The organism is Leptospira saintgironsiae (genome assembly GCF_002811765.1).
GTDB classification, from domain to species: Bacteria; Spirochaetota; Leptospiria; order Leptospirales; family Leptospiraceae; genus Leptospira_B; species Leptospira_B saintgironsiae.
In genome coordinates, this window is the sequence record NZ_NPDR01000001.1 from 346,029 (window position 1) to 403,699 (window position 57,671).

Here is a 57,671-nt window from a genome sequence, read left to right on the forward strand (position 1 = left end):
AGCTTTTCGGATAGAAGTTACCATGCTATTGAATGAGTCGGATAAAAATCCGATTTCATCCTTCAAGTCTACTTTCACTTCAACATCTAAGGCACCTAAATTTACTTTTTCCACCCCAGACAATAGTCTATTAAGTGGAGTCACCAAACTTTGGCGGAAGAATAGAGGGAATACAAAAAATACTACAACCAAAACCAAACCCAAGATCAGAGTTTGTTTTGCAGCAGTCGGGTGCATAAATTCTCTATATTTGCGGTAGGAATATCCTACTTCGCTAACCACATCCTTCTTCACATCATAATGAATATAAGTTACGAAATGTTGGTGTTCATCTAAACTTTTTCTGTAATGGCGATACAATGCAGGTTGGAATGGCCGGAAATATAAAAGTACTTCTGCCTTTAGATGTCCTATCAGTAGGTCCTTCTCGTCAAAGGTGCAAGTTGCGTCCTTCTCCTTCCATTTTTGAAGAAGATGTTCTTTGAACGGAATAACTCCTTTGTTTCCGACACCTTTCAGATAATTTCTACCATCCACGCAGAATTCTTTCGGAAAAATATAATCCAGTTTGTTAGAAGTTACGAAGACTGCTGTATTTAAAGTAACGAGATGATCGAATAATTTTGTTTTTAATTCTTTTCCTTCCAGATTCGGATTATCATCCAAAAACTTCAGGATTGCAGCTCTGTATCCGCTAAAATATTCGTGAGTATCTTTAAGAGTTTTTTTAACTGAGTTTCTAAAACCTTCTTCCGCCAAAAGTTTCATATGCTCAAAGATAATCGTATTCTTAAAGTCTATCTCTAATTGAGGAAGCCTCAGGTCGTATTGATTATCGTAGCGAGAATAATCCACATTCTTGGATCCGCCTTCCCACTGAACGATATATAACATCTCAGGGATCTGTTTTCCGCCTTCGAGAGCTCTAGCCATGTTCACGATACTTTTGGTATCATACTCAGCTTCTTTATCTTGATTGGAGATGAAAACCAAGGCTTGCATGATCAACATCAATGTCACAAAAGTGATTCCTACAATCTTGACCATGAAAGTGGTTTTTTCTTCACTGAAGTTTAAGAAGATTACCAGGATCAAAAAGATCCCTAGTGTCATTAAAAGAACGATAGAAGTTAAATAAGTAGAACGTTCAATCCATCCGTCTCGGCTGAGAATGTTCGTAAGCGCAGGAACCACACCACCCGCAAGTAGTGCTGCCATAAAACCGCCGATTGCAAATCGAACCCTTCCCTTAGTTTTGGTCATTCTATAGATCGGAAGGATCAAGAATGAGATCAGAACGAATAGCCCGATCAAAACCGCAATTATAGAAGATGCCTTTTCAGCATTAAAGTCCCAATGGTGGGCAGTGAAGTGATACTTTCTAGGGGAGCTAAGAGTAATATAATAAAAATAGGAAATCCCTATTGCCCCAACTGCATACATTCCAATCAGAAGATTCCGGTTCATTTTCGGATTTGCATGTCCCGGATAACGTGCCAAGAACTGACCTAAGTGAATGAGCGCTGGAAGAATAAATCCGACGGTCAACCATCTATGATAAGCCGCCATCGGGTTATACAAGAATGCTGCGAAAAAATATCCGGCACAGAAAAAGGAGAAAAACAAAGCTCCCAATGCAAGATGCATTGTGCTTGAAGATTTTTCTTTCAAGAAGAGGAAGAATAAGGAAGTACATAGAAACGCTAAAATCGATAGCAAACTTCCGAAAGAATAATAGTTCAGCAGAACATCGTTTTGTAAGATTGAAGAAATTTCCATGCAGCCAATAAGGAATCGAATTCGGAATTATAACCCGATCGCCGGGTTTCAAGAGCTTGGTCCCTTGGATCAGGCTCTTATAAATGGATTATATTAAAGCCGGAACCGATCAGATCAAATCAAAAAAGAAATTCGTCTAGAATTCACTGTTTTGTATAACGAATGCAATGTAAAAATCAAGCTTAAAGTTTTTCTATGTCTTGGATTTTCATAAAAGAGTTGGGAGTATAAGCGTTGTAAGGTCCTGCTTCTACCCAACCTTGTAGGATCTTATTCCAATCTTTTCTTTGAACCTTATTCAAAATCTTGAAAACTAGTTCTGTGTTCAGCATTTCAGAAGAAGCAACCTGTTTCAGGAATGATTTATACCCTTCGTACCCTAATTCTTTATGAATGATAAATTGAGTACGCACTGACTTGGAGTAAAACCAAGGCCCCAAAGAAGGATTAGTAAGATGAAAATCCTTAGAAAGAGGAGGATCGTTTTTCGGGATTGCTTCTGCCAGACCCCATTCTTCTGTTACTGATTGGAGCTCATCCGCATCCAGTTTCAGATAACCTCTTTTGGACAAAAGATAAGGCAAATAAGAAACAATTCCTTCGCTTAACCATGAAGGTTCTGTAAAATAATAATGTCCCAACTCATGTAATAACAATGCAGGATAACCGGGAGGGACCAGGCCCAATTCCATAAAGATCCCGAGTTCTTTTCCTAATTCTCCGGATACATTATTGTATCCTCCCACTCTAGTTCCATTTAGAAACACAGTGTCTTTTAAAACCAATCGTATCTTATCTTTTTCAGAAGAAGGTAAAGATTTGAATATTGGAGAAGACGCCTGATGAAATGGGATCCCTAAATAAGACTCATAAGCATCTAAGATCTTTTTTGTTTTCTCAAAAGCGTATTTGTCCCATTCTTTCAGTTCAGTTTCATTTCGAACTGCTAATCTAATCTCTCCTCCTTTTAATCTAAAGGAGAAGTTTGATTCGTTTATTTTAGGGGACTTCTTATTTTGAGAAAGAATAGGAAGAACAGAAATTAAAAATGCGAAAAGTATTCCCATTCGCATCCATAAAGAGAACTTAAGAAAGAAACCGCCTGTCAACGATCTCTCTCTATCAAACGAATCAGTTTATGAGCGTTTTCGTTCCCCGGTTCTTTTTGTAATACTTTGCGAGCATATTCTTCTGCTCTATCATACATTTCCATCAAACGATAGATATCAGATAGATTGATCGTATTAGAAATATTATTAGGATCGATTTCCAAAAGTTTCAAACTCGCAGTCAGAGCTTGGTCATACTTGCCCATCTTCTTGTTTGCAATAGAAAGATAGAACCAATACTCATGAAGATCAGGATCTGTTCCAAGATAGTTATTCAAAACTTCTACAGCAGTATTATAATCTTTACCTTTAAAGCTGAGAAGTCCCAAAAGTTTATTCAATCTTTGGTTGGCACTATCATGCATATAACCTGTTTTCAGAAGTTCTAATGCCTCGTCCAAACGTCCGGTTTTATACATCTTCTTAGCATCTTCATAAACGGAATCTGTATTTAATGCTTTGTCGATATGGTCAGAAGATTCGAAAATTTCTTCGATCTCGTCGCTTTTAGGTTCTCCTTGGAACTCTATCTTGAGAAGAGAAAGGTCATCTGTGAGTTCTCCGGTTTTACGGATCTCAGTTTCAATATCTTCCAGATTTGCTTTTGCAGTTTCTACATGGCGGAGAAACAACATTTCGTCTTCGTTAATAGTACGGATCGTCTCTTCAGGAGTTAGATCCACATCATCTCTACCGTCCGAGCCGAGGATGATAATATCACCTTTTTTAAGTTGGAAACTTCTTACCTTAAATTCGAATTCTGAATCCAGACCCAATTTTCTGAGAGTTAGTCCGTCTTCTATAAAACTTGCCTTTCCATCTCTATACAATACAGAGTAAGGGTGCTCAGCGTTAAAATACCAACATACTCCAGTTTCATCTTCTATCAAATAGAGAGAAGCGGAGATCACCATTGAACCGTTGAACGATTTGAATACTGCGTGGATCTCATCGTAAATTTCAGTTAACCACTGCTCAGGAGTTGCATCCAAAATCCTATTGTTTGCTGCTGAACGTGCGAGAATGGAGTTCATAACAACGCCCATCACCAAGGCACCACCGGCACCTTGCATGGATTTACCCATTGCATCACCGTTCATAGAAACTGTATAACGTTTGAATGAATCGGGGCGTCCTAATCTTAGATTTCCAGTTACACAGATATCCCCGCCCAGGTCGGAATGTTTTCCTCTGAACTCGAATTGTTTCTTTTGGCGAATGATAAAATCAGTAGAAACCAATTTGGATTTGTTCGCATTATAGAAGAGAGGTTTTGCTAATAATGAAGTTAAGAAGTAGTCACCATCCTGCTGCACTTTGAGGCGTTGGACTTCCTCCATCTTCTCCTGGACTTCTCTAGTTCTTTCTCGAACTTTTTCTTCCAGGTTTTCTGCATAATCTTGTAGTTCTCTTCTGGCTTGTTTGATAGAAGCCACCATCGCATTGAATGAGTCAGCTAAGAACCCGATCTCGTCTCGGACCTTAACTGGGACCACCACGTCCAGATCTCCCTTGTTTACCTTCTCCACCCCGGAAAGAAGGCTATTGAGAGGATCTACTAAACTGTTTTTGAAGAAGAGTGGAAACAATGCTAGAACGATAAAGATCACAGCCAATAAGATCACGGTTTGTTTTACCGCGGTTGGGTGCATAAAATCTCTATACAATCTATAAGAGAACCCAACCTCACTCATCTGTTGTTTTTCAGGTTGGAATTTCATAAAGGCAACATAATGCCCTGTTCCATCTTGACTTCTTCTGTAGTGGCGGGTTTCGCTTGGTTTAAAATATCTAAAATATCTTAGAACTTCAGAACGAAGTTGTGCTTGGTCTAAATCCTTTCCATCCCAAAGACAATCTTCTGACCAATGAGAGAAAATTTCTTCCTTAAAACCGAACTCTGAATCTCCTAAAGCATTTACGAAGTCTCTTCCCTTTTTACAGAAAGATCCTCCTACAATTGCCTCGAGTCTATTCGAAGAAACGAAAGCTCGTTTATTCCATTGCTCTGCACTTGCTAAGATAAGTTTTTTGAGTTCTGCATCGGAGAGATCTTTTTTATCTTCCAATAACTTTTGGATGAAACGTTTATAACCACCGAAATAAGTATGAGTTCGGTCCAAAAGCAAACTTATGGATTTTCTAAATCCTTCTTCTCTTAGATTACGGATCTCTTCGTAAGTCGTGACGTTTTGTAAGTCAGCTTCTATCTCTTTAAGATTTAGTTCTTTATTAGGATCATATTCGGAAGAATTTAAACTTTCCTTGGAATCATCCCAATGGAAGGCGTACTCTATATCTCCGGATTTTACACCATTTTCCAGAGCTCTTTCTATATTCACCATACGCAAACTATCGTATTCTGCGTCTTTTTCTTGGCTGGAGATATAAACTAAAGCCTGCATGATCAAACAGATCGTAAAGAGTGTGATCCCAACGATCTTAACCATGAAGGTAGTTCGTTCGGCACTATTATTGATGAATGCGATTACTAAGAACGAGAACGCTGTTAAGAATAGAATTACGTTCGAAGTCATGTACGTAGAACGTTCCATCACTCCGTCTCGGCTGAGAATATTCGAGATATTCGGATAAATTGCTGCGATCAAAAATCCAATAGTGAACATGAGAAGAGCGATCCTTCTCTTGTCCTTTGTGATAACGACTCTCCAAGTAGGTATAATAATAAAACCTACGATGGAGAATATTCCAATCACCAATGCAAGATAGCGGCTTGCATCAAACGCATTAAAGTCCCAATGGTGAGCAGTGAAGTGATAGATCTTCTCTGAAATATAAGTGAAGTATATAAACAAACTTACGGTGATCACTGAAACAGAATGTTCAGCCATCAAAACCCATTTCGCTATACGTTGGTTGCTGTTCCCAGGAAACCTAAGTAAAAATTGGGTGAAGTGAGCAAGAGCAAATAGAATGAATCCGCCAGTCATCCAACGGTGATATGCTGCGATCGGGTGATATAGAAATGCTGCTAAGAAGTATCCTGTCTCGAATACACCTAATAGCATAAAGCCAATCCCAAGATGAGTGGTAGCTATTGTCCTATTCTTTAGGGTAAGAAAGAAAATCCCGAGGAATATGGTGGTCAGTGTGACCAATAAACTTCCAAATGAATAATAATTAAAAAGGACCAGGTCCCAAGAAATCGGATTTAACCCCATAAACTCCTGCAAGCAATTCCGGATGCCGGACAATCGAAACTGACTTCAAACCGAATCTTTTATTTTTAGTTTACCGGTTCTGGAATACATCTTCAGAACGGGTAAAAAATCGGCTAAAGCCTTCACTATCATTTTGAAAAGGGAAAAATCAATAGAAAAATAAGAATGCGACTCCTATTCTGTCGAGTATGTCCGCTAACTCGAACCAAAACATTCCGAAAGCACGTAGATTTCTTCCTTTAGAGAAACTCTGGTTTAGAGTTTTGTTAGGTTTGGTTTCCGGACTTTTAGTAGGCCTATATCTAAGTCCTGAAAATTCGTTGGTAGCCCAAGAATATTCAAAGCCGATCATTTCTTGGTTAGGGCTTCCTGGTCATTTTTTCCTGATCTTATTGCAAATCATCATGATTCCTTTGGTGTTTTGTTCCATCGTTCTAGGGATACACGCCGGAGAAACTCTGGATAATCTGAAAAGTTTCGGATTAAAAGCATTCTTATACTTCGTATTTACCACAATATTAGCCGTATCGATCGGAATCATCTTAGCAAGCACGATCAAACCAGGAAGTTTTGTAGATCCAGCGGGAATTCCAAGAGTGCAAGTTCCAAATAAAGTATCCGAATCCTCAGGTACTGTCTCTGTGGAGAAGGTCCCGGAGTTAATACTTTCCGTTATTCCCAGAAATCCATTCCAAACATTTGCTAATGGAGATATGTTAGGAGTAGTTTTACTCGCTCTATTGGTTGGGATTGCTATTCTTTCAATAGAACAACAAAGTGCCGCTTATGTTCTGCCTGTATTACAAGCGATATTCAAAACCAGTATGGTATTCGTACAATGGGCAATGAAGATTGCACCTTTCGCAGTTTTCGGACTCATAGCTCAGATCACTGCAAAGATAGGACTCAAAGTTTTATTAAGTCTTGGAGTGTACTTTTTCACTGTGCTAGGTGGCTTAGTCTTAGTACTGATTATGTATTCGATCATACTTATGCTTGTAGCAAGAAAGAGCCCTGTTTGGTTCTTTAAACAAGCGGGAGAAGTACAACTTCTCGCATTCTCCACTTCTAGTTCTGCAGCAGTTCTTCCTTTTTCTTTAAAGACAGGAATAGAGAAGATGGGAGTTTCTCGAAAAATCGCAGAGTTCATTTTGCCATTAGGAGCTACGGTCAATATGGATGGGACTGCTCTTTACCAAGCGGTTGCCACCGTATTTTTAGCCCAAGTGTATGGAATAGAATTAACAACTACCAATCTTGCATTCGTTCTCATTGCAACTGTGGTAGCTTCTATCGGAACTCCAAGTACTCCAGGACTTGGTATAGTAATTCTCGCATCTATTTTAGCAGGTGTAGGCGTTCCTACAGAAGGGATCGGTATTATCTTGGGAGTGGACCGTATTTTGGACATGTGCAGAACCACTGTGAACGTAACAGGAGACTTGGTTGCCTGCAATGTTTTCCAAAGTATAGAAGATAAGAAACGACCGAGCACCTGAGTCCTCTTTTGGAAAAAAAATTTCTCACTCTTACATTCTTTAATATAGTCGCAAACTTAACTGTTCCTCTTACAAGCTTTGCTGACGTTGCAGTACTCGGCCAATTAGAATCCCATACATATGTAGCTGGAGTTGCTCTCTCCAACGTATTATTCGATTATCTGTTTTGGGGATTTTCATTCCTAAGAATGAGCACCACAGGTCTTACTGCCCAGGCAGAGGGAAACGAAGATAATAAAGAATCTTTTCAGATATTATTAAGATCTTTATTACTCGGACTTGGGGTCGGTGTTTTGATCCTAGTTACTAAAACTTATTTAGAAGAATTCGGATTTTCCGTTTTAGAAGGAGAGAAGGAGGTAAAATCCGCAGGAGGAGAATATTTCAAATCCAGGATCATCAGCGCACCTGCAACTCTTTGCAATTTTGTTCTTACTGGTTGGTTTTTAGGAAGATCCAAAAGTGCCACTGTTTTAGTTGCGACAGTCATTGCAAATTTAGTCAATATAGGATTGAATATTTGGTTCATTCTATTTTTGGATTGGAAAGCTTATGGAGCAGGGATTGCAACTTCTATCAGTCAATATCTGATGTTTGCATTCTTCCTTATTTTATTATTAAAGGAGAAGGAACGTTTCTTCCATGTTTATCATAAGATCCAAATCTTCTCCCTGAAAGGATATATTTCTCTTCTATCTTTGAATTCAGATATAATGATCCGGACCTTACTTCTGATCACTACATTCAGTTTATTTAGAAATTACAGTTCAGGTTTGGGTTCTGAAACATTAGCTGCAAATGCAATCCTTCATCAATTGATTTTGATCGGTGCATTTTGGATAGATGGCGCAGCAATCGCTATGGAAACAGTTGCAGGAAATCTAAAAGGAAATAATAACTTAGAAGGCCTAAGAAAGATCCTAAAAATGGCAATCGTTTCTGGGCTCGGGATCTCTTTACTCTTTTGTATTTTGATCCTTCTCCCTTCCGAGATTTTATTCGAATTGTTTAGCAAATCCAAATCTGTAGTTGCACTTGCAAAAGAATACGGTTATTGGATCGCTCCAGTTCTCATCTTTGGATCCTTTGCATTCATATTCGATGGTTTCTTCTTAGGAATTTCAGAAGGAAAAATCCTCCGAAATTCGATGATCATTAGCTCGATCGTATTCTTCTTTCCGATCGCTTACTGGGGAAAGATCCAAAACAATAACCATATACTTTGGTTTTCTCTCTCTTCCTATATGTTAGGAAGAGCGATCACACTCGGCATTGTTGCTTATAAAAGATATTTTGTTTCCCAACAAGAATCTTTTAGTTAGAAGAAAGATCCGTTCCTTTAGGAAGAAGTGTAACTTCTATTTCCGCAGGAAGAGGTTTCCAAATTTCAGAATCTTTTGCCTTGAATAAAATAGGAGAAGGTAAAGCGGCCCAAGCTTCGCTGCGGAACAGATCCACCATATCTTCTGATTTTTGATAAGCACGAGAAGATTCAATCTTCTCCGCTTTTACACTTGCAAGAGGCACCCAACCGAAACTAGGAATATAAATATCCAGAGTATCTTTGAAAGAAGGACTCGAATTTCCAGAGAATACCAAACTTTTCACTGGTCGGACAGGCATACCTGAATCCAGAAGAGACTTTTTCAAACCATCCCAATCAGAACGGAATAATCTCGCGTCGAAAATTTTATCTATGAAAAAATTCCCTGCCTTCTCTTTTACTGAGACTCGATTTTTAGTGAATGCACCTAAGTCAGTTGGAATCTCTTCCTTCTTCTTTAAAAAATCGTCCAGGACGTAATATCTGACGTTAGTTGTTCTTGCTTCGAAATGATATTCTAAGGTTTGAGGACCTTTTGGATCGTCTATTCCCAACTTTTTAGAAAGAGCACGAACACCCATTACCATGTCCCCTTTAAATTTAGGGTCCTTAGTTTTTAGATTTCGTATCCTTTGGTGTTCTGTTGTAGGAGGAGGTAAAAGTCCAAGCATTCCTCCGACTAATGTAGCTTCATCCAAAGAATACTTGATCTTTACATTGATTAGATATGTTGCTTCTCCAGAAGCAAGGAAACGATCCGTTTCTACAAAGGAGATTTTTTTGACTTCTCTAGTAGTTCTATCTACAACGTAGATCCTACTTCCTAAAATCGCAATACCGCGAATATCTTTTGATGGTGAACGAATCGATCCTGTGATCTTTCCGCTAGTAGGATCATATCTATATACATTTCCATCAGAAGAATCTGTGATCCAAAGACTATCTCTTGCAAAACAAATATCTTTTGGCTCAGATCTATCCGTTAAGAAGCCACCAAAAAAACTTTGGGTTCCCTTATCATATACAGAAACCTTTCCTGTATCAGAATCCAGGATATATAGATAATTTTGAAAGTTCGCGATCCCACCTATTTTATCGATTGGGACCTGTATTCTTTCAGTAACTCCGCCGGTATTCGGTTCTACTTTCAAAACGACTCTTTTGCTCGCTACGAAAAGTTTACCTTCTCTTGGATCGAAGTTTAACCCTGCAATGAATGGAATTCCTAAATTGAAAGCTTCTTGTCTCCCACTTGGATCCACACGAATGATCGCTCTTCTTTTACTATCAGCAAACCAAAAATTTGTTCCGTCGTAAGAAAGACCATAAGGACTCTCTGTCAATTGAATGTCTACGTCACCTTCTTCTTGCGAATGGATAGAAAGAGAGATTAGTAAAAGGAATAGGATGAAAATTTTTATGATCAGTTTTCTCATTTTGAAAATACTTCGAGTAGAATATTCCAGAGATCTTCTCCTAAACTGCTCTTGGCTCCAGAAGAGGATACAACAGTGATCGGAGAGATAGGAAAAATAAGTAGGAAGGATAATAACATACCCCAACCAAATATCTTTCTAAATTTGCCAATTGAATAAGAAGCATCCGGGACAAAAGGATGTTCTACTCTGATAAAGTAATAGATGAGTAATCCCCATAAGATCCACGAATAATTCCAAAGAGAAAGAAAAAGAAATGCGGAAAACAAATAGTAGATCCACTTTCTATAACTTTCTCCTACTAATGAATAAACAACATGACCTCCATCTAATTGACCAAAAGGCAAAAGATTTAATGCTGTAATTAGTAATCCTACCCATCCGGCAAATGCCAGAGGATTGTATTCCACTGTAAATAGTGAAGGATCAAAAGGACCTAAAATTTTCTGAGACAACATATAAGTAAAAAGACTATCACCAAAATGAATGTCCATGAGACCAGGATGAGCTTGTAGTATTGCAGTTCTTTCCGCGAGAGAAACTAATTGAGAATTATATAATCCAATCACGATACAAGGAATAGAAAGTACCAGACTCATTGCAGGTCCCCAAATCCCAATATCGAATAATTGGATTTTATTTCTGATTGGCTCTTTTATGCGGATCACCGCACCCATCGTGCCTACAGGAGAAAACGGAACGGGTAAAAAATAAGGAAGAGTTGCTTTGATCCCATAATATCTAGCAGCTAAGTAATGTCCCATCTCATGGCAAAAAAGAATTCCAAGAAGAGAGAATGAATAAGGAATTCTGATCCGAAAGATCTCAAAGATTGTTGCGAAGTTTAGATAAGGAAGCCTGAATATATCATCCTGAAAGGTTAAGGTAAAAAAAGTCAGAACGAAAAGAAGTACGTTCCATCCGTAAGACGATCTGTTCAATTTTTTAGACCGTTTTCCTTTAGATTCCGACTTAAGTAATCTCTCAAAATGATTCCTCCTTTACATACCAACATATGGTTTCAGGTTTATTCATAACTAAATACAACATTATTCTTCTATCGACCGTCTATATGAAGAACCGGGATAAACATTTGTTCGAAAACATCAAAGCAATTAAAAAAAACGATCCGGCAGCCAAGTCCTATTTGGAAGTTATTCTGTGTTATCCGGGTTTACATGCGCTTTGGTTCCATTCCCTGGCCCACTTTTTATATCAGATCAAAGTTCCACTCTTTCCTAGGATTATCAATACATTCGCTCGATTTTTGACTGGGATAGACATTCACCCGGGAGCAAAAATTGAACCAGGGATCTTTATAGACCATGGCCAAGGTGTTGTTATAGGAGAAACCGCTGAAGTAGCAAAAGGATGTTTGATCCTACAAGGTGTGACCTTGGGTGGAACAGGTAAAGAAAGCGGCAAAAGACATCCCACCTTAAAAGAGAATGTAGTAGTTGGTGCAGGAGCAAAAATTTTAGGAAACATTATTATCGAAAATAATGTTAGGATCGGTGCAGGTTCCGTAGTACTTAGAGATGTTCCTGCAGATTGTACGGTTGTAGGTGTTCCAGGAAAAGTGGTCCGTTCCAAAGTAGATTTTGGAAAAGAAGGAGAAAGAATGCTGGATCATGGAGAACTTCCGGATCCTGTCGCAAGAGTTTTCTCTATTCTAGTCGAAAAGATAGATACCCTACAAAAAGAAGTGAACGAACTCTACGCAAAATCCAATATCAAAGAGAAAAAATCTGCCACCAAAAACGAAGACGATGAACTAAACGAGTTCATCCACGGTGGCGGGATCTAAATTTAAGAAAGATTTTTTTTGACAAACTGACTTTCTTCCAAATCCTTTGGACTATATTCGTTAGCCGCTTTTGCGGCCGAGGGTTTATGAAATCGAAAATAAAGGCCTTTTTTTTAATTTGTTATTCAGCAATTCTACTCTATTCATTTTCAGATTGTGGGCTTTTAGTAAATCATGAAGATCTTTGCGCGGAAGATTTGAAAAATTACGATAATTGTTTTGCGTTGTTATTAATAGTCGATCCTGCCTGTGGACAAGGAACAGGAACCTGCCTTCCGGGATATGTTCAATTATCTAAAGCAGTCTGTGCTAGCAGAATGAAAGTAAAAGGTTGCAGGGCTCATAGGAATTAAATAAAAAAGCCTCCGATCAAGGAGGCTTTTTCTTTCAGAGACCGAATGATAGTTTTATTTTTTAGGGATAAAACAATCCACTCCGTCTTCTTTCAATTTGGATTTTAGAAGGTCCGCTTTTGTGCGATCCATAAAATCGCCCATCTGAAGAACGAACATACCATCTCTTTCGAAAAGATATACTTTCTCACCATATTCAGCAGAAAGATTTTTTCTGTAGTCTTCTGCAAGTCTGCTGTTTCTGAAAACTCCAACTTGGACTGTTTGTCCTTTGGGAGCTCCCTTCACTAATGGAGCAGGAGTTACAGCTTTTTTAGGAGTAAGTCTTTCTGGTTTGTTCTCTTTTAGAAGAGCTTCTTCGTCTTCTAAACCTTCCATGTCTTCTGACTCTCCAGCCGCGCCACCTTTGCTAACTACAGTGAGGCCAACTCTTGCAATTCCTACATCTTTGAATTCCAAGTTCTCCGCTGCTTTTTCAGAAAGATCGATGATCCTATCTTTTACGAAAGGTCCACGGTCATTTACTTTTACTAAAACTTCTTTATCGTTTTCCAGATTTTTAACTCGAACCACTGAACCTAAAGGAAGGCTTGGGTGAGCAGCAGTCAGTTTTGTTTTATCGAAAATTTCTCCACTAGCTGTTGGCTTACCGTGAAATTTAGGACCATACCAAGAAGAGTATCCGACCTCGTCGAAGTCTCCATTGGATCCTGATTGTTGTCTGGAAGGAGTAGTGGCTTTTACTGGTTTATTATCCGCAAGAAGATCATCCAATCCTCTGGAAGCGGAAGAGTTCTTAGCCAGAACCAAATCTCTTTTGGACTCTTGGTCCATAGGAACGATTTCTTTTTCAAAAAATATTTCGGAAGGATCTCCCGACGCGCTGATACTTCTTCTCGTTTCTGAAGAAGCGCAAGCGGTAACAGTTATCAATGCGAAGATAGCGGCTATCTGTTTCATTTCGGACCTCTGACTTTCTATGTTATATTTTCGGAGGTTTTTACATTTTACCTGAAGTTTTTTTCAGGTTGTTTTCTGGGGAATTTTAGTCGATATTCCGGATATGACCGAGGCCGATATCAAACGAAAGTTCAACGAGGCTTTAAAACTCGAAAAAGAAGGGAAAATCTCCCAGGCGGCCAAGATATATTCTGAAATTTTGGGAATGAATCCAAAGTTTCAAAAGGCATACCTAAACCTTGGTGCACTTTACTCTCGTACGGGCGACTCTGAAAATGCAATCAAGACCTATCAGAAGGCACTCGAACTCGGAAAAACTACTGAACTTTATTATAATCTTGGAGTGGAGCTATATCGACTCGGAAGTTTAGATGCTGCAGTTAAGGCGCTCAAAAGTTCTCTTGAACTGAATAAAAAATATCTGAACTCTCATCTTCTTCTTGCTTATTGTTATAAACAATTAGATCGCCCTGATAAATCAGAGCTTTATCTAAAGAATGCAATCAAGTTAGATCCTAAAAATAAAACCGCCTATGCTGCACTCGCTACCATTTACTTTGATACTGAAAAATGGGAACAAGCATTAGCAGCTGCTAACATAGCAATCCAGATCAATCCAAATGATCCTAGAATGGAAATCCTGATGACGGAGATCCATGTTAAACTTGGAAATTATAAACAATCATTCGAAACTCTTAAAAAGGTAACTACAACCGCTCAAGGGTTCGTGCAGTTTAATGATTCTATCAAAGAAGCCAAACAAAAGCCTAAACCGGAAGAAAAAGTGTTCTTTGATAATTTGGAAGTTTTAACCCGAAAAAAATTGGATGAATTTAAGAATAAGCTCACTCTCTCCAAAGAAAGTCCTCAGGATTTCGAGGCTCCGGAAGCTCAGGACGCGCTTGATCTTTCTCTTATGTATTTGTTTCATGGAGATACAGAGCGGGCCTTAAAGTATTTATTATATGCGCAGAAAAACCTACAGGAAAATCCCACTTCTGAAATCGGTTAATCTTTTTCTTTTACCATTCCTTCTATTCTTCTCTTGTTTATATCCAGTCAGAAACAACGAATTGATCGAAAACGATCCTATGTTTCTATATCTTCCTGCAACAGATTATACAAGGGAGAAGGTTGATTCTGTAAAAAGTCCTTGGGAAGCTAAAACTCATAGAGGAAAAGCAATCCTTGCCCCAGACAAAAATAATGTGGGAATTTTATTTGTAAGATTCTCTCTTATTGATGATGCAGAAGACGAGTTTTTAAGCTCACAAAAACTTCTACCTAATAATCCTGTTCCTGCACTTAATCTATTACGTTTATATTATCTAGTAGAAGATATTTCAGAAGCCAAAAAATTTCTGGAAACATTCCTAAAACAATCACCTACTATTGAGCGTAAAAAGTTCGAAAATCTTTTAATAGAAGCGCAAAGAGAAGAAGAGCTTGTGATCTTTAGAGATGCACTTTCTACAATTCCAGGCCAGGAAGTTTATGCATGGGAAGGTTTGGCAGAATACTTTTTCTCTAAACAAGAATGGTCTAAAAGTTATTATTATTTGGAAAAGATCTTACAACAAAGTCCATTTCACAAGAATGCAAGAGGCCTAATGTTAAAGATGGCCCATATCTTAGAAAAATGGGACGATGTTTTGGTTTTTGGACTTAGCTTGAGTGGAACCGGAGAAAGAATTCCAGAATTAGAATATTATATCGCTCATGCTTATTGTGAGAAGAGAAGATATTCAGAAGCATTGGATTGGCTTAATAAAGCACCCGAATCCGAAAAAGAATCTTTAGTATTTTTAGAATTATGGAAACTTTCTTTACTTTCCAAAAATCCTAAAGCAGATGTTTCTCCACTTCTTCCTTATTTTAGAAAATTGAAATCCAAAGGATTACAATTCACTGAAGAGGAATTTTTTCCTACTCTAACTCCGGAAGGAAAAGAAACAATAGATAGAATTCGTTACGGACGATAAGAGCTTGTCCCAAAAGGTCCAGGCCCCTGAAGCCCGCGTTGCGGACTATAAACTCCGTGAGACATTTCCCAGGTTTTCATAGCTAATAGAAAGGACTTAGGGGAATGAGTTCTGATCATCCGAACTCCTTTGGACCAAAGATATGTTTCCGAGATCGCAGTCGGAACAATTCTATCTTCTACTGGCAAACCGCCTAAAGCATTTCCTAAAAAAGATTTTTTAGTAACCGAAACCATTAGATTCGGAAACTCAGAAAGAATTTCAGTGATCTTAGAAAGAATCGCAAAACTTACCTTATAATCAGGGCTTAAAAAAAATCCCATACCAGGATCTAAGATCAAACGATCTGCTAATCCTAAACTTTCAAAAGTTTTTGTTCTTTCTCTAAAAAACTCTAATGCAAGAGGCACAACATTTTCTGGTTTCAGATCTGAAAACTCAGAAGCCTTGATAGAATGATCCTGAGAAAACATCGCCACAAACTTTGTAGACTTATTGTTTGCAACTTTTAGCAAATCCAAACTTTCAGGATCTACAAAACCTCTGATATTATTGATATAATCTACATCTGCTTCTAATGCCTTTCGTATGACGTAGGGACGGAATGTATCAATGGAGATTGCAACCTTTTCCTTTTTGAGCTCGGAAATAATCTCCTTCATTCGGTCCCACTCAATATCTTCTGAAATGGGCTCCGCTTTTATATTGGAAGATTGAGCCCCGATATCTATGACGTCAGCGCCTTCTTCTATTAGGGATTTTGCCTTAGCTAAGGCCAGGTCCTCGCGGAGGTATTTTCCCCCATCCGAAAAAGAGTCACTAGTTATGTTCAAAACCCCGAATAGGATCGGTTTTGGAGGGAAAATTTCTTCCTGGTTTCGATTCGGCAGGTCGGATTCCATCTTAGTTTCCATCTTGATACTTGGGGTCTTTGTTCCGATACTAATTACAAGATGTTTTTTTACAATCAAGGAAAAGGACTCGTTCTAAAACGAAATCACTTTCTTAGCTCCGTCCTTGCCGGAACTCTTCTATTTTTTTTATTTTCCTGGGATGGATCCGCACAACCTGTCCCTACACTTTTGGAAAGAAATTTTGGATCTCCTTTAAATACACAAAACGTAGAATACAATCCTATCATCAGTCCTGACGGAAGATATTTGATCTTTCAATCCAATCGTCCTGGCGGAGAAGGGGAGATGGATATCTGGCTCTCCGAGAACGCTAACTACAAAAAAAGAGATGGGGAAGCAGATTGGAAGAAACCGGTCAACCTGAACCAAGACATATGGGAACAAAATAAAAAGGAACTTCCTTCCGGAGAAAAAAAATCCAAACTATTCAATACTGATAAGTACGAAGGTGGGATTTCTATTCGATTCGATGAATTTGGAAACCCTGAGGAAATTTTTCTAACTTCTGTCCGAAATGTAAAAGCGGATAGAGAAGGTTTTGACGCATTAGATATTTATTATACTAAAAGAGACGAAAAAACAAGACGTTGGAGTGACTTGATCGGTATCTCTGAGATCAATTCCAATTTTAACGAAAAGATGCCTTCTATTTCTCCGGATGGAAAATTTCTGATCTTTTCTTCTGATCGTCCAGGTGGATATGGAGAATATGATCTTTGGGTAAGTTACAGAACTGTTCCTACAGGTGTTTGGTCCAGTCCGATTAATCTTGGATCTGAGATCAATTCCAAGGCCAGTGAAATTCTTCCTTATGTTCATCCGGATGGAGAACAATTATACTTCTCTTCTAACAGAGAGAATGATCGCAAAAAGTTTTCATTATATCGCAGCTTCTTAAATCTTCCAGGAAACTCAGACATAGAAGATGCGGAAGATAAACTTACAGTTTCTAAAACAAATCTTCCTCATCCAGTTCCAGAAACAGGAAGTTTGGAAAAGCTACCTCATCCATTCAATTTAGATGCTTCCGAAGGAATAGACTCAGAAGGGATTTCTTTCGATCATGAAGGTCTTTGGGCTTATATTTCTTCCAACCGAAATGGAGGACAGGGCCAGTATGATATTTATAGATACCAGGTCCCTGAAAATCTGAGGAACTCCTACGATGTATCCTTCCAAGGAATAGTCTTAGATGGCTCCGAGGCCACAATGATTGGTTTGGATGCAACGATCAAAATTTCGGATAGTGTAGGCTCTTCTCGCACAATTACCTCCAAAAGAATAGGTGGAGATCTTTCTAAAGGAAACCCGACTAACTTTAAAACTGTCTTGAAAACGGGAAGATTATATAAGGTAGAAATTTCTTCTCCAGGATTTTATCCCACTGAGGACAAGCTCGACTTACGTGGAAACGTAGAAAGAAATAAGAAAGTTTATAAAACTTATGTACTTCTTCCTATCAAAGATGAAGAAAAAGGTAAGATCGTTAACACAGGCGATGGAGATAAAGGTAAGGGACTTAATGTGGTAGTTGTAGATGCTACTACTAAAGAGCCAATTGCTGGAGCGACCGCTACAGTTTTTACTCCTAAGAATAGACAGGGAGAAATCTTAAAATACAACAGTTTGTCAAAAAATTTCCATATCGAGTTGATCCCCGACACTGATTTTGAAATCTTTGCAAAGGCTGAGAAATATATTTCCGAAAGTGTTAATATCTTGAAGAAAGATATTAAACCCGGCTCTACAATTTCTATCGCTTTAAGGAAAGATTCGGAAGTCCCAGTTGTTTTAGGTACTAAACTCTATTTTGAATTCAATAAGACCGAAGTAACTGACGCACATCGTAAACAACTCGATCTGATTGTGGACTATCTCAAGAAGAATCCGTCCGATAAAATAGAGATTGGGGGCCATACAGATAATATAGCCTCCAAAGAATATAATACTCGCTTAAGCGGGAACAGAGCGCGGAAAGTTTTTGACTACGTTCGTAGCAAAGGGATCCAAGCTTCTAGGTTAAAAACCAGAGCTTATTGGTATTCCAGACCTGACGAAGACAACTCTACCGAAGACGGAAGAGCTAAAAACAGGAGGGTCGACTTCCGCAAGCTATAAAGGAGAGCAGATGGAAGTCGAGTACCGATCTTACCTACAATCACCAAGAATATGGGATACTATCAAGGATCCTCAAAAAGTAGGTTATATTCTGAAAGAGTACGTACATAACAACGGACTCTTTCTGAAAGAAAATCCTCTAAAACAAGAATTACAAATCTTACAAACTACTCCTGAAGGGAAAATTTTTCTTAGGATCGATCCGGAATCTATAAGCGAAGAAGGTGAGATCACAGTTTACAAAACCTTAAGTAAACATATGGAAATCGGCTTTAGAGTGGATTCAGTAAATCATGAAGATGGAGTAGTGATTTGTTCTCCTGAATACGTAAGGATCGCAAAAGACGGCCGCATTCTTCCAAGAATAGAAGGCTTACAAGGCAAAGTAGTAGCACATAGATTTCATATGCTTAAGAAAGAACAGGATTCAACTAAAGTCCTGGGAACTTCCGGCCAAATCTTACTTACAGACTTGCACAAGAATATATTATCAGAGTTCCCTTATTCCCGATTAGTATTTCCCACAGGAAAAGAACTTAGCTTCGAACAAGACTTAGCCAAACGTACAGGTAAAACCATCTTTGTAAAAGATGCGATCAATATGGATCCACTTTCGCAAGAAGAAGCAGGTGATTTCAATATTCTAGATCTAAAACAAGAATTAGAAGAAGAGATGATCCTGGAAGACAGAACCAAAGTTTATCGTTCAGGGAAAATCCAATCCTTTGCAATCTATCCTATCTATTACAAAGACCCTTCCGGCTCAAAGCTCGTTGCTTTAGGTTATGCGGAGACTAAGGATAGAATTTTAGATCCTGCTATTCTGAAAAAATACGCAGAGTTGGAAGATGTGTTTAATGAAAGGATAGAAGACTCCAATACTCTGGATGTTGATATCCGTCAAAACGTGATCAACGCTTCTGAAGGAGGAATTCTTTTAGAAGTAACCGAATCCCAGCTAGTCGAATCTTTTCTGCATAAACCTTTCTTTACTGCGGATATAACTTTCAAGATGCAAGCTCCATTGAGATTCGCATTTAAAATCCGACATATTTCTCAGATCGGGGAAATTTACCTGGTAGGTGCAGAAATAGTTGGCTCCAACGATGCCAAGACGAATATGACTCTATTAAAGAAGAATTTAAGCTTCATTAAGAGCGTCTAAGAGATTTGGAAAAACAGAAAGCCTTTTTACCCACAGCCCCATACAAGGGGACGAGAGATTTTTATCCGGAAGAAATGAGATTCCGAAATTGGATGTTTTCCGTAATGAGGAAGACTGTACAATCTTTCGGTTATGAAGAATACGACGGCCCTATCCTAGAATCTTTTGAACTCTATCTCGCAAAAAGCGGAGAAGAGATCGTCCAACGACAACTCTATAACTTTACAGACAAGGGAGATCGTCATGTAGCGATCCGCCCTGAAATGACTCCAACTCTAGCAAGAATGGTAGCAGGAGAAGTTAGAAATCTTGCCAAACCAATCCGCTGGTTTTCCGTCCCAAACTTATGGAGATATGAACAACCTGGCAAAGGACGTCTTAGGGAACATTGGCAACTCAATGTGGACCTATTCGGAGTAAATTCTTATAGAGCAGAAGTAGAGATCATTCTGATCGCTAATGCAATTTTAGAAAATTTTAAAGCTCCTAAAGGAAGTTACCAAATCAAAGTTTCTCATAGAGGAATTTTGGATTCATTTTTGAATCAAACTTTGGCTTTAGCTCCTGAAAAAGCGCATTCCGTTTCCAAACTTTTAGATAAAAAATCCAAAATCAGTAAAGAAACTTTTGAAGAAGAGATCAAACCTCTGCTTTCTAATCCTGATAAACAATTAAATCTTATTTATAGATACTTAGAAACAAATCTCCAGACAATTGGAGATTTAGAAGGTATAGATCCTTCTTCCGTTGAATTTATTCGAAACTTATTTTCGGATCTGGCTTCTTTGGGAATCAAAGACCAATTGGAATTTGATCCCTCTATCATTCGTGGTTTTGATTATTACACAGGTTGTATTTTCGAAGTATTCGATACCAATCCTGAAAACAGACGATCCTTATACGGCGGAGGAAGATACGACAACTTGATCGGACTCTTCTCCAATGAACAACTTTCAGGGATCGGTTTTGGATTGGGTGATGTGACCTTCAAAAACTTTTTAGAAGGACATGGACTCGTTCCAAAAGATCTAAATTCTAAAAATGCCGTTTTAATTCCTTTGATGGAAGATAAAGTTTTTCCTGAAGTTTTGAAATTAGCAGAAGAGCTAAGGAAAGAAGGAATCGGAGTGGAAACAATGCTCGAGCCTGCAAAACTCGGCAAACAAATCCAGACGGCGGAAAAAAAGGGATATCGTTTCTTGATCTTCTTAGGAGAATCCGAACTATCCGAAAACAAGGTTCAGTTAAAAGATATCGTCTCAGGAGAACAATCTTCTGTTTCCAGATCCGATCTAATCTCCATTTTACGGAAATCCTTACTTGGATAAGAACACATTGGAAAAATTATCCGCTTTCGAAAGAATCGATTATGCGATCGCGATGTTTATTCGCGAAAAAATTCATACGCCTCTTCTAAACCGAACTCTCTCCAGGATCAACCGTGGAGAGATAATGTTAGTTCTTATTCTTCCTTATCTTGCATATGCTGCATGGCAAGGAAGCCTTCCGTATCCTTGGTGGATTGTAATTCCTTATGCAGGGCTTGTTGCCTATGCAAATGATCGTTTTGTTTTAGTATTAAAAAAGTTAATCGCTCGTAAGAGACCGTTAGTGACTGTAGCGGGAAAAGTAGATCAAAACCCGGACATGAAACATTCATTTCCTTCTGCTCATGCATCTAACTCGATGACAGCAGCATTGATCTTAGTGTTCTTGTTCAGTTTTCCGGAATGGTTTTTGGTGCTAAGTCTTTTGGCAGGGATCGGTAGATTATTATCTCTGCATCATTTTCCCTCCGATGTGCTCGGAGGGTGGTTGATAGGAACCTGTTTCGGGACCTTAGGCCTTTTTCTTGGCCGTTGGCTTCTTCCCTTCTTGTTTGGAACCACCTAAGGCATCCAAAGTAAGTTTGTGACGGATCTCTCCTTCGTGAGTGATCGTCGTAGAAGCGATAACTTCGTCATTCAAGTCAAAGTTAACCTTCTTCTCTTTAACTAGTAGTTTCAGATAATTTAAAACGTTCTTAGCGAACATTCTAGAAGCATCTGAAGGAAGAGAACCTGCCAGGTTTTGGTGACCAACTACGGAAACTCCGTTTTTAGTTAATACAACCTTACCATGTTGAGTGTACTCACAGTTTCCTCCGTTTGGAGAAGCAAGGTCCACTACTACGGATCCAGCTTTCATTTTATCTACGATCTTTTTAGTGATAATGATAGGAGCTTTTCTTCCTGGGATCAAAGCTGTAGTAATGATCACGTCCGCTTTAGCTGCGAATTTTTCGATCGCTTCTTGCTGGCGTTTTTTATACTCTTCAGTTTGTTCTACAGCGTAACCGCCCGCTGCTGCGGAGTGAGTTGCACCTTCGACTTCAACGAATTTAGCGCCAAGAGATTGAACTTGCTCTTTTACTTCAGGGCGTGTATCAAATACGTCTACTACTGCACCTAATCTTCTGGAACTTGCAATTGCTTGTAAACCTGCAACACCAGCACCAATAATAAGTACAGAAGCTGGAGTTATTGTTCCTGCTGCGGTAGTTAACATTGGGAAAAATCTGGTTAAATGAGTGGAAGCAATAAGAACAGCTTTGTATCCAGCAACAGTTGCTTGGGATGAAAGAACGTCCATAGACTGAGCACGAGTGATACGAGCGATCGCATCTAAACTCAATACTGTAACTTTCCCCGCGGCAAGCTTTTTGATTACCTGAGGATTAACTGCAGGTTGGAACATTCCTAAATAGAAAGCTCCCTTTTTAATCTTAGATAAGCTAGCTCCATCCGCTAAGTGAATGCTCACTACTATGTCGGATTTTTTCAGAACGTCCGCGCGAGATTGAATCGTCGCCCCGGCTTTTTTATAATCTTCGTCAGAGAAAAAAGATCCTTCTCCAGCGCCTTTCTCGATGATAACAGAAGCACCGATTTTTTTAAAGGCATCAACTACGTCTGGCGTTACCGCTACTCTAGTTTCTTCCTTAGCTTCTTTTAAAACTCCGATATTCATACAGCCTACTCGAAACTCAATTTTTCGGTTAAATTCCCTTATAGGGGAAAAGTAGGTCCAGATTTTCTCGGCGAACGATTAATCCAAGTGATTTTTGAAATAATCGACCGTTTTCCTGATTCCTTCTAATAAAGGAACCTTAGGTTCATAACCCAGTTTTTGTCTAGCTAAAGTCAGATCTGGCTTTCTGCGGGCAGGATCGTCTTGAGGAAGAGTTTTATAAATGATCTTGGAAGAAGAGCCGGTCTCTTTTAAAACTAACTCTGCTAATTCTTTGACAGTAAACTCTCCGTCATTCCCCAAGTTCACAGGTCCATTGAAGTCCTGAGTGTTCATCATTCTAATGATACCATCTACAAGATCATCCACATAACAGAAGGATCTAGTTTGAGAACCATCTCCATAAACTGTGATATCTTTTCCTGCAAGTGCTTGGACCACAAAATTACTTACAACTCTTCCATCGTCAGGAAGCATACGAGGTCCGTACGTATTGAAGATACGAATGACTCTTATGTCCACTTTATGATTTCTGTGATAATCGAAACAAAGAGTTTCAGCGACCCTCTTTCCTTCATCGTAACAACTTCTGATTCCGATTGGATTTACATTTCCCCAATAAGTTTCTTTTTGAGGATGTTCGATCGGGTTTCCATAAACTTCGCTAGTAGAAGCTTGTAAGATCCTTGCTTTTACTCTTTTAGCAAGTCCCAACATATTCGTAGTTCCGAGAACATTGGTCTTAATAGTTTTGATTGCATTTGATTGATAATGAATTGGGCTCGCAGGACAAGCGAAGTTATAGATTTGATCTACTTCGAGTCGGATCGGCTCAGTGATATCATGACGTATTAGTTCGAAGCGAGGATTGGAGAGAAGTTTTTCAACATTCTTCTTTCTTCCGGTGTGAAAGTTATCCACGCAGATAACTTCGTTACCTTCTTGTATCAATCTTTCGCATAAATGAGATCCGATAAATCCGGCTCCGCCGGTCACTAGCACTCTATTAGCCATCAATTCTCTCTATATCCATAAATTCCGGTGGAAGAGGTTTACCGTTCAGATCCAAACCTCTGCTCAAAAACCATTCCAATACTTCTGGAGTTACTTCTCCAGGAAAGGGATTGTCTAAACCTAACACCGGCCCTTCATCAAACCCAGGAGTCTCATCCGGAACCGGACGAGGAGCTACCGCTCGCTTCAATGAAAAGAATATGATGGATACGCTAAAAAAGGACCAGAGCAGAGCAATCAAATATCCCAGGAATAAAACTGATTTCGGAACAGTTCCACCCGGAGAAGTTCCAGTTGCCCAATATGCTAAAATACCTGCATCAGTGTTTTGAACATTTTCAGTAAAATCCAAGAGATCGTATAAACTATACAAACTCACACTTGTCCCTAAAAACACAGTGATCAATCTATCCCAACCAAAAGGAAGGAACGAAGAGACTAAAAGAAAAATACCCCAAAGCAAACCTGTTCTTTGAGCAAGCCCTCCGGAAGAAGTGTACTTTAAAGTAAGTAATAAAACAGCCCCTCCCAAAAGTAACAAAGTGGGACGAACCAGACTTCCTTTGAATCCTCTGTTGATCAAAAATCCTCCGACCAAACAAGAACCCAAATAACCTGCGGAGACTACGAATATAAAAGGACTTTTACCTGATGTAGGAGATGCAACAGTTTGCCCTGCTTCGTCACCGTTCAATTCTATCATTTGAACAGAACCGCCGGAGATCAAAGTTGCGATCGCATGTCCTGCTTCATGAATAAAAACCACGAAGTCTTTTAGATAAGAAACCCATCCATGATTCCAATAGGAAAGAAGAGTCACTATAATCGCGAGTAAGAGTGCAAGCCTTAGGAAACGATTCTCCATTCTAGAATCAATATCGGCTTTTTGCGATTTAATCTGTTTTAAAATGGCTCAAAATTCCGCCAAATTTTTGGGAATGTTCCAAAGTATCTTTTACTGAATGTCTAATATTTTCCGAAGTTGCAGCTATGTCTTCTGCTGATTTAGAAATAGCACTCATAGAGTCTGAAATTTCACCTGCAGAAAGTTTTTGTTGTTCAGAAGTTCCAGCCATCATTTTTCCTAAAACTAAAACCTGATCAGAACTACTTCGAATTTCTCCAAGTCGTTTAGATTGTTCTAATAAAAGACTTTTTACTTTGGATGCAGAATTATGAACTTCTTCTATATAGTTTTGAAGATTCTCGAATACATCTACAGATTGTCCCACTTTCAGAGCACCTTCTTCGACTGAGTTAGATGTACTTTTTACAAGATGAGTAATGTCTTTGATACTCGACTTGGTTTGTTCTGCAAGTTTTGAGATCTCATCTGCAACTACTGAAAATCCTTTTCCTGCCGCTCCAGCCCTTGCAGATTCTATAGATGCGTTTAGCGCGAGCATATTTGTCCGTTCTGAAATGCTTGTGATAATGCCTACGATCTTATTGATCTCATTTGAATAAGATCTTATCTGTTCCATGGATTGGATTGCTTCATTAAAGATCTGTTTTGCTTGGTCTGCTTTATCCGCCACATTCCCAGCTTGTGACTCCAAGTTTTGCATGGATTCGGAAGTTTTTCCCAAGGACATATCTATGGAACCAATGCTATCGTTAACATTGGATAAACTTCTGGTTTGTTCGCTAATCGTTAATACAATCTCATCAATTGTTTTAGAAAGTTCATGAGAAGCAGCAGCAGTTTCTTGGACAGCATGAGCTTGTTTTTGAGAGACTCTTTCGAAAGAACCTACTGATTGGAATAATTCCTCATACAGTTTTAAATTTCTCTCGTAGTTCTCTTTCATTTGTACAAGAAGTCCCCAAAGACTAATGGTCATACATCTGAAGTTAGAATAAATTCTGTCTGCGTCTTCTATCCCTTCTTTCCTTGGAAATTCTGAGGCAAGATTTCCATTCACTACCTTGCCTACGATCTCCAAGGTCTCGGACATTTTCTTTTTCAGTTTATAGATAGTTCTCAAACAAAGAGAAAATCCCAGAACAACTGCAAGAAAGGTTATGGTAGAAGCGACCGGATCAGTTAAAAATAATTTCAGTCCTAAGTAAGAAGAAGGAATGAATATACATGCGAATGTGAAAGTTACAAGAGCAAGATATCCGAATTTTACTCGTATCGAATTTACAAAAGAGAAAAAGGTCCTATACAACCTTGATTCTCCGTTCATTCTTGCAAAAAGTTTTTCTGCCTTCTCTATTTGTTGTCTGTTCGTCTTCTTACGAACAGACATATAACCAGTAATCACTCCATTTTCGAGAACAGGAGTAACAGTGGCATCCACCCAATAGTAATCTCCATTCTTTGCGCGATTCTTAACGATCGCATTCCAAGGACGACCGGATTGAACTGTGCTCCAAAGATCTTCATAAACCGCAGGAGGTATATCAGGATGACGGACAATATTATGAGGTTGTCCTAGCATCTCCTCTTCTGAAAAACCACTTACATCCGCAAAATCTTGGGAAACATAAGTGATCTTTCCTTTTGAATCTGTTCTGGAAATAATTACCGCCGATTCAGCAAACTGAATTTCTCGACCTGTAACCGGTAGGTTCTTTCTCATATTTTCAGTAATTTTATGAAGTCAAGTTTGGTATAGCGAATTTAGGAAACTCGCATCTTGATTTTATCAAGTCAGAATTTGAATGAGAAATAATCTGTAAAATATTCTCTTAAACAATAATACTTTCGGTTTATTTTATAGAAGATTGTATATTAAAACCGACCGTGTTTCCTATTTTATAAAAACGAGATATGCTTGGATACTCCCAGCAATTCCACCAAGAAATGCTCCTAAGCTAATTAAGATGGCCTCGTCTTCTTTGAAAACAGAATGCAAGAGATGTTCGAATTCTTCAGGAGGTAGTATACTTAAATTTTCAAAGACTAATTTTTCGATCTCTAATCTTTCTTCGATATAGTCCTTCATTTTGTCTGCTGTTTCAGGCACTAGCTCCAAAATAGAATTCGCAATCTTCTCCTTTAGTTCTTCCAGTTTTTTAGAACCTAAGATCAAAGAAGCATATGGAATTTTTTTCTTCAATTTCTCATCCATCAGTTCTTTGGATTTGGAAAGAAGTTCTGTAATGATCAGATCTCCTCCTTTTCCTTTGAAGATTACGCCGATCAAACTTTCAGGATCTAAAATTTTAGAAGCAACTACGGACGCAAATTCTCTGGAAACATCTATCTGTCTTTTTAAGAAAAGACCTTGGTACTTGAAAATTAAAAAGTTCTTTGGCCGCAAGGGAGAGAAGATCATAAGGATCGCAAGCCAGTTGGTGATATAACCTACAAAAATTCCCATGAGCGGCATGGTCCACCATTGGTTCAAATACGCGATGAACAAGACTTGGACACAACCAATCAAAAAACCGAAATAAATCCCAGAACGAACTATAAATCTAAATTCGGGGCCTCCACATCTTCTGAAAATTTCGGAGAGAATATTTGCATTTTCTCCCGAAAGAGATTCTTTGATTAAATCACCAATCCCTAATATACTTTCTAAGTTTTTGCCAAAAGATGTATAGATCTCTTGTATTTTTTTGGGAATGTCTTCTCGAATCTCTTTTTCTAAAATTTGTTTTGCTTCTTCCGGAACCATCTTCCAGATCACAGGGTTGTCCGCGAAAAATATATCTTTAACAATGGAAGAGGATTTTTCTCCGATCCTATCTCGGATCAGATCTGAAATTTGCACCGGATCTATTTTTTTATAAAGATCGTAAGGCCGGATCAATCTCTCCATCATCACATCTGAAATGAGTCCGGCCATTTTTTTAGAATGTCTTGGAATAATTCCCTGCCAACCTAGAATTCCAAAGCCTCTAAACTTAATAGGATAGAAGATCATCTGAACTGCTATATAGTTTGTGATCCAACCTACAAAGGAACAAGTGACCAAAATCGAAATGATCTCGATCGAAGAACCGTGAACAGAATCGAATGATTGCATCGGGCAGAGTTTCATAGGCCCGAAAATTCGATTCAAGAAAAATTCAATGCTTAATATACTTGTAAAATCGTATCAATCCAATGGACTCAAGGGTTTCTTTTTTCATTTCTCTCTCAATTCATGCGGCCCTATTTTTATCTTACTATTTATTCCGAAATCTAAACCCCGAAAATTTTTCCGAACAGATCAAACTAAGTCTTAGCAAAGGACAAATCCCAAGTTTACATTTTTCACTTCCTAAAAGTTTGGGAGAAGGACCAGATGTTTCTTCTAATTCGGGCCTGGCCGGCACTCCAGAAGCAGAGATTGAAAGATTTAAAAATGAGATCCATTTTCCACCGGAAGCATTGGAACAAAGATTAGAATCTGATTGTTCTTGGGAAGTTGTGATAGGACCTAACGGAGCGGCTAAAAAAGTCACCACTATCAAACCTTGCAAATATAAGGTTTTTGAAACTCAGTTTAGAAGATCTATTTCTAGCTGGAAATTTCAATTGCCGGAAGGAAATATAATAATTATTCCAGTATCCTTTCGCATTGAATCAGATGAGTGAATCTTCTAAATCTTGGTATGCAATTTATACCAATTCTAGGGCCGAAAAGAAGTTAGCGTTAGAACTTTCCAAAAAGGGAATAACCCAATACTTGCCGATTATCTCGACCAAAAAACAATGGTCTGACAGGATCAAAACGGTTCTGATCCCTGTTTTTCCTTCTTACGTATTCGTAAAAATTGATATAAGAATAGAAAAACTAAGAGTCCTAGAAACTACAGGGGCAGTAAAATTTGTTTCGATCGGAGAAACTCCTCTCGTAATTGATGAGGAAGATATTGATGCAATCCGCCAACTCGTAACTGAGTATCCGGATATGATTAAGATCGAAAGGGAGAAGATGCTCGCTCCAGGTAAAAAGGTTCTGATCAAAAACGGACCTTTTAAAGATTTAAGAGCAAGAGTGATCCGAAAAGGAAGTAAGTCGTCTATTCTTGTTTCTATTTCCGGAATGGATACTACCGTATCCCTGGAATTGGATTCGGAACTATTAGAAACGGACGAGGAGAATTAGAAGTGGGAAATACATTAGATAAAGTTAAAAAAGCTTTGGATACAGAGATCGAAGCAATCCTTCATTTTAGAGAGAACCTAGATCCAAATGTAGAAAAAGCAGTCGAACTCATATTCCAATCCAAAGGAAAAGTGATCGTAACCGGTGTAGGAAAATCCGGAGACGTAGGTAAAAAAATCGCATCCACTTTGTCTTCTACAGGAACTCCTTCTTATTTTCTTCATCCATCTGATGCTGCCCATGGTGATGCTGGAATTTTAGCACAAGGCGATGTGGTCATCGCGATAGGCAAAAGTGGAGAAAGTGAAGAATTACTCAATCTTCTTCCTACCATAAAAAGTATCGGAGCCAAATTAGTAGGATTAACTGCAAATCCTCAATCTAGATTAGCATTGGACTGCGATATTGTAATCTTAACTCCAGTATTAAAAGAAGCATGTCCTTTAGAACTTGCACCTACCTCAAGTACAACAATTGCATTGATGTTGGGAGATGCGATTGCTATGGCATTGATGGAACTTAGAAATTTCCAAAAAGAAGATTTCGCATTATATCATCCTGCAGGAAGACTCGGAAAAAGATTATCCCTGAAAGTGGACGATGTGATGAGAAAGGGAGACAAACTTGCAAAGGTTGGCTCCGATGCAAGTTTAGAAGAAGTTCTCTCCGAAATCACAAAAAAACTCGTGGGAGCAACAGGAGTTGCTGATCCGAACGGAAAGTTGATCGGATTTGTAACAGATTATGATATTAGAAAATTATTAAATGATGGAAAATTAGATAAATCTATCAAAGCAAAAGATCTAATGAACTCGCAGCCTACCGTATTCGAAAGCGGGATCATGGCTTATGATGTTTTACAAGCCATGGAAAGAAGAGAAAAACCTATCTCTGTAGCTCCCATTGTTTCCAAAGATGGAGCTTTGCTCGGGATCGTTTCTATCCACGATTTATTACAGAAAGGACTCTGATTTTCGATGAGTAACGAATCTCAAAAAATAAGAATCATTCTTACATTGAACGAAGAGGAGTTTTTTGAACTAAAAACTCTTCCTAAGGTCGATTTTTTAGAGATACGTTTGGATCAATTTCGTTCTGACAAAGACACTCCCGAAAAGATCCTACATAAAATAAAAGAGCTAAATGCGTCTTGTGTATTCACATATAGACAACCAGAAGATTCCAGCCTGAAAAGTTTAGGTGTCTGGAATATAGAGAATATTGCCCCTTTACTCTCCGGATTAGAATCAGGAAAACATTATATAGATCTGGAATTGGATAAGGATAATCCTGTATTTAATGGAATCGATGAGGATCGTTTCGGGATCATCCGATCTGTTCATAGTTTTTCTGGAATTCCTGATTACGAAGAATTACTCTTCTTCTTAAGACCTGTCACTGAAGAAGTTTTAGCAACTGTTAAGTCAGGACTTCCTTTCCAAAGGATTTTTAAAATAGCAGCACTTCCGAAAAACGATCAGGAATCTCAAGAATTCCAAGAGTCTGCTATTAAACTTTCTAAACTATGTGCTAAACAAAATATTCCAATCGGTTTCTGTGGTATATTAATGGGAGAATCCGGAAAAGAATTCAGGATCTTTCCTGAAAAGATAGGATCTCAATTCACTTATTGTTGTTTGGGAGAGCCAAAGGCTCCCGGCCAAGTGGATTTGGAAACGCTTCTATCTAAAAGAAAATAGAGAATTAGTCCCTGTCTTGGGAATCGTCCTCTTCCTTATCATCTTCCGATTTTTTATGATCTCTTGTTCCAGCACGAGTTTCTAAGAATGTTTTGAAATTCTCGTCGGATCTAAACTTTTTGAAAGCCTTATCTTTTTCTGCAGAAACCCAATAGGAAGATTTAATACTTCCAGATTTTTTAATATAGGACATCGTCCTTTCTTGGTCATTCTTCTCAGAATAACATTTTGCTAAAAGGTAATAAGCCCCGGCCGAATCTTCTACCTTTTCTAAATGAGTGATCGCTTTGTCTACGGAACCAGTGTATAGATAAGTTTTACCTAAATAGAAATTATATTCTCTGATCTCTTCTTCGTCCGGTTGGACAGCATGGAAATATTTAAGAGCTTTTTCGTAGTTGCCGTTGTTTGTATAATATCTGGCGAGTTTTAAGATACCGTCGTAATATACGTCCGGAAGTTCTTTCAGTTCTGGATTTTCTTTTTCGATAGCCGAACCGATTTCTTTTAGAAGATCATAACCTTCTTCTTTTTTACCGATCTGTATCTTGCAGAGGCCGATATACATTCGGATCTCTCTAGTCTTTTCTCCGTATTCGAGAGCTTTTTCTGCGGTTTTGATCGCGTTATCACAATCCTTTTGTTGCCATTTAATTTTGGTCAGACCGATCAAAGGAAGGACTGTATGTTTATTAGCATGAGCCTTTCTATAATACTTAGATGCCTCTTCGAAGTTTTTCTTTTTATGATAAGCGGCCGCTTGAGTAAGATGTGTATAATAAAGTAATTTTTCTCTTTCAGAAGGGATCTTAGGTTCTATACGATTCAGAACAATAAGTGCGTCGTCGTAATTTCCGACTCGCACAAGCAAAGCCCCGTACTTATAACCATACTCCACATTCTCCGGTTCACTTTTGACTAATCCGGAAAGAATAGATTCAGATTTAGCAAATTCTTTTTCATTATAATAAGCTAATGCAAGTCTCCAAAGGATCTCTTTGTTATTAGGATCTTGTTTTAACTTTTTTTCGAGACTGGAAACACTTTCCTGTTCTGGTTCTTCTTCATGATAAACAGGTTTGCGAGGTCCACCGGAAGAATATCTCTCTTCTGCGGCAGCTCTAATCTTTTGGATATGAGAAAGGTCCGGATCGATCTTTAATAATCGATTGGAATATGAGATCACTTCTCCGTAATCTCTCTGATAATTATGATAGAGGATAATCTTTGTAAGAGAATTGACTAAATCTTTTTTAGGAAGATTTAAACTGACTGCTTTTTTGAATGCTTGGATGGACTTATTATAATCTTTTTTGCTCTCATAGATATAACCCATGTACATCCAGGCCTCGCCTGAAGAAGGGTTTCCATCGTTATATTTTTGGAATTGTTTGAGAGCCTCTGTGTAGTCTTTTCTGGAATAAGCTTTTTTACCTTCTTTCATATCTGCGAAGACAGAATTGGAAAAGAAGAATATGCTAAAGCAAATCAGTAGAGAAAAGAACGGCTTACTCATACTAGTAAGACCGATATTTTCCCTCCGAATACTACAAAAGAAGGAAGGCATTTATCCAATTTTGGAAGAGAACGCCACGAATAAAGTGGAATTCTCGCCTTCTCAAAGGAATTATTTATTTCCTAAAACCTCTGCCTTTCTTTGAGCCAAGGCTCTTGCAGCTCTAAGATTCACGCTCATGGTCGTTATTTGAGGATTTACTGATAATCCTGTAGGATATACAGAAGCATCCATTACGAAAATATTCTTATGGCCATAGAGTTGGAAATCCATATCTACTGCACCTAAGTCGGCTGATTTAGATGCTTGGATAGAACCATGAGGGTGAGCAGATCCGATCGCAATCTTTCCTGGTTCGATACTCTTATCCAAGATCCAATCAAACTTAGAATTTTTATCCACAGGAATTGGATCAAGGACATCCGGGAATGGGAATATGATCGCCTTTGCACCAGCAGCAACTTGCACTTCTGCGAGAGCTTTCAAACCCTTGAGTAAATTTTTACCGTCGGTAGGAGTGATCTCGAAATAGACTTTTCTTCTTCCCAAGGACCATTTTACAGAAGCGTTTGCTTCGCCGTCTGCTCCATCACGAACAAGCACAATACCTGCGCTCATGTTCGGATACTTCTTCATGGCATCGAATTGTCTCTGCCCATAAAAAGGAATCAGTGAACTTGCTAACGTAGGACGGAAAGGTGCCACCTCTAACCAATATCCGTAACCAGTATTGTCTTGGTTATGACCGTCTTTAATCACTGCGGATTGAGGGGGTCCAGAGAACATATTGATCGTCTCGTCAAAGATCGCAAAATTCGTGCTTGTAGGATGAACTTTTAAATTTCTTCCCACCCAATCGTTTCCTAATCCGGATCTTTGCAGTAATGCAGGACCTTCGATAGCACCAGCGCTCACAATCACCACTGGTGCTTCGATCACTACTTTTTCCAAAACATTGTTTGGAGCCTTTTCATAAGGATCAGGAGTGAATTCTGCAACTACAGTTTTGATATCTCCGTCTTGGATGTATTGTGCTCTCATATTTGAGATTACAGTTGCACCTGCTTCGATCGCATCAGGAATCCAAGTTAAGAATGCAGATTGTTTTGCATTAATAGGACAGCCCAAACCGCATCGGCCGAGACCAATACAGCCTCTATTATTATTTTTTAATACTTCTGGATGTAAACCTAACGCTTTTCCACCCTTCATCAAGGTATTGTTGTTTGCATTGATCAAATTCGGAGGAACTTCATGGACACCGATTCTTTCGTGGACTTCTGCAATATAAGCGTCCATTTCTTGTCTTCCGTAACCTTTCCAACCGAAGCGGGAATCCCATTCGTTGGTCACGTAATCAGGAGGATAAAGAGAAGTTTGCCAGTTTACAGTGGTAGAACCTCCTACAGTTCTTCCTTGTAAGATAGAAAGAGTTTGCTCTTCTGCGATGATAAATCCCGCATCTCTATATAATCTTGCTTGGGAAAGAAACTCATCACCGGTGAATTTTGCAGGAGTGAAATACCCGCCTTCTTCGATCAGAACCACTTTCCATCCTGCTTTTGCAAGAGTGGCAGCGACTACTGCTCCTCCCGCGCCGGAACCTATGATGACAGCTTCTGCTTGTAATTTCCAAACTCCGTCTTTGATCCCATGCTCTTTGATCAAAGCTTCATGTTTTTCCGGAGTGATAATCTTATAATTTGCCTCAGGAATCGCTCCCATAGTTCTTAACCTTTATATCCCACTAGTTCGTTATAATCTCTTTCCATAGAAACTAAGAAGAAGGACAGCTGGCGCATGATATTATAAGCGCCCCTTTTCAAAGATAAGGAAGAGTTTTTCCAGGAAAGAAGTCGTTTCTCTCTATCTTCTTTGGAAAGCCCGACCATAGAGGTGAAAGAAAAATCCAAAGCAAGAGAAACAAGAGAAGATCCGGGCAAGAATGCCAATAATTTCAATACGGATTCTGTATCGATAGGATAAGGATGACCGTAGATATACTTATCTGCAGCCACTCCCAAGTCGAATCCTTGGATTGGATTTCCTACCAGGAAAACTTCTTCCAAAGATTTGAAAGCGAGATATTCAGAATCACTCAGTCCATGCAATTTAGGAATAGATCCAGGTTTGCAGGAAGCTTGAGGAACTAGGATAGCCGAGATGGCTGCCGTTTTGAACAAAAACTTTAGAAAGCGACTACGAGAAACTTTCTCATCCAGAAACGATTCCAATTCTAACTCCTAAACTTTGTTCGAAATAACAAAGTTTGCCGTAACGAATGTTCTGGAATATGTTCGACTTTGTCTATCCTTTCTTTTGGAATTTTTTCATCTTCACATAAATTTTAATTTCTTCAAAATCAATTCTATCCAATTCAACAAGGAAGGTTTCACCTAATGAATATTGTTTGGTATATTTTTTAGAATAGAATGTGAAGTCTGTCTCTGCTTGTAACTCACCTTCGTCAGTAAATTCTATCGCAGGGATGATTGCTTCGACTGGTGGATTATTCAATTCCACAAATGCAACTGCTGCTTTAAACCCTACAAGAGTTGCAGTAAATTCTTTGATGCCTGTTTTTTCTAAGAACCTACAAGCTTTGAGTTTATAATAATCCCTTTCCGAATCAGTAGCCTTTCTTTCCTCGTGAGAAGTATGAAGCCCCATTATTTTGATATCTTCCTCAGAATAAGGCTCTTCTTCAGAGAGTAGAATACTCTCTAAAACCCTATGGCAAACCAAGTCAGGATAACGGCGGATTGGAGAAGTGAAATGACAATAGTCTTTGAAACCTAAACCCCAATGCCCCAGATATTCCCCTGAATAGTAAGCCTGCATAAAACTTCTTAAAAGAGAAATATTGAACAGTCGCTCTGAAGGGCTTCCTTCAATCACTTGCAAGACATGTCGAATGGATTCGTAGTTTGTATCATGAAGCTGAGCATTGACTCCATTCAAATTTAGGAATGAATTTAACATCTCCAGTTTTTCTACATCCATCGGTTCATGGACACGATATAGAGTGGGTCTTTCTTTTTTGCGAATATACTCTGCAACTTTGATGTTTGCAGATAGCATGAATTCTTCGATCAAGATATGCGCCTGCAGTCTATCCACAGGTCTGATCTCTACTACATTATGTTCTGAGTCAGTTACAACCTTATTCTCTTTCAGATTTAGGTCTACTCTTCCAGAGTTCAGCCTTCTCTTTCTAAGAATGTCAGCAAATTTCATCATTTGGAAGATCCAATTTTTAGGATCTCCAGATTTGATCTCTTCTTCTGCTCGATTATAAGTGTATCTTTCTTCTACTTTGATTATGGACTTATAAAACTTAGCATGGAAGATTGTTCCACTCCAGTCCGCTTCCATCTCGACTGTGAATGCCAATCGATTCTTCTTAGCCACAAGACTACATAGATTTTCAGAAAGTTCAGGAGGAAGCATAGGAACAACTCTACTTCCCAAATATACGGAAGTGGCTCTCGCATACGCTTCTATATCTAGATCAGAACCAGGTTGAACATAATGAGAAACATCTGCGATATGAACGTAAAATCTGATCTTCTTGCCTTCGTCTATAAAGGAGATCGCGTCGTCAAAGTCCTTGGAATATTCTCCATCTATTGTGATGGATTTAAGTTCTCTTAAGTCAACTCTGGAGCTCCAATTATCCACTGTGGATTCGTCCACTTCATCAGGAAGTTCTTCCAATTTTACTTCTTCAGGATAGAGGATAGTATAATTGTACTTCATAAGCATTCTCATCAGATCCGTGTCTTCTTTGGTATCCGATTCAAAACGAACAAAGTGGGCTTCGTATAGATTTTTTTCGTGATCAGAATCTTGCTTTAATGTTACGATCAAAACATCTCCTATATTGATCTCATCTTGCAGATCTTGGAGTAATGTTTTGCGGGGAAGGAAACCTTCTTTCAGATCTCCGTCCATATCTAAGAAGGTCCCGATTATAAATTTATAATCCTTCTCAGTGACCTTCATTCTATAAAGTTCACGACCTCTGCGGAGAACCGAGACAACTTCCCCTTCTAATTTTCCTTTGCGGCCAATACCTGTAGGAAGAATTTCCACAAGGTCACCTTGTATCGCAGAAGAAGTATACTGGCCCGGAACAAATACCTCAGTGCCAGTAGTCAGCTTTACAAAGCCATCTCCTTTTTTACTTAAAGAGATTGTTCCACTTAAGGTTTGGTTGGGGCGAACTATAATATTCTTTTTTTGGATCTCAATCAGGCCTTCTTTTTCGAAAAATACTAAAACTTCTTCAGCGGAACGTTTTTGTTCCTGAGCTTCCCATTTTTCTCTTCTAAAACCTTTTTTCTGTCCTGCATGAGCAACGAACTTAGAGTAAATCTCTTGCATAGAGAGAACCTTTCCGGCGTTAGAACGGAAAAATTTTAGAAGTTTTCTACCAGGTTCATTCTCTCTTTCCCAATCATGACTTCCTGATTTTCTATCGTAAAACTTGGGCTTTGATGCAGGAACATGAGATTCCTGTTTTGATTCTTTCTTAAACTTAGGAGCCTTAAATTCTTTTTCTTTTTTAGGCGGAGAAGGGACCGAAGGTGGCGCTTGCGTTTTTACTTTTTTTTCTACAGGAAAAACTTCGAAGTTAGAAGAGCGAGAAGACTTATGGTCTTTTTTCTTTTTAGCGACCTTCTCCTTTGCTTCTCTGATCTTTTTTCTTAATTCATTTTCTTCTGAGTCTTTTGAAACAGATCTCTTAGATCCTTTGTTGTTTTCACTATTATCTACGGTTTTTGTTTTTTTCTTTGTTTGTATTTGTTTAACTATTTTCTTTTTTTGTGTCATGTATAATATACCTTAGGCTTATCATCAGCATAAGTTCCTCTCAGATAGTTCGGAACCAATTGTAAATACGAATGATCTTCTGGCTTAGATAACGCCTTTTTGATCTCACTGGACTTTTCCAATATACTTGCTTCCGGCGAAGGAAGATTTTCTTTCATATTTGTTCCCGCAAAAAATTCGGGAGAGTCGCTGAACTTAATTCCGGTAAGATAAGAGCCTATCCTATCCTCCGGGATGGTTTCCGGAATCAAATCCGGAGCAATGTCTATAGTTCCCCAGTAACCTCTGGAGTCCCTTAGACCGAAATATACTTTTCCTTGTTTCGCTTCTATTCCTACACAAACGGGAGATTCTGATTCCGCATAATATTGGCAGGAGTACAATTCTAAACTATCAATTCCCAAAACCGGAATATTCCAGATCTGCGAAAAATTACGAGCAGTTGCCACTGAGATCCTGATCCCAGTAAAGGATCCTGGGCCAGTAGCAGTTACTATTATATCAGGTTTTTCCCAATTAGAAACCTTCAAACAATTGGAAATTTCCTTAATGAGTAATAGGGAAGATTCTCTATTATGCAATTCTTTGTGCTCGGAAAGTTTTTCTAGTTTGCCATCTTCCGTTTTAAGATAACAGCCCACTAAGATCCAAGAGTTGGTAGCATCGAAGAATAATATTTTTGTCATAGTGCTTTCTCAGACTTCAGGAAGGACGTAATCTGCTGATCAGAACTGCTCCATTCTTCTCCCAAAAACTCAATCTGCAAATTTCTAATGTCTTCGTCTGCTTCTTCCAAATCGATTTTGATTCGGAATTTTCTGTCTTTAAATTCAGGTTCTGCTTTTTCCCACCATTCTATCAGTGAAATCCCTCTGCCGTTCCAATATTCTTCAAACCCAAGATCTGGAATTTCTTCGGAAGAACCGATCCGATAAAGATCAAAATGAAAAATCTCTAATGGATCTCCCAATTGGTTTTGGATCTCTTGAAACGGATACTCATTCATAAAAGTGTAAGTAGGAGAATTTACAAAGAGTTTGGACTTATCCAATCCAGGTTTCAATTCATCCAGTAGAGCTTTTACAAGTTTAGAAACGAAAGTGGTTTTGCCTGAACCCATTTTTCCGGAAAGAAGAACTAAGGGAAATTTTCCTTCTTTCCAGACAGCCGCAAGGATTCCTGCAAGTTTCGAGACAGGTAGATCGATAGAATCTAAGGTAAGATTTTCAAACCGTCCTAACATTCTATTACTTAAAATAACTCTAAGACCTCTGCCTTTGGAAATCTATAGATGGAATTACAAAATTCGCAAGTGACTTCGATCTGTCCTTGCTCTTCTGCGATATCCATTGCTTCTTCTTTTCCTAAATTTTGGATCAGTTCTTTGATCTTCTCTTCAGAACAATCACATCTATATTCAGGTCTTCCTGTTGCCAAGATCTCGAATTTTGTATTCCAAGAAGATTGCAAAATTTCTAATGCTTGAGAAACAGTTCCTTCGTAAACTTTGGATTTTTCTTCTTCTAATTTTCCGGCTAATTCTCTAACTGCATCTATATGCTCCGGTCTTGCTTCCGGCAATGCTTGTAAGAATAAACCTTTGATCCTCCAATGCAAACCTTCTAATTTAATATAAGCCACTAAAAAGGAAGGAACCTGCTCAGAGTCTCTCAAATAGTTTTCAATATTTGATTCGAAACTTTGGTTTCTAAAAGGAACAATGGATTGATAAATACATTCTCCGTCTTTCCAACGGAATACTTTTAAAATTCCTAAATTTTCCTCTGAGATCTGTCCTGATTCTATATCTTCTTCGGGACGATGTCTTAGAGTTGCCTTTAGTTTTCCATCACGAGTGCTATAAGCTAAAACTGAATGAATCTCAGTGTCATCATAAAAGCGGATTTGAACACTTACCTTTGTGTCATCTTTTACTAGATCCGCTAAGAAGAAGGCGGCAAGCATCGTCCTTGCCAGAAGCTCCGTACCTGCATCATCGAAACCGTGTAAGTTAGACGCTGCGGTTACTGCGTAGGAAATTTCGGCTGAGGAAAAACGAAAGTGAACGTCGGGAAGAATCCCATACTGGTATATGTCGTGATTTTCCATGCAATGTTTGGATTCCCGACCTTGTAGGACGAGGTTCTATCTATTCTCCCTGAATCGTATCGAAAAGACAGTATTTTTTCCGAATTTCGATGGGATTTACCGGTTTTCTTTCTGGAAAGATCTTCCCTCAAGAGAAACATCGTCTCTACCTTTTTAACATGCGAGGACCGAATGATTTTCGGAGCTGATTATTATCCTGAACAATGGACTCCCAAAGATTGGGAAGAAGATATTCGGATCATGAAAGACATGGGATTGACCAGAGTCCGTCTCGCAGAATTTTCTTGGGCCTTAGTTGAACCTAAAGAAGGCAAATTTGATTTTTCTTTTTGGAAGAAGATGTTGGATCTCTTTCATAAACATAAAATGGATGTGATCCTAGGAACTCCAACAGCCACATTTCCTCCATGGCTTGCTAAAAAATATCCTGACGTTCTTCAAGTGAGAGATGGGGTTTTAAGAAATATAGGAACAAGAAGACAGGCATGTTTTTCTTCTCCAAATTATAGGAAAGCAGTAGTTCGGGTTGTTACTAAGATGGCCCAAACATTAGGAGATCATCCTGCTGTAATCGGTTGGCAAATAGATAATGAGATCGGTCATGAAGGATCAGATATTGATCATTCGGAAACTTCTCTCAAAACATTTCGTCTTTGGCTGAAATCTAAATACAAAACGATCCAAAATCTAAATGATACTTGGGGAAATATTTTCTGGGGAGTGATCTTCAATGATTGGAATGAGATCCCACTACCAGGGCCTCATGTGAGTGCAGGATTTAATCCTTCTATGATCCAAGACTTTTACAGATTTCATTCGGATACGATTGCGGATTTCGTAAAATTACAATCTGATATTGTGAGAAAATTTTCTCCCAATAGAAAACTTACTACGAACTTATATCCGAGTCCTTTTCTCCCTGTGATAGATATGAGCGAATTATTCACTCACTTAGATTACGTTTCTTGGGATAATTATCCTACTTGGGGAGACCAAGAAGAACCTTTCCCTCATCCATTTATCTCTGCAATGCATCAATACAATCGAGGATTAAAGGATCTTCCTTTTACTGTGATGGAACAAATTTCAGGATTCCAAGGACATGATACTTTAGGTTATCTTCCTGCTCCAGGTCAGATCCAACTTTGGATGAAACAAGCGATCATCCAAGGTGCAGAACAAATTGTATTTTTCAGATATAGAACTGCAAGATTCGGACAAGAACAACTTTGTTATGGAATTCTAGATCACGACAAATCGCTTACTGATAGATACTTAGAATTGCAAAAAGGGATCTCCGAAATTTTGCCTGAAGCCAAGGATTTTGCTTCTGAACATTTTCCTGCAGATGTTGCTGTTCTTCATGATATAGAGAATGCAAGGAATTTCAAACACCAACCAATCTCTTCCGGTTTAAAACATAGTCCTGTGCCATTCGCGCAAGTTGGTTATGATATTGAGATGGCCACTTGGTTTGCAGGTTTGAATATTCTAAACGTAAACACTCATTTCCTACCGATCTCAAAGACTGACTTCTCCAAATATAAAGTATTGGTCCTTCCCCTTTATGCAATGGTAGATGATTCTATTGTTAAAAAAATAGAGCAATTCGTTAGAGAAGGAGGTGTTTTAGTTTTAGGGTACAGATCAGGGTTGAAGGACAAAAACTCTTGGATGTTGGATTCACAGGTGCCTGGCCCATTCTCCGAAATGGCTGGGGTCAAAGTGAGAAAGTTTGAAGCAGTTGGAAATCGAAACGTTAAGTTCCAATTCAGGGTATTACCAGGGACCTGCTCTAAAATTTGTGAGATCTTAGAACCTAGTACTGCCAAAGTTTGGGCAAGATATTCTGATAATAAGAAATTTTATAAAGGAAAACCTGTCATAACTTGTAATCGATTTGGAAAAGGATCTGTCGTATACGTTGGAGCGAGTCTGAGTCCGATCTCGTTTATGCTATTATATAGAAGAATCTTAAAAATGGCAGGCATACCTTTTACTTTTTACGGCCCAACAGTTGAGCGCAGTTTTAGAAAAGGAAAGTCCAAAGACTACGAAATTTTTATCAATCATTCCGGTAAGAAGGCTCTTGCCGGTTTCAAGCTACTCAAACCATACGAGGTGAGGATCCTGCCTAAAACGAAAAAATGAAGCTGAATGAAGTTAAAGAATTAAACAAACTCTTACAGAATCATTCGAATGGAAGAAACAAGGAAAATTCCGTTTATGTGGATAACCTTCATACTTCATTCGTTGAGTTCGAAGAAAAGTTTATTCTACCTTCTACTTCTGTTTTCGAAATAGAGTTTAACGCTGCAGAAAATTTTTTAAAATCTATTCTGCAATACGCTCCTGAGTTAGTTGCAGATTCTTTTGTTCTTCCCGAACCCAGGCCTAAAAGAGATATTGATCGTTTATTTCTGATCAAACCGTTTTATACCGAAGGAGAAATGTTCAGAGAAAATTCTCCAGAAGTATGGAGAGAAAAACTTCCCCCATTTGCTATCATTACTAGTTTTCATGTAATGCATCTGGGTGGAGCACCCAAGGAAGATATTTACGCGCAAGCTTCTCAGGGAAAAACTATGTCCGTTTATACAAACAGAGCTTACTTTTCTTCTCGGGTAATTCCTTTGGATTCTCTTACAGTCTTAGAAGATGCGGTGATAGACTTCACTGCTAAAAAGTACCAAGAGTCAGACTTCATGGTCCAGATCTCCACAGATACGTTCGAAGGAGTTAGGCATACATATTCCGAAATTTTTGACGAAGTGGATTATTCTAAGCAAGTAAGCTTTATCCATGAGTCTCTCGGGATCACTCCTGCAGATTGGACTCTTGGAAAAATTTTCGCTCCTTTAGCGGTGGAATACCTTACATTGACCGCCAGATTTCTGGATCCTTCTTTAGATAGGATCGCAAAGGATTTTAATTCATTTCACCAAGTTGTTGATCTTTTGTTAAGACCAGGCAGCATGACCTTAGAAGAATCTGCCCGAAATTCATTCTTCTCATGGCTCCGATCTCATAAGTCGGAGAGGATCATTTCCCCTTCAGGAAACATGACCTGGAAAATTTTGAGGGCAGAAAGGACATAAGCCCGAACATGGAATCCTTAGCACCTCCCATAGATTTCCCTCTTGAAGAAGTGAAGAAGAGAGTGAAATCAGTCCAATCCGTATCCGGGCTTATACTGGAATCCGCTCGTAAACTCCAAAAAGAGATCCGTGTATTCGGGATCGTAAGCGACTCCGAAGAGAAAGAACGTATTCATAAAGCCGACGAATTGATGGGAAAATTCCTGATCGATTTTATCCGACAAAACTTTCCAAACGACTCAATCATCTCAGAAGATTATTTCAAACATGACGGAAGCAATTCTTTCCGTTGGGTTCTGGACCCGATTGATGGATCCATGAACTTTGTAAGAGGGATCCCTCTTTATTGTGTGTCTGTCGGTTTAGAACATAGAGAAACTCCAGTCGCTGGTGTCGTATTCGCACCTGAGCTGGACACACGTTACTCTGCAATCTTAAGCCAGGGTGCATTCAAGAACGGACTCAGAATTGATGTCTCTAATACAGATGCACTTGCAAGATCTCTTTTGGTATCCAGCTTTCCTACAAACAGAAAGGAAATTTTGAATGAGGTCATTTCCGACATCACTGCATTTATCAGTTGCGGTAGATCCATGAGAAGGACTGGATCTTTTGTTTTAGATACTTGTTGGGTGGCAGAAGGTGTGCTCGACGGAATCTGGGAGAAGGGCGTAAAACTTTGGGATACAGTAGCAAGCTCGGTGATCTTAACAGAAGCTGGCGGCAAACTCACTGACTTTCAAGGGAAACACTTCTTATCCGGTCAGGCAGAAGTAGTAGCTTCTAATGGAAGGATCCATAAGCAGATCATCGACATTCTTAGAAATGTTCGACTCTCTATCGGACGAAATTAAGTAGAAAGGAACGGCGAGTAGAAACCTTCTCGCCGAAGCTAAACTTCTTACTGTTTCAAAAACTCTTCTAAAGATTTTATCTGAGCTTCAGTAAAATTAAATCGGGTCATTGCAGTACTCTGGCGCTTAGGAACGTATCCTGGAGGATATTCTCCTCTCATTCTAGCTTCCAATAATTCATAAGAAGAATTTGCCACAGACGGCCCAACAGCCCCATCCAGTTTTGGATTTGCATTATGACAAGCCAAACAGTTTGCCATGTACAATCCTCTACCAGCTTCTGCTTCCGGAGAAAGCGGTTTAGATTCTTTACAGAAAGAGAATACCGCCGCAAAAAATACTAAGAGTAGAAAGCTAAAAAAAGAAAGGCGGTGATTACCGCCCTTCTCGCTTCCACTCCGATTGATTTGGAATGGATTCATTCAATATTCCTTAAGCAGTTAAAAGAACTTCCATCAGAACATAAGTAACTAAAGCAAAGATCACTCCGCTTGTAATTACAGCTTTTACGGTTTTGATCGGTTTAACAGTAGGACCGTTTTGGTCTGCTGTTAAAGCATTCACTTCGAAAATCACGATCAAAAGTACGATAATTCCGAGGAAAACTCTCAACTTCTCTGGGCTATAGTTAATAGGAAGGTTACGAGCCGCTCCCATCGCAAATAGCATTGGAATAGAGAAGAAAGTGTTAGTTCTAGAAGCCACGAAAGCGCGGTTTGCATTGGGAGCAGGATCCACAGTGGTCTCTCCTTTAGCTTTCGCTATCACAACTTTCTGATTCGGCCAGATAACGAACCAAACGTTCGCCCACATTACCGTTCCAAAAAGTGCACCTACTAGAATTACTACGACCCATTGGGAATTATGCGGAATGCCTTGCGCTCCGAGTGCGATAGCGATCATCGCAATACCGGACAAGAAGGTAAACATTGCGCCCCAACGGAACCACCATAATGCGCGTGGAACTAATTTCTGAGTTGCGTTCTTTTTTGTATCCGCATCGGTTTCGTTGAAGAAAGGACCTTGTACAAAGTTAAAGTAATACAACATTCCAATCCAGGTTACCCCAGCTAAAAAGTGAATGTACTTAACTAAGTAATAAAGCCCGTTCGTGGTGGTAAACAGGGTTAATTCCATGATTCCTCCGAACACAGTTCTAAAAATATTATTCGGTCGTTAACCGAATCCGATTAGGATTATTTGTGAAAGAGGTCCAGTCAAGCAGTTTTGGAAAGTTTCTAAATTGGTTTTACGAACTTCAAGTTTACTTGAAGTTTTGAGGATCATTTACCTCTTAAATCTAATACGATATTTTTTCCAAGCTCAGTAAAAAAAGAAGGCTCATCATCTTCGTCGCTCGATTTAAAAGGAAGAAAACGATCTCTGAAAATTTCAGACTGAGTAGTAAGAAGAACCTTAGTTTTGTTCCCGTTACGTTTGGTTTTATTTTCGAAACGTGTCCCGCCATTGCCGTCAGATCCTTCTACCAAAAGTTTAAAACTTCCTTCGGCATATTCATCCATATTCCCTGGAATGAAGAAATTCACTGCGCCGGGTGGGAAGATAGAAAGAAATCTACCTCCTATCGTAGTTTCAGGAATTTTACTATAGAATCCTGTGACAGTATCTGTGTTCCCAGAACGACTGAATTTAAGTGTATATCCTAAACCTCGAACATCTATCTTTAATCCGAAAACATTGATAAACATATAAGTTCTGAGATGTAAAACTTTGGGAGAAGCCCAGTAACCCTTAGGAGATTCAGGAATTCCTAATATAATTTTTTTCCCCTCATTATAAAATTCCCAACCCTTAGTAAAACCTCCAGGTTGGAATAATTGAAATCTAAAAGCAACCTGACCTAATCGTTTATTCCATTTTTTATACGCGATCGGGAATTCTTCCTTCATTCTTTCCGAAAGTGTATACATCAGAAAGAGTTCTCCATTCTCTTTTTTAATCTCACAATCAAATTGATGGCATAAGAATTTTTGAAGAGGAGAATGTTCTAAAACTACATTTGGTTCTGCCTTGCGAAGATATTGGATAGACTCTTCGATCAATGGAAAAATATCGAACACGCTTACTTCGGGGGAAATCATCTCTACTGATCGAGTGATCTTATAAGTCGGCTTTGTAAAAAATTCTGTAGGTTCTGTTTTTACAAAGATAGAATAAGGACTTTCCGGAAAAACAGAAAGGGGGGAATCTGATAATTCTTTTCTGAAACGGCCGCCACTCTCACTCAAGCGAAAGGAAAGCGCAAGATAACCATCCTTCTTGTAAAACTTATCTTCTGAATCTGCTTCTGGATTTCCGTACAAAATACCACGAACAGGATCGTCTTTGAATTCAGTTTGGATAAAGTCTTGGTATTTAAAATATCTTTCAAAGTAATCAGCGGCATTCGGATTCTTTTTTACACACCCAAAGAACAGAAGGGTAAGTAAAACTGGAAGAGAAGAATAGATCTTTTTATTCATTTTATTTTCCGCTTCGAATCAGTTTATAAAGTTCTGAAACTTTTGCATCATCCACAGATTCGAAATATTCTTTGTGGATCAGCGCACCTTTCGGAGAATATACTCTTAATAAAGATTTTCCTTCGACCAAGCCGTTGGACAAGATCCCTTTCTTATCTAACAAAATACTTTCGTAATCTTTCTCCTTTTCCTGGAGAATATAATCAAAAACTTCAGAAGGAGCGTTTTTCAAATTCAAATAAGCGGAGAAGATAACACGATCCTCATCCTTCAATAATGTCTGCATCTTCCAATAGATCTTACGTCCATGTTTTCTGCAAAGGACCACATCTTTAAAACCGCAACCGAGTAAGAAGTAAGTATTCCCTTTTGCAGTCACTGAATTAAAAACTTTTCCTTTTTGATCGGCCAATTTGAAATCCGGAAGTTTTTCCTTTTCATTAGCGTTCAATCCGAAAGCGGAGAAAAGTAAAACTATAAAAGTGATCCCGATCTTATACTTCATGCTTTAGAATTTCCTATTTGAATGAGGTTAAATTCGGATTACAAAACCGAGCAAACATCAGACAGGAGAAGGTTCTGCACGTTCCCCAAATTTTATAAGAATGGATTGAAATTGGAAATTATTTTCTGTGAAGCCTGAAAATCCCATCCCAATCTCCTGGAGGAGCTTGGCCAAGGATCATTTTGGTTCTTTTAGCATACAGTTTTACGATATTGTCTGTAGGCTTTTCTTTGTATAATTCCTTAAAGATAGAGAAAGCATTCTTGAATTGACCAGCTTTATAGAGGGCAATCCCTTCATTCAGTTTCATTTTGGAGCCTTCTTTCCAATCCACTGATTCAGGTTCATCTGCTTGAAAGACTTCATATAAGATAACCGGTTGGGTCTTACCTTTTACAATAACTGTGTCTATCTCTCTTGCCATCACATCTGATAACAAATTCAAACGTAAAAAAGTATGATGAGTTACTAAAATTTTACTTTTATAAAAACCTGAAAGACTTTGAACCCTAGAAGATAAATTTACAGTATCACCTACAACTGTAGTATCAATTCTTCTCTCGCTACCAACTGTTCCTAAAATCAAAGGGCCAGTATTGACTCCGATTCCCAGATCAGCACCGACACCAATTCCATCATTCAGAGATTCTACATAACGAACCATATCTATCGCAGATTGAAGAGCGTTATCTGCAGAATTAAAATTCTCCTTCTCCGCTCTATCACTATGATCGGAGAATAATGCCATGATCGCATCGCCGATGTACTTATCTACGAAACCCGCGTTCTTAAATATGATATCTTCAAATGCGGAGAAGTATCTATTCAGGTATTTTATATTCTCATCAGGACTCAACTTCTCGGAAACAGAAGTATAACCTCTTAAGTCTGCAAAGAATACAGACATTGTCTTTTCTTTAGAATCACCTATCTTGATCTCAACAGGACTTTCTCTATCTAAAATAGAAATAAATTCAGAAGGAACGAATCTGTAAAATGCATCTCTCTGTTTTGAGATCTCCAGGTTGAGGGCCTGAGATTGTTTATACAAACTCACGTATCTGGAAACCAAAAGACTGATGATCACAAGAATGAAAACGGAGAAGGAGATCTTAAAAAAAGGATAGTGAAATCCTGCAATCTTAGTCATCGCATCGATTGTATCCCAAAGTCCGAAAAGGCCACAAACCCCAATGCCAACTGCGAGTTTAATAGAGTCAGGTTTTTTCAGACGGATCGCATTTGCAGAGAAGAAGATCACATACAAGAGCATCAAAAAAAGGAGAATTTGGAAAGCTGTCAGATTCGGAAGAACGTATTTATAAGGAAGAACCCAATTTGTTAAAAACAAAATTCCACTTAAAGCGCAGAATGTATGAATAATCCAAAACTTTCCTTCTTTTTGGTAAAAGAAATCTTTAGCAAAAAGCATAAAGATAGGAACCATTGGAATGAGAGCCGAAATTTCCCCTCTAAAGAAAAATTCAGTATCAGGGCCACCAGGAAAATTTATAAATTTATTATATATATGGAAGGTTGTAAAATAGAAATATACAGAAGAGAATAGAGAGAAAAGACCAAAATACAGATAGTAAATATCCTGCTTTCTGGTTACGAAGAACAGAACATGATAAAACCCGAATATAAAATAGATCCCGAAAAGGAATATATCAAAGTATTCTGAGCTAGAGTTATAAATTTCTTCGAGAGAAGAGATCCTGAAATTTTTTGGATGATAAAATCCAAAATGATCATTTGCTTTTATAGGATTACTATCCGCCATTCCCATAAAGCGTATTTTCAGATCATTCTTGCCTGCCTTTAGGATCCCATGATGAAGCGGAATGATTAGACCTTTTACGGAACGGTTTTTAGTAAGTTGTCTTTCTGTAGGTTCGTACCATTCTTCTCTTACAATAATTCCATTCAGAAAGATTTTCCAGTTCTCACCTATATCTGAAATATATAGTCCTGCCGGGATCTTCAGTAAATCGTCTGCTTTATCTAAATTGAATTCAGTTTTGATCTCAACTTGGTGGAGACCTGAATCCATTGGAATTTGAAAAAGACTATTGAATGTCCAAGGTAAATTCGGAAGGGGAGTCCAATCTTCGGAAGCGGGTTCTTGTTTTTTATTTTTCGGTTCTGCTTTCTTTTCGTTTGGAGTTTCGGTTATAAGTCTTCCGACCCATTCCAATTCCGAAAAATCTATTTTTCTAACAGGCTTAGTATCAGAAATACAACCGAACTGAGAAACCAGTAAGGTTAAACAGATCCAGAATACAAATCGTTTGTGAGATATATGGCCCAGGTTCGGACCTCACATAACGAGTTCGTCTTCGCCAGCACGTGCGACAACGATGTCTCCGGATTCTTCCAGCTTACGTATAATATTAACGATTTTTTGCTGAGCGTCTTCCACGTCTTTAATACGAATAGGTCCCATGAAGTCCATATCCTCTCGGAGTAGGTTCGCGGCACGTTTGGACATGTTCTTGAAGATCTTTTCCTGAACTTCCGTATCTACTGACTTGAGAGCTTTTGCAAGATCGGAGTTATCTACTTCTCTCAATACTTTTTGGATAGCACGGTCATCGAGTAATACGATATCCTCGAATACGAACATTCTCTTTTTGATCTCTTCCGCGAGTTCTGGATCTTCTTCTTCCAGAGCTTCGATGATTGTTTTCTCAGTTCCCCTGTCCACAAGGTTCAAAATTTCAACCACTGAATCGATACCACCGGCAGAGGTATAATCCTCACTCGCCAATGTAGAAAGTTTTCTTTCTAATACCCTCTCCACTTCTCGGAGAACGTCAGGAGAAACCCGGTCCATAGTCGCGATCCTTTTTGCAACTTCTGCCTGGATGGTATGAGGCAAACCAGATAGAATGCTAGATGCTTTCTGAGGATCTAAATAAGATAAAATTAATGCGATTGTTTGCGGGTGCTCATTCTGGATGAAGTTTAATAAGTGCTGAGGGTCAGTTCTACGAATAAAGTCGAAAGGACGAACTTGTAAACTCGAAGTAAGTCGATTGATGATATCGATCGCTTTCTGGTTACCTAGAGCTTTCTCTAATAATCCCCTTGCGAAATCGATACCTCCGTTCGAGATGAATTCCTGAGCCATCATAAGCTCGTTGAATTCTACCAGAACCTTTTCCTTATCCTCCGGAGTGATCTTATCTAAACGTGCGATTTCGAACGTGATCTGTTCGATCTCGTCTTCACGTAAATGTTTGAAAATTTCAGAAGATACGTCGGACCCTACGGCGATTAGAAAAATGGCCGCTTTTTGTCTTCCGGTTAGAGAGGTCTTTTTATTCAGCACTTCGAGCGCGTCCTAAGGAATACTATCGGCAAAACTTTCCATTTTCAAGGTAAAGTTTTTTTGTTGGTTCCTACTTGCAAAGACGACATAAATTCCCAATTTGGGAAGGGAGAGCTTTGTAGGAGATCCAACCGTGAAGTTAAAAGTTTATGAATACAAAAACTGCAGCACATGTAGAAACGCCCTAAAATTCCTGGAAGGCAAAAAAGTCGACTTCGACAAGAAGGCAATCCGAGAAACCCCGCCAACCAAGGCAGAACTCAAAAAAATGCTGGGATATGTAGGCGGAGACTCCAAGAAATTATTCAATACGTCCGGTGGAGATTATAAGGAACTAGGCCTTAAAGACAAACTTTCCAAAATGAGCCTAGACGAGCAGTTCGAACTACTTTCCGGGAACGGAAACCTGGTCAAAAGACCTTTTGTATTAGGAGAAAACTTCGGACTAGTAGGTTTTAAAGAAGAAGAGTGGAAGGCCGCTTTAAAAACTAAATAGACCTTCCTAAATTAATTATCTTCCTACAGAACCCATGCTAGTAGCCGGATAACGTAGTCCGGCCGCAGCATCTTTAGGAGCGACTGAATTAATCCTATCTAGATCTTCTTTGGATAATTTGACAGAACTTCCGCCAATATTCTCTTCCAGATATTTACGTCTTTTGGTCCCAGCTATCGGAACTATATCTTGTCCCTGAGCAAGAACCCAAGCCAAAGCAAGCTGACCTGCAGTCACAGATTTTTCGTTAGCGATCTCTTTGATCTTAGCTACTAGTTCTAAATTCTTTTGGAAATTCTCACCTTGGAAACGAGGTGAGTTCCTTCTAAAATCGTTTGGATCCAGATCTTCAAATTTTTGGATCTGCCCAGTTAAGAATCCACGCCCAAGTGGACTGTAAGCTACGAATCCAATTCCAAGATCTCTACAAGTTTGTAAGATACCATCTTCAGGATCTCTGGTCCAAAGAGAATATTCAGTTTGTAAAGCTGAGATAGGATGAACTTTAGCAGCTCTTTTAATTGTATCAATTCCTGCTTCGGAAAGTCCTATGTATTTTACTTTTCCCTGTTTTACTAAATCCGCCATAGCTCCTACTGTTTCTTCGATAGGAGTATCCGGATCTACTCTATGTTGGTAATACAAATCGATCGTATCTACACCTAAACGTTTCAAACTTCCTTCACAGGCTTGTTTCACATATTCAGGTTTGCCATTGTATCCTCTTTTATAAGGATCGTTTGGGTCTCTCATGATACCAAACTTAGTTGCGATCACAACTTGATCTCTTTTACCTTTGATCGCTTTTCCTAATAGTTCTTCATTTATATGAGGACCGTACATATCTGCTGTGTCGAATAATGTAACTCCCAGCTCTATCGCACGATGTATAGTTGCAATGGATTCAATATCGTCTGTTTTTCCGTAAAAATCCGACATTCCCATACAACCTAATCCTTGTTCGGATACGAGTGGACCTATCTTTCCCAATTGTCTTTTCTGCATGATTGCCTCCAAATATTATAATGAATTGATTTTCTCCATTCCTTTGCCTTCTCTTAAGATGGAAATTCCATCTCCTGTGCAATCAAGAATGGTAGACAATTCTAGTTCCAAGATCCCTCCATCTAAGATCCCATCCACTTTGTTACCGTATTCTTTTTCGATCATGTCCACATCGGTCACGAACTCATCTTTGAAAAATACAGAAGTAGAAGTAAGGGGATTTGGATGAAGTTCCATCAAAGCCTGTAGATATTTTGAATCGGGAATTCTTATCCCGATATTTTTATCTTTTTGATTCGAGAAAGAAACTCTAGGAAGATGTTTATTCGCTTTCACTACAAACGTATAAGGTCCAGGAGTAATTCTTTTCATCAAACGGAACGCTTCGTTAGAAAGTTGTTCCATATAGTTAGATGCGGTCGAAATATCCGCGCAAAGAAGAGACAGAGGTTGGTTCTTAGAAATGTTTTTCAGTTTATATAATTTTTCGACTCCAGCATGAGATTGGGAGTCTGCTATCAAACCGTAAACCGTATCAGTAGGAAATACATACACCCCTCCCTCGGATAATCTTTTGGAAATTTGTCCGAGGATCCTTTTTTCAGGATTCTGGGGATGTAATTCTAATATCATATACCGGAAGTAACACCTCCGTCCACAACGATGGTCTGACCAGTAACGTAAGCCGCTGCATCGGAAGCTAAGAAAACTGCTGCGCCTGCAAGATCTTCCGGTCTGCCTAATCTAGACATTGGGATCCTTGCTTTCATTTGCTCCAATACTTCGGGTCTTTCCTTGATCATCTCCGTCATGTCCGTATCTATAAATCCCGGACAGATCGCGTTTACTCTGTATCCGGAACCTGCCCATTCTACCGCGAGGGCCTTGGTCATATTAATTACCGCACCTTTTGTTCCACAATACACGGACGCAAATTTAGTGCCGACCATACCTAGGACTGAGGCGATATTGATAATGTTCCCGCCTTTTTTCTTATGTATTTTATAGTATGCCTGACTCGCACGAAACACTCCCACAAAATTGGTTTGTGTCACATTCTGGATGTCTTCTTCTTTAAAAAAGCCTGCAGGTAGATTGGTTGCTACTCCTGCGTTATTTACAAGAACGTCTAGCTTCCCGTGTTTTTTACTCAATGTTTCAATAATAGAATCCATTGCTCCAGGTTGGCGAATGTCCGCTGCAAATGCTTCGATGCCAGATCCTTCTAAACGTTTAATAGACTCCGCAGAAGATCCAGTTCCATAAACTGTTGCACCTGCGTTCAAAAATCCCTGAGCGATCTGTCTTCCGATCCCCCTGGTTGCTCCTGTTACTAATACTGATTTACCTGTTAAATCGAATACGTTTTTCAAAATTCTCCTCCCTTGTCGGTAGTTTTAGGTTCCGAATAATACACTTTAGGTTTGTTGCCATTTTGCAAAACACCACAAGGATGTTTGGATCTGTCTTTATCAGATCTTCTTCCAGCGGAAATATCATATCTTTCGAATAGTTTTTTAGAATCTATTCTCATGTTATTTCCATAATCCGTATTGGTTGCCTTGATCTTCTCTTTTTTCTTAGGCAGAGGTTCCGTAGGATCGTTAGGTTCTTTTTCCTGCTTGGCTTCTTCTTCTATCTTATAATCGTTTTTTAAAACACCACGATCTATATAATGAGAATATCCTTCGTATTCTTCATGAAATGGATCACAATCGGAAAGATCCGGATTCACTACAATCTTGTCGCAGAATAGATCAAACCAATCACAGGTGTTTTCAAAAGTATGATTCTTAAAATTTTGAAGATTGAATCCTCGGCAAGAAACTGAAGAAAGAAAGAATAGAAGGAAGATAATCTTAGATAATTTCATATTCTATTCTTATATTCGGAAAGAAAATCCGAAAGGCCCTTACTTTTTACCTTCGCCGCTCGTTGGCGAGTTCGCAGTGCCTGCATTGTTCTTACCGTCACCTGGTTTTTTGCCAGTTCTGGATTGGTATACGCTTATGATTGCCTGTTTTTCTTTTTGCCGATTTTTCTCTTCTGATTCGTTCAATACTTCCAAACAATCGTCCCAGTATTTTACTTCTTCAGGAGTTAAATAATCTGTTTCTAAAACTTTGTTTTTACTCAGTTTTTCTTCCGATTCCAACTTTCCTTCTTTGGATTTTTCCAGAAGGATTTTAGCTTTATAAAGTTGTAACAGACCTTGTTTCGCAAAATATAAATTCTGTCCTTGGTTTCCGATCTCTCTTTCTAATTTAGCTGCCTGCCATGTATCTCTATAGATCTGAAGATGTTTTTCCATTACAGGAATGTATTGTTTTCCAGGAACTTCTGTATTCAACTTCAGATCTACAATCTTAGGCTGAATATCCTTCTCCAATGCATCGGAACGATTAAACACTTCCTTTGCTTGCGCTTCTGCAAGTTGATCCAGTTTTGTTTTTAAAGTTTGGAATTGGTTTCCCGCTGGTTCCCATTCTCCTCTTTGAAAAGAAGATTCTGCTTTCGAATAATCCGCGAGGCAAGTATCCCAGTCCGCCTTCTTCCCAAAATTTAAAAGACTAGTCCTAAGATATCTTAAGGACACCCAAGATTTTTTACGCAAAGAATAAGCTCTGGATTTTGGATCCACATTCGAGTTAGTCGGTTTGGTCTCCGGACTATCGCTAGGTGCAACTTTTTTAGCTTCTTGGGAATAAGAAGAAGTGAAAACCACGAGTGAGACAAGAACTACTGAAACTAGAGTGCGTATAGAGAAGAATGATCTAAGAAATAAATTCATTGGTTCGATCCGTGCGAACATTGATACTGGGAAAAGGAGTGTCTGGCAAGGCTTTTCTTTCAGGATGGATATATGCTTATTCTGAGATCCCAGTCTCCTAGAAGAAAAGAGATCTTACAATCTTTAGGATTACATTTCCAGATCCTACCTTTGCCCATAGACGAAACTAGTCTTCACCAAGAAACACCCGTTAGTTATTTGGAAAGAGTGACCCTGGCAAAACTTGGGCCTAAACCAGAGAACTCAGAAGATATCATTTTATCCTCAGACACAATCGTAGTTTTTCAAAATAAGATACTGCAAAAACCTGCAGATGAATCAGAAGCATTTTCCATGATCTCCGTACTTTCCGGAAAAACTCATCAGGTCTTTTCTGGCCTTGGGATCATGACTAAGAATGAAAAAATTTTCGATTACGATGTTTCAGAAGTAGAATTCCATCCTTGGAACAAATCTGAAATTTTAGATTATATTAAAATTTGCAAACCTTACGACAAAGCTGGATCTTATGGTATCCAAGATCCGAATTCTCCCGCAAAAAATTTCCAAGGATCTTATTCGAATATCTTAGGATTTCCGATCCGCAAATTTTTCTTATACCACACTCTTTGGAGCAGGTTTCTTTGATTATTGTAGGGAAGAAGGGGAATTAGACGTAAAGATCTAAGAATCGACCTTTAGATGCGGAAGATTCCTGAGGTGCAGAACTTCCTTCTGGGCCATAAAGTTTTAGAGATTTTCCTAAGTCAGAGAAATCCCTTTGGCGAATTGGCTCAATTGCGGGGACCCTAGACTGATTCAAGATCGGCTTGATATAAGTAAGATAATCTTCTTGAGCAGAAATTCTCTGTACGCCGTCGCTGATTCTCATTGGGCTTAAACCTACCTAAAAGATCGGAAAAATCTCAGATCTACTTTAGAAAAAGAATCGGATCATCCGCTTGACTCTCACGTAAATTCTTCCAAAATGATTTCCGTGGCCGATACCAAAGTTTCGAATTCCTACGATAATCTGATCGATTTTCTGCATAAGACCAAGCCTAGCCTGGAGTCTTTGCCTCAGATCCTATTTGTAGTCTCTCAGGATTCATACGAATTCGGCGTGGTTAGCGATCTATACAAGACAGCTTATAAAAAAAGTGCTGATCCTTATGAGATCGTAGTATTCGTTGCTGAGCCAGGAGATCTAGATAATTTTCAGAATGAAGCCGGAAACCTGGACATGTTCGCGGCTCAGAAATTATTTATCATCAAGTCTGGTGTTACATTCTTCAAACCGTGGCTGGGTAAAACGAAATCTAAAACATCTCCCAAATCTTTCTCAGTACCGGAAACAGTAAGAATCCTGATCCATTATGATCATTGGGATCTTCCAAAAGAACTGATCTCCATATTTGGAGACAAAGTTTCTCATTTTAAATCTTCTAAAATATTTCCTGATAAAAGAAAGGAAGCCTTCTTAAGAGCCTCCAAAGAAGTAGAAGTCAAATTAGACGACGAAGCAGAAGAAGAATTTTTGCTCAAAGTAAATCCAAGCGCAGGCGCTTATTTAAAAAACTTAGAAAAACTGAAATTATACTTAGGCAAAAAAAGTTTCAATCTTGCAGATCTAAAAGAAGTATTATTCCAAAGTTCAGAATTCAGTTCTTCCGAGATTGTAGATTATTTTTTCGAAAAAGATTATGGGAGATTTTCCAGAGAATTTTCAAAATTCAAAATAGGGAAGGACTCACTCCTAATTTTTCTTTCCTTAGTAAAGGACCATCTAGATAAATTAAGGATTTATAAAATTATTCTGAGGATGTACGACAAGGTTCTGAGTGAAAAAGAACAATCAGATCTACTTGGAATTGGGGCTTATTCTCCAGCTCGAAAGAATCATACTTTCAAAAGACTTAGAAAAGAAAGTTCTGCATTTAACGATCTGGAAATTAAGGAACTATACGAATTCTTATTAGAAATGAATCAAAAGATCAAAACAGGTTCCGAAAAAGAAGAAACAGTATATTATTTCTTCAGGAAGATGGAGGATTTTTTCCATCCTCGGAATCGAACAGTTCGAACTCGGTGATCTTTCTGTAAATTGTTCTTTCAGAAATCCCTAATATTCTCGCAGCTTTCTCTCTGTTTCCATTCACTAAGATCAAATTGCGTCTGATAATTTCTCTTTCATAATCTCTGAGAGGAATTCCGGTGCGAACAGTAAGATTATCGTTCTGTTTATAGCCTGTTTCGAATAATTCAGGTGGAAGATGTTTTGTATCCAGAGTTTTCACATTATGCATTGAGACCATTGCTTCCAAAAGGTTTTTCAACTGATGAAGATTACCTGGATAATCATACTCTAATAGGAACTTGCCTAACTTCTCAGAAATTTTAATATTTTTGCGATTATATCTTTTACCAATTAGATCCAGAAAGAATCGAGTCAAAGGAGGAATATCTTCCTTTCTATCCCTTAATGTAGGAATTTTTACCTGAAGAGTTTGTATCTCAGTCATCAGAGATTCTTGTAATCTACCGGACTTCACTTTTTCAGAAAGATCAGGTTGATCAGAAAGTAAGTATCTATTCTTTCCTTTTTCATTCCGTATCTTTTGAAGAAGTTGCACTTGAAAACTTGGATTCAGATTTGAGATAGCTTCTAAAAAAATAGTTGCTCCGGCCTTTCCGTCTAACTTAGAAAAGATCTCTGAAGTTTCTTCTTCTGATTCTGAAACTGAAAAATCGAAAACCTGGTATTGAGGAAATCTGTCCTTACAAAAGGAATGGAACAGAAAGCCCAAATAACTTTTTCCTGTTCCTGATTCTCCTAAAAACAAGATAGGTAGATCAGAAGAGACCGCTTGTTTCATTCGGTCCAAGATTTTACGGGTAGAAGGGGATAATGCTATAAAATTAGATTCTTCCATGACTCTGCTACGGCTGAGAAACTTCCAGGATCTCTCCCTTTACTAAACAATCGAATTTGAATTTTTCCGTATTTATCAAATAATTTCGAGCAACGGAAGGATCACATTCTAAAATTTTAGCAGTAGAGAAAGTATATCGTTCTAACGAATCCGGTATTACTTCGACCCCCTCCGAAGAAAAAGAGGATGAAAGAAACGTAACCGCCCACACTCCTTTTTTTCCTTCTGAAAATCCGGAAATGTTTGGAACTCGGATCCAGAATGCCTTAGACCCTGATTTTACTAAAACCTTCGGAAAATTTCCAAAATATTCTGAGTTGGAAGCTTCACTTACGGAAGAAGAGAATAAAGATGCAAAATTACTTCGAACTGGCTCAGAAGTGAGGATCTTCTCCTTCTTCACTTCTTCGTATATACTTCCTAAACTCCATGGATTTAAGAATTCTCCCAAGGAATACTTACCTGCAAATTCCACTTTTTCGAGAGAAGAATCCTCCATTTTCATTTTTGGATCGGGAGAAGCGCTGCTACTGTATAATTTTCCTTCTTTGAATACCAGAGTTTTGGAATCTCTAGGAGTTACAATTTTCTGGAAATAGGAAACTTCTCTGAATTCTGCTCCTCTTTTTGCGGCTTCTTTATGTTCCTTACGCGCTTCCGGCCCTGCGTAAGAAGAATATAGAATAGAAACCTTTGCACCTATCTGGCTCAAACCCTCAATCGCAGCACCGTATCCGCTAATTGAATTAGAAGCTTTAGCGTTGGTAAGAATGCTTATCATTCTTTCCTTCTTCTTTCCTGGAGAATCTTCCGAACTTAGAATCCTTCTTAATCGAAGAAGTGCATTTGTAAGATCTTGTGTATTAGATTTCCCTTCTGATTTAAAATCTTTCCATTGTTTGATAAACTCTGAGCGACTAGATTCAGGAAAAACTTTAGAACCATTCTCACTAAAGACAACCAAACGAAATTTTGTTTCGGGCTGCCAAGAGATGGCTTCCAATTGCGACATAAATTCTTTTCTTTCAGGCGCGTAAGAATAAGAAGAATCCAACACAATGATCTGGGACTTTGCCGCTCGGACTGGTTCTCTGGAATATTCTTTTACTTTTTTCTTTGGAACCAAAGGAAATGAATCCTTGGTCAACTTCTCTAAGGTAGCAAATAGATCTTTTCTGCCTATGATGGAGTATTCTTCCATCTTAGAAAGGTTACAATCATACACTGAGCGATCGATCCTGATCTTCTCCTCGATCGACAATTGGTCTCTAACTACATAATCCGGTTTGAGTCTGGAACAAGTTTGTTTAAATTTTTCTCTTGAGATTTG

At 38.7% G+C, this 57,671-nt stretch carries 53 protein-coding genes (2 of these 53 cut by a window edge); 20 read left to right on the forward strand and 33 right to left on the reverse strand.

Features of this window, described 5'->3' with window-relative positions; translation table 11 throughout:
* The 3 genes from CH362_RS01635 to CH362_RS01645 form a co-directional block, all read right to left on the reverse strand.
* Positions 1 to 1,779, reverse strand: the 5' portion of a protein-coding gene (locus CH362_RS01635; protein ID WP_100708611.1) for a SpoIIE family protein phosphatase. Its footprint begins 1,416 nt before the window's first position; only the first 1,779 of its 3,195 coding nucleotides appear in the window; its start codon is at positions 1,777 to 1,779; its stop codon lies off the left edge, out of view.
* Between the two features lie 182 nt (positions 1,780 to 1,961).
* Entirely contained in the window at positions 1,962 to 2,846 is an 885-nt protein-coding gene (locus CH362_RS01640; protein WP_244280451.1) for a M1 aminopeptidase family protein, read from the reverse strand.
* Between the two features lie 38 nt (positions 2,847 to 2,884).
* Positions 2,885 to 6,070: a SpoIIE family protein phosphatase gene (locus tag CH362_RS01645; RefSeq protein WP_100708612.1), complete on the reverse strand. Its 3,186-nt coding sequence runs from the start codon at positions 6,068 to 6,070 to the stop codon at positions 2,885 to 2,887.
* A 188-nt stretch (positions 6,071 to 6,258) separates the two neighbouring features.
* On the opposite strand from CH362_RS01645, the gene CH362_RS01650 reads away from it, so the two are divergent.
* Both CH362_RS01650 and CH362_RS01655 read left to right on the forward strand, forming a co-directional pair.
* Entirely contained in the window at positions 6,259 to 7,569 is a 1,311-nt protein-coding gene (locus CH362_RS01650; RefSeq protein WP_100708613.1) for a dicarboxylate/amino acid:cation symporter, read from the forward strand.
* On the forward strand, positions 7,566 to 8,891 hold the full coding sequence (locus CH362_RS01655; RefSeq protein WP_100708614.1) for an MATE family efflux transporter: 1,326 nt from the start codon (positions 7,566 to 7,568) through the stop codon (positions 8,889 to 8,891). Before CH362_RS01650 ends, CH362_RS01655 begins: the two co-directional genes overlap by 4 nt.
* Here CH362_RS01655 and CH362_RS01660 read toward each other — a convergent pair.
* Together CH362_RS01660 and CH362_RS01665 are read right to left on the reverse strand one after the other, a co-directional pair.
* Positions 8,884 to 10,329, reverse strand: a complete 1,446-nt coding sequence (locus CH362_RS01660) for a Vgb family protein (protein WP_100708615.1) — start codon at positions 10,327 to 10,329, stop codon at positions 8,884 to 8,886. The genes CH362_RS01655 and CH362_RS01660 overlap by 8 nt on opposite strands.
* Positions 10,326 to 11,270, reverse strand: a complete 945-nt coding sequence (locus CH362_RS01665) for a site-2 protease family protein (RefSeq protein WP_100708616.1) — start codon at positions 11,268 to 11,270, stop codon at positions 10,326 to 10,328. The genes CH362_RS01660 and CH362_RS01665 overlap by 4 nt, the downstream gene beginning before the upstream one ends.
* Positions 11,271 to 11,422: 152 nt before the next feature.
* On the opposite strand from CH362_RS01665, the gene cysE reads away from it, so the two are divergent.
* Complete coding sequence (gene cysE / locus CH362_RS01670) at positions 11,423 to 12,136, forward strand: serine O-acetyltransferase (protein WP_100708617.1); 714 nt, start codon at positions 11,423 to 11,425, stop codon at positions 12,134 to 12,136.
* Between the two features lie 86 nt (positions 12,137 to 12,222).
* Positions 12,223 to 12,489 carry a hypothetical protein gene (locus tag CH362_RS01675; protein ID WP_100708618.1) on the forward strand — a complete coding sequence of 89 codons (267 nt, stop codon included), beginning with the start codon at positions 12,223 to 12,225 and terminating at the stop codon, positions 12,487 to 12,489.
* A 54-nt stretch (positions 12,490 to 12,543) separates the two neighbouring features.
* On the opposite strand, the gene mpl36 is transcribed toward CH362_RS01675, so the two are convergent.
* Positions 12,544 to 13,449, reverse strand: coding sequence for an RlpA family plasminogen-binding lipoprotein MPL36 (mpl36, locus tag CH362_RS01680; RefSeq protein WP_100708619.1), 906 nt, complete (start codon positions 13,447 to 13,449; stop codon positions 12,544 to 12,546).
* A gap of 103 nt (positions 13,450 to 13,552) precedes the next feature.
* Between mpl36 and CH362_RS01685 the strand changes: the two genes are divergently transcribed.
* Together CH362_RS01685 and CH362_RS01690 are read left to right on the forward strand one after the other, a co-directional pair.
* A complete protein-coding gene (locus CH362_RS01685; protein WP_100708620.1) occupies positions 13,553 to 14,461 on the forward strand; it encodes a tetratricopeptide repeat protein in 909 nt (302 codons plus the stop codon).
* Positions 14,415 to 15,431, forward strand: coding sequence for a tetratricopeptide repeat protein (locus tag CH362_RS01690; RefSeq protein WP_100708621.1), 1,017 nt, complete (start codon positions 14,415 to 14,417; stop codon positions 15,429 to 15,431). Before CH362_RS01685 ends, CH362_RS01690 begins: the two co-directional genes overlap by 47 nt.
* Here the strand turns inward: CH362_RS01690 and folP are convergent.
* A complete protein-coding gene (gene folP / locus CH362_RS01695) occupies positions 15,419 to 16,333 on the reverse strand; it encodes a dihydropteroate synthase (RefSeq protein WP_425269004.1) in 915 nt (304 codons plus the stop codon). The genes CH362_RS01690 and folP overlap by 13 nt on opposite strands.
* Before the next feature lie 51 nt (positions 16,334 to 16,384).
* Here folP and CH362_RS01700 point away from each other — a divergent pair, with 51 nt between their 5' ends.
* Genes CH362_RS01700 through CH362_RS01715 form a run of 4 tightly spaced genes read left to right on the forward strand, consistent with a single transcriptional unit; the run spans position 16,385 to position 21,521 of the window.
* Entirely contained in the window at positions 16,385 to 18,463 is a 2,079-nt protein-coding gene (locus CH362_RS01700; RefSeq protein WP_100708623.1) for an OmpA family protein, read from the forward strand.
* A 10-nt stretch (positions 18,464 to 18,473) separates the two neighbouring features.
* Positions 18,474 to 19,628 carry a DUF1577 domain-containing protein gene (locus tag CH362_RS01705; RefSeq protein ID WP_100708624.1) on the forward strand — a complete coding sequence of 385 codons (1,155 nt, stop codon included), beginning with the start codon at positions 18,474 to 18,476 and terminating at the stop codon, positions 19,626 to 19,628.
* A 5-nt stretch (positions 19,629 to 19,633) separates the two neighbouring features.
* A complete protein-coding gene (hisS, locus tag CH362_RS01710; protein ID WP_100708625.1) occupies positions 19,634 to 20,956 on the forward strand; it encodes a histidine--tRNA ligase in 1,323 nt (440 codons plus the stop codon).
* A 52-nt stretch (positions 20,957 to 21,008) separates the two neighbouring features.
* Positions 21,009 to 21,521, forward strand: a complete 513-nt coding sequence (locus CH362_RS01715) for a phosphatase PAP2 family protein (RefSeq protein ID WP_100709229.1) — start codon at positions 21,009 to 21,011, stop codon at positions 21,519 to 21,521.
* On the opposite strand, the gene CH362_RS01720 is transcribed toward CH362_RS01715, so the two are convergent.
* The 5 genes from CH362_RS01720 to CH362_RS01740 all read right to left on the reverse strand — a co-directional run bounded on the left by CH362_RS01720 (position 21,468) and on the right by CH362_RS01740 (position 27,634).
* Entirely contained in the window at positions 21,468 to 22,637 is a 1,170-nt protein-coding gene (locus CH362_RS01720; protein WP_100708626.1) for a Re/Si-specific NAD(P)(+) transhydrogenase subunit alpha, read from the reverse strand. The two genes, CH362_RS01715 and CH362_RS01720, sit on opposite strands and share 54 nt — an antisense overlap.
* Positions 22,638 to 22,715: 78 nt before the next feature.
* Positions 22,716 to 23,651: a UDP-glucuronic acid decarboxylase family protein gene (locus tag CH362_RS01725; protein WP_425269005.1), complete on the reverse strand. Its 936-nt coding sequence runs from the start codon at positions 23,649 to 23,651 to the stop codon at positions 22,716 to 22,718.
* The gene (locus CH362_RS01730; protein ID WP_100708628.1) at positions 23,644 to 24,516 is read right to left on the reverse strand and encodes a M50 family metallopeptidase; all 873 of its coding nucleotides are present in this window, start codon (positions 24,514 to 24,516) and stop codon (positions 23,644 to 23,646) included. The genes CH362_RS01725 and CH362_RS01730 overlap by 8 nt, the downstream gene beginning before the upstream one ends.
* A 28-nt stretch (positions 24,517 to 24,544) precedes the next feature.
* Complete coding sequence (locus CH362_RS01735) at positions 24,545 to 26,239, reverse strand: methyl-accepting chemotaxis protein (protein WP_100708629.1); 1,695 nt, start codon at positions 26,237 to 26,239, stop codon at positions 24,545 to 24,547.
* Between the two features lie 171 nt (positions 26,240 to 26,410).
* A complete protein-coding gene (locus CH362_RS01740; protein ID WP_100708630.1) occupies positions 26,411 to 27,634 on the reverse strand; it encodes a DUF445 domain-containing protein in 1,224 nt (407 codons plus the stop codon).
* Positions 27,635 to 27,714: 80 nt separating this feature from the next.
* Here CH362_RS01740 and CH362_RS01745 point away from each other — a divergent pair, with 80 nt between their 5' ends.
* The 4 genes from CH362_RS01745 to CH362_RS01760 are packed head-to-tail and all read left to right on the forward strand — an operon-like array spanning position 27,715 to position 30,402.
* The gene (locus CH362_RS01745) at positions 27,715 to 28,188 is read left to right on the forward strand and encodes an LIC_10042 family TonB-like protein (RefSeq protein ID WP_100708631.1); all 474 of its coding nucleotides are present in this window, start codon (positions 27,715 to 27,717) and stop codon (positions 28,186 to 28,188) included.
* Positions 28,181 to 28,702 (forward strand): UpxY family transcription antiterminator, encoded by a 522-nt coding sequence (locus CH362_RS01750; RefSeq protein ID WP_208859513.1) that lies wholly within the window; start codon positions 28,181 to 28,183, stop codon positions 28,700 to 28,702. The genes CH362_RS01745 and CH362_RS01750 overlap by 8 nt, the downstream gene beginning before the upstream one ends.
* A 2-nt stretch (positions 28,703 to 28,704) precedes the next feature.
* A complete protein-coding gene (locus CH362_RS01755; RefSeq protein ID WP_100708633.1) occupies positions 28,705 to 29,673 on the forward strand; it encodes a KpsF/GutQ family sugar-phosphate isomerase in 969 nt (322 codons plus the stop codon).
* 6 nt (positions 29,674 to 29,679) lie between these two features.
* Positions 29,680 to 30,402: a type I 3-dehydroquinate dehydratase gene (locus CH362_RS01760; protein ID WP_100708634.1), complete on the forward strand. Its 723-nt coding sequence runs from the start codon at positions 29,680 to 29,682 to the stop codon at positions 30,400 to 30,402.
* A 4-nt stretch (positions 30,403 to 30,406) separates the two neighbouring features.
* On the opposite strand, the gene CH362_RS01765 is transcribed toward CH362_RS01760, so the two are convergent.
* The 7 genes from CH362_RS01765 to CH362_RS01795 form a co-directional block, all read right to left on the reverse strand.
* Complete coding sequence (locus CH362_RS01765; protein WP_100708635.1) at positions 30,407 to 31,918, reverse strand: tetratricopeptide repeat protein; 1,512 nt, start codon at positions 31,916 to 31,918, stop codon at positions 30,407 to 30,409.
* 111 nt (positions 31,919 to 32,029) lie between these two features.
* Positions 32,030 to 33,643 carry a GMC family oxidoreductase gene (locus tag CH362_RS01770; RefSeq protein WP_100708636.1) on the reverse strand — a complete coding sequence of 538 codons (1,614 nt, stop codon included), beginning with the start codon at positions 33,641 to 33,643 and terminating at the stop codon, positions 32,030 to 32,032.
* 5 nt (positions 33,644 to 33,648) lie between these two features.
* Positions 33,649 to 34,152, reverse strand: coding sequence for a hypothetical protein (locus CH362_RS01775; RefSeq protein WP_100708637.1), 504 nt, complete (start codon positions 34,150 to 34,152; stop codon positions 33,649 to 33,651).
* Positions 34,153 to 34,225: 73 nt separating this feature from the next.
* Complete coding sequence (locus CH362_RS01780; RefSeq protein ID WP_100708638.1) at positions 34,226 to 36,754, reverse strand: ribonuclease R family protein; 2,529 nt, start codon at positions 36,752 to 36,754, stop codon at positions 34,226 to 34,228.
* Positions 36,751 to 37,440: a tRNA (adenosine(37)-N6)-threonylcarbamoyltransferase complex dimerization subunit type 1 TsaB gene (gene tsaB, locus CH362_RS01785; RefSeq protein WP_100708639.1), complete on the reverse strand. Its 690-nt coding sequence runs from the start codon at positions 37,438 to 37,440 to the stop codon at positions 36,751 to 36,753. Before tsaB ends, CH362_RS01780 begins: the two co-directional genes overlap by 4 nt.
* A complete protein-coding gene (gene tsaE / locus CH362_RS01790) occupies positions 37,437 to 37,997 on the reverse strand; it encodes a tRNA (adenosine(37)-N6)-threonylcarbamoyltransferase complex ATPase subunit type 1 TsaE (protein ID WP_100708640.1) in 561 nt (186 codons plus the stop codon). Before tsaE ends, tsaB begins: the two co-directional genes overlap by 4 nt.
* A gap of 8 nt (positions 37,998 to 38,005) precedes the next feature.
* Positions 38,006 to 38,863 (reverse strand): Hsp33 family molecular chaperone HslO, encoded by an 858-nt coding sequence (locus CH362_RS01795; protein ID WP_100708641.1) that lies wholly within the window; start codon positions 38,861 to 38,863, stop codon positions 38,006 to 38,008.
* 171 nt (positions 38,864 to 39,034) lie between these two features.
* Between CH362_RS01795 and CH362_RS01800 the strand changes: the two genes are divergently transcribed.
* From CH362_RS01800 to CH362_RS01810, 3 genes are read left to right on the forward strand one after another with little or no spacing between them, the layout of a single operon-like run.
* Positions 39,035 to 41,014, forward strand: coding sequence for a beta-galactosidase (locus tag CH362_RS01800; protein WP_100708642.1), 1,980 nt, complete (start codon positions 39,035 to 39,037; stop codon positions 41,012 to 41,014).
* On the forward strand, positions 41,011 to 41,961 hold the full coding sequence (locus CH362_RS01805; protein ID WP_100708643.1) for an LIC_10030 family protein: 951 nt from the start codon (positions 41,011 to 41,013) through the stop codon (positions 41,959 to 41,961). Before CH362_RS01800 ends, CH362_RS01805 begins: the two co-directional genes overlap by 4 nt.
* An 8-nt stretch (positions 41,962 to 41,969) precedes the next feature.
* Complete coding sequence (locus tag CH362_RS01810) at positions 41,970 to 42,815, forward strand: inositol monophosphatase family protein (protein WP_100708644.1); 846 nt, start codon at positions 41,970 to 41,972, stop codon at positions 42,813 to 42,815.
* Positions 42,816 to 42,862: 47 nt separating this feature from the next.
* Here CH362_RS01810 and CH362_RS01815 read toward each other — a convergent pair whose 3' ends face one another.
* The 6 genes from CH362_RS01815 to fliG form a co-directional block, all read right to left on the reverse strand.
* Positions 42,863 to 43,237 carry a c-type cytochrome gene (locus CH362_RS01815; protein WP_100708645.1) on the reverse strand — a complete coding sequence of 125 codons (375 nt, stop codon included), beginning with the start codon at positions 43,235 to 43,237 and terminating at the stop codon, positions 42,863 to 42,865.
* A gap of 10 nt (positions 43,238 to 43,247) precedes the next feature.
* Complete coding sequence (locus tag CH362_RS01820) at positions 43,248 to 43,952, reverse strand: urate hydroxylase PuuD (RefSeq protein ID WP_165780216.1); 705 nt, start codon at positions 43,950 to 43,952, stop codon at positions 43,248 to 43,250.
* 146 nt (positions 43,953 to 44,098) lie between these two features.
* The gene (locus CH362_RS01825; RefSeq protein ID WP_100708647.1) at positions 44,099 to 45,298 is read right to left on the reverse strand and encodes an LIC10025 family lipoprotein; all 1,200 of its coding nucleotides are present in this window, start codon (positions 45,296 to 45,298) and stop codon (positions 44,099 to 44,101) included.
* Position 45,299: 1 nt separating this feature from the next.
* Complete coding sequence (locus CH362_RS01830) at positions 45,300 to 45,803, reverse strand: hypothetical protein (RefSeq protein ID WP_100708648.1); 504 nt, start codon at positions 45,801 to 45,803, stop codon at positions 45,300 to 45,302.
* A gap of 118 nt (positions 45,804 to 45,921) precedes the next feature.
* Positions 45,922 to 47,856 (reverse strand): adenylate/guanylate cyclase domain-containing protein, encoded by a 1,935-nt coding sequence (locus tag CH362_RS01835; RefSeq protein ID WP_100708649.1) that lies wholly within the window; start codon positions 47,854 to 47,856, stop codon positions 45,922 to 45,924.
* 267 nt (positions 47,857 to 48,123) lie between these two features.
* Positions 48,124 to 49,137, reverse strand: a complete 1,014-nt coding sequence (gene fliG / locus CH362_RS01845; protein WP_008589915.1) for a flagellar motor switch protein FliG — start codon at positions 49,135 to 49,137, stop codon at positions 48,124 to 48,126.
* Between the two features lie 133 nt (positions 49,138 to 49,270).
* On the opposite strand from fliG, the gene CH362_RS01850 reads away from it, so the two are divergent.
* Entirely contained in the window at positions 49,271 to 49,633 is a 363-nt protein-coding gene (locus CH362_RS01850) for an arsenate reductase family protein (protein WP_100708651.1), read from the forward strand.
* A gap of 15 nt (positions 49,634 to 49,648) precedes the next feature.
* Here CH362_RS01850 and CH362_RS01855 read toward each other — a convergent pair whose 3' ends face one another.
* The 5 genes from CH362_RS01855 to CH362_RS01875 are packed head-to-tail and all read right to left on the reverse strand — an operon-like array spanning position 49,649 to position 53,429.
* The gene (locus CH362_RS01855) at positions 49,649 to 50,638 is read right to left on the reverse strand and encodes an aldo/keto reductase (protein ID WP_100708652.1); all 990 of its coding nucleotides are present in this window, start codon (positions 50,636 to 50,638) and stop codon (positions 49,649 to 49,651) included.
* Positions 50,639 to 50,653: 15 nt separating this feature from the next.
* Positions 50,654 to 51,271, reverse strand: coding sequence for an L-threonylcarbamoyladenylate synthase (locus tag CH362_RS01860; protein ID WP_100708653.1), 618 nt, complete (start codon positions 51,269 to 51,271; stop codon positions 50,654 to 50,656).
* Positions 51,268 to 52,011, reverse strand: a complete 744-nt coding sequence (locus tag CH362_RS01865; RefSeq protein WP_100708654.1) for an SDR family NAD(P)-dependent oxidoreductase — start codon at positions 52,009 to 52,011, stop codon at positions 51,268 to 51,270. Before CH362_RS01865 ends, CH362_RS01860 begins: the two co-directional genes overlap by 4 nt.
* Positions 52,008 to 52,511, reverse strand: a complete 504-nt coding sequence (locus CH362_RS01870; RefSeq protein ID WP_100708655.1) for a hypothetical protein — start codon at positions 52,509 to 52,511, stop codon at positions 52,008 to 52,010. Before CH362_RS01870 ends, CH362_RS01865 begins: the two co-directional genes overlap by 4 nt.
* 39 nt (positions 52,512 to 52,550) lie before the next feature.
* Complete coding sequence (locus CH362_RS01875) at positions 52,551 to 53,429, reverse strand: hypothetical protein (protein WP_100708656.1); 879 nt, start codon at positions 53,427 to 53,429, stop codon at positions 52,551 to 52,553.
* Between the two features lie 72 nt (positions 53,430 to 53,501).
* On the opposite strand from CH362_RS01875, the gene CH362_RS01880 reads away from it, so the two are divergent.
* Positions 53,502 to 54,056 carry a nucleoside triphosphate pyrophosphatase gene (locus CH362_RS01880; RefSeq protein WP_100708657.1) on the forward strand — a complete coding sequence of 185 codons (555 nt, stop codon included), beginning with the start codon at positions 53,502 to 53,504 and terminating at the stop codon, positions 54,054 to 54,056.
* A 22-nt stretch (positions 54,057 to 54,078) separates the two neighbouring features.
* Here CH362_RS01880 and CH362_RS01885 read toward each other — a convergent pair whose 3' ends face one another.
* Complete coding sequence (locus tag CH362_RS01885; protein WP_100708658.1) at positions 54,079 to 54,300, reverse strand: hypothetical protein; 222 nt, start codon at positions 54,298 to 54,300, stop codon at positions 54,079 to 54,081.
* Positions 54,301 to 54,396: 96 nt separating this feature from the next.
* On the opposite strand from CH362_RS01885, the gene CH362_RS01890 reads away from it, so the two are divergent.
* A complete protein-coding gene (locus tag CH362_RS01890; protein ID WP_100708659.1) occupies positions 54,397 to 55,500 on the forward strand; it encodes a DNA polymerase III subunit delta in 1,104 nt (367 codons plus the stop codon).
* On the opposite strand, the gene CH362_RS01895 is transcribed toward CH362_RS01890, so the two are convergent.
* Positions 55,445 to 56,341 (reverse strand): AAA-type ATPase lid domain-containing protein, encoded by an 897-nt coding sequence (locus tag CH362_RS01895; RefSeq protein ID WP_100708660.1) that lies wholly within the window; start codon positions 56,339 to 56,341, stop codon positions 55,445 to 55,447. The two genes, CH362_RS01890 and CH362_RS01895, sit on opposite strands and share 56 nt — an antisense overlap.
* Before the next feature lie 7 nt (positions 56,342 to 56,348).
* A protein-coding gene (locus CH362_RS01900; RefSeq protein WP_100709230.1) for an LIC10012 family protein crosses the window boundary here: on the reverse strand, positions 56,349 to 57,671 show its 3' portion. It continues 252 nt past the right edge of the window; only the last 1,323 of its 1,575 coding nucleotides appear in the window; the start codon falls outside the window, past its right edge — the gene reads right to left on this strand; its stop codon occupies positions 56,349 to 56,351.

What these genes read in the sequence shown, in the direction of transcription:
- CH362_RS01810 (WP_100708644.1), top strand. Translation starts at nt 41,970, where the DNA reads ATGGAATCCTTAGCACCTCCCATAGATTTCCCTCTTGAAGAAGTGAAG.
- folP (WP_425269004.1), bottom strand. Translation starts at nt 16,333, where the DNA reads ATGGAATCCGACCTGCCGAATCGAAACCAGGAAGAAATTTTCCCTCCA.
- CH362_RS01735 (WP_100708629.1), bottom strand. Translation starts at nt 26,239, where the DNA reads ATGAGAAAGAACCTACCGGTTACAGGTCGAGAAATTCAGTTTGCTGAA.
- CH362_RS01750 (WP_208859513.1), top strand. Translation starts at nt 28,181, where the DNA reads ATGAGTGAATCTTCTAAATCTTGGTATGCAATTTATACCAATTCTAGG.
- CH362_RS01705 (WP_100708624.1), top strand. Translation starts at nt 18,474, where the DNA reads ATGGAAGTCGAGTACCGATCTTACCTACAATCACCAAGAATATGGGAT.
- CH362_RS01875 (WP_100708656.1), bottom strand. Translation starts at nt 53,429, where the DNA reads ATGAATTTATTTCTTAGATCATTCTTCTCTATACGCACTCTAGTTTCA.
- CH362_RS01740 (WP_100708630.1), bottom strand. Translation starts at nt 27,634, where the DNA reads ATGCAATCATTCGATTCTGTTCACGGTTCTTCGATCGAGATCATTTCG.
- CH362_RS01725 (WP_425269005.1), bottom strand. Translation starts at nt 23,651, where the DNA reads ATGGCTAATAGAGTGCTAGTGACCGGCGGAGCCGGATTTATCGGATCT.
- CH362_RS01770 (WP_100708636.1), bottom strand. Translation starts at nt 33,643, where the DNA reads ATGGGAGCGATTCCTGAGGCAAATTATAAGATTATCACTCCGGAAAAA.
- CH362_RS01700 (WP_100708623.1), top strand. Translation starts at nt 16,385, where the DNA reads ATGTTTTTTTACAATCAAGGAAAAGGACTCGTTCTAAAACGAAATCAC.
- CH362_RS01765 (WP_100708635.1), bottom strand. Translation starts at nt 31,918, where the DNA reads ATGAGTAAGCCGTTCTTTTCTCTACTGATTTGCTTTAGCATATTCTTC.
- CH362_RS01835 (WP_100708649.1), bottom strand. Translation starts at nt 47,856, where the DNA reads ATGGATTCAGGTCTCCACCAAGTTGAGATCAAAACTGAATTCAATTTA.
- CH362_RS01860 (WP_100708653.1), bottom strand. Translation starts at nt 51,271, where the DNA reads ATGATATTAGAATTACATCCCCAGAATCCTGAAAAAAGGATCCTCGGA.
- CH362_RS01675 (WP_100708618.1), top strand. Translation starts at nt 12,223, where the DNA reads ATGAAATCGAAAATAAAGGCCTTTTTTTTAATTTGTTATTCAGCAATT.
- CH362_RS01715 (WP_100709229.1), top strand. Translation starts at nt 21,009, where the DNA reads ATGTTTATTCGCGAAAAAATTCATACGCCTCTTCTAAACCGAACTCTC.
- CH362_RS01795 (WP_100708641.1), bottom strand. Translation starts at nt 38,863, where the DNA reads ATGGAAAATCACGACATATACCAGTATGGGATTCTTCCCGACGTTCAC.
- CH362_RS01730 (WP_100708628.1), bottom strand. Translation starts at nt 24,516, where the DNA reads ATGGAGAATCGTTTCCTAAGGCTTGCACTCTTACTCGCGATTATAGTG.
- CH362_RS01880 (WP_100708657.1), top strand. Translation starts at nt 53,502, where the DNA reads ATGCTTATTCTGAGATCCCAGTCTCCTAGAAGAAAAGAGATCTTACAA.
- CH362_RS01820 (WP_165780216.1), bottom strand. Translation starts at nt 43,952, where the DNA reads ATGGAATTAACCCTGTTTACCACCACGAACGGGCTTTATTACTTAGTT.
- CH362_RS01780 (WP_100708638.1), bottom strand. Translation starts at nt 36,754, where the DNA reads ATGACACAAAAAAAGAAAATAGTTAAACAAATACAAACAAAGAAAAAA.
- CH362_RS01760 (WP_100708634.1), top strand. Translation starts at nt 29,680, where the DNA reads ATGAGTAACGAATCTCAAAAAATAAGAATCATTCTTACATTGAACGAA.
- CH362_RS01870 (WP_100708655.1), bottom strand. Translation starts at nt 52,511, where the DNA reads ATGAAATTATCTAAGATTATCTTCCTTCTATTCTTTCTTTCTTCAGTT.
- CH362_RS01640 (WP_244280451.1), bottom strand. Translation starts at nt 2,846, where the DNA reads ATGGGAATACTTTTCGCATTTTTAATTTCTGTTCTTCCTATTCTTTCT.
- tsaE (WP_100708640.1), bottom strand. Translation starts at nt 37,997, where the DNA reads ATGTTAGGACGGTTTGAAAATCTTACCTTAGATTCTATCGATCTACCT.
- CH362_RS01660 (WP_100708615.1), bottom strand. Translation starts at nt 10,329, where the DNA reads ATGAGAAAACTGATCATAAAAATTTTCATCCTATTCCTTTTACTAATC.
- CH362_RS01645 (WP_100708612.1), bottom strand. Translation starts at nt 6,070, where the DNA reads ATGGGGTTAAATCCGATTTCTTGGGACCTGGTCCTTTTTAATTATTAT.
- tsaB (WP_100708639.1), bottom strand. Translation starts at nt 37,440, where the DNA reads ATGACAAAAATATTATTCTTCGATGCTACCAACTCTTGGATCTTAGTG.
- CH362_RS01800 (WP_100708642.1), top strand. Translation starts at nt 39,035, where the DNA reads ATGATTTTCGGAGCTGATTATTATCCTGAACAATGGACTCCCAAAGAT.
- mpl36 (WP_100708619.1), bottom strand. Translation starts at nt 13,449, where the DNA reads ATGAAACAGATAGCCGCTATCTTCGCATTGATAACTGTTACCGCTTGC.
- CH362_RS01690 (WP_100708621.1), top strand. Translation starts at nt 14,415, where the DNA reads ATGCGCAGAAAAACCTACAGGAAAATCCCACTTCTGAAATCGGTTAAT.
- CH362_RS01745 (WP_100708631.1), top strand. Translation starts at nt 27,715, where the DNA reads ATGGACTCAAGGGTTTCTTTTTTCATTTCTCTCTCAATTCATGCGGCC.
- CH362_RS01805 (WP_100708643.1), top strand. Translation starts at nt 41,011, where the DNA reads ATGAAGCTGAATGAAGTTAAAGAATTAAACAAACTCTTACAGAATCAT.
- CH362_RS01895 (WP_100708660.1), bottom strand. Translation starts at nt 56,341, where the DNA reads ATGGAAGAATCTAATTTTATAGCATTATCCCCTTCTACCCGTAAAATC.
- CH362_RS01830 (WP_100708648.1), bottom strand. Translation starts at nt 45,803, where the DNA reads ATGAAGTATAAGATCGGGATCACTTTTATAGTTTTACTTTTCTCCGCT.
- CH362_RS01890 (WP_100708659.1), top strand. Translation starts at nt 54,397, where the DNA reads ATGATTTCCGTGGCCGATACCAAAGTTTCGAATTCCTACGATAATCTG.
- CH362_RS01855 (WP_100708652.1), bottom strand. Translation starts at nt 50,638, where the DNA reads ATGCAGAAAAGACAATTGGGAAAGATAGGTCCACTCGTATCCGAACAA.
- CH362_RS01815 (WP_100708645.1), bottom strand. Translation starts at nt 43,237, where the DNA reads ATGAATCCATTCCAAATCAATCGGAGTGGAAGCGAGAAGGGCGGTAAT.
- CH362_RS01825 (WP_100708647.1), bottom strand. Translation starts at nt 45,298, where the DNA reads ATGAATAAAAAGATCTATTCTTCTCTTCCAGTTTTACTTACCCTTCTG.
- CH362_RS01885 (WP_100708658.1), bottom strand. Translation starts at nt 54,300, where the DNA reads ATGAGAATCAGCGACGGCGTACAGAGAATTTCTGCTCAAGAAGATTAT.
- CH362_RS01720 (WP_100708626.1), bottom strand. Translation starts at nt 22,637, where the DNA reads ATGAATATCGGAGTTTTAAAAGAAGCTAAGGAAGAAACTAGAGTAGCG.
- CH362_RS01650 (WP_100708613.1), top strand. Translation starts at nt 6,259, where the DNA reads ATGTCCGCTAACTCGAACCAAAACATTCCGAAAGCACGTAGATTTCTT.
- CH362_RS01685 (WP_100708620.1), top strand. Translation starts at nt 13,553, where the DNA reads ATGACCGAGGCCGATATCAAACGAAAGTTCAACGAGGCTTTAAAACTC.